The organism is Streptomyces sp. SID8352 (assembly GCF_009862265.1).
Lineage (GTDB): Bacteria > Actinomycetota > Actinomycetes > Streptomycetales > Streptomycetaceae > Streptomyces.
In genome coordinates, this window is sequence record NZ_WWGX01000108.1 from 1 (window position 1) to 49,065 (window position 49,065).

General features: G+C 75.2%; 44 protein-coding genes and 2 pseudogenes. 30 read left to right on the forward strand and 16 right to left on the reverse strand.

All coding sequences use genetic code 11. The features are described 5' to 3' along the window. Window positions 1–434: 434 nt before the first annotated feature. The 3 genes from GTY84_RS31470 to GTY84_RS31480 all read right to left on the reverse strand — a co-directional run bounded on the left by GTY84_RS31470 (window position 435) and on the right by GTY84_RS31480 (window position 4,250). On the reverse strand, window positions 435–842 hold the full coding sequence (locus tag GTY84_RS31470; RefSeq protein WP_161229836.1) for an NUDIX hydrolase: 408 nt from the start codon (window positions 840–842) through the stop codon (window positions 435–437). Then, complete coding sequence (locus GTY84_RS31475; RefSeq protein ID WP_202552494.1) at window positions 839–1,846, reverse strand: CHAD domain-containing protein; 1,008 nt, start codon at window positions 1,844–1,846, stop codon at window positions 839–841. Before GTY84_RS31475 ends, GTY84_RS31470 begins: the two co-directional genes overlap by 4 nt. Before the next feature lie 163 nt (window positions 1,847–2,009). Then, window positions 2,010–4,250: an RNA degradosome polyphosphate kinase gene (locus tag GTY84_RS31480; RefSeq protein ID WP_161229838.1), complete on the reverse strand. Its 2,241-nt coding sequence runs from the start codon at window positions 4,248–4,250 to the stop codon at window positions 2,010–2,012. An 813-nt stretch (window positions 4,251–5,063) separates the two neighbouring features. Here GTY84_RS31480 and GTY84_RS31485 point away from each other — a divergent pair. From GTY84_RS31485 to GTY84_RS31505, 5 genes are read left to right on the forward strand one after another with little or no spacing between them, the layout of a single operon-like run. Beyond that, window positions 5,064–5,606, forward strand: coding sequence for an RNA polymerase sigma factor (locus GTY84_RS31485; RefSeq protein ID WP_161229839.1), 543 nt, complete (start codon window positions 5,064–5,066; stop codon window positions 5,604–5,606). Continuing rightward, entirely contained in the window at window positions 5,603–6,454 is an 852-nt protein-coding gene (locus GTY84_RS31490; protein ID WP_161229840.1) for a zf-HC2 domain-containing protein, read from the forward strand. Before GTY84_RS31485 ends, GTY84_RS31490 begins: the two co-directional genes overlap by 4 nt. A gap of 37 nt (window positions 6,455–6,491) precedes the next feature. Next, window positions 6,492–7,352, forward strand: a complete 861-nt coding sequence (locus GTY84_RS31495; protein WP_161229841.1) for an ABC transporter ATP-binding protein — start codon at window positions 6,492–6,494, stop codon at window positions 7,350–7,352. Further along, a complete protein-coding gene (locus tag GTY84_RS31500; RefSeq protein WP_161229842.1) occupies window positions 7,349–8,860 on the forward strand; it encodes an ABC transporter permease in 1,512 nt (503 codons plus the stop codon). The genes GTY84_RS31495 and GTY84_RS31500 overlap by 4 nt, the downstream gene beginning before the upstream one ends. A gap of 23 nt (window positions 8,861–8,883) precedes the next feature. Then, window positions 8,884–9,549 (forward strand): ABC transporter, encoded by a 666-nt coding sequence (locus GTY84_RS31505; RefSeq protein WP_345943591.1) that lies wholly within the window; start codon window positions 8,884–8,886, stop codon window positions 9,547–9,549. A gap of 490 nt (window positions 9,550–10,039) precedes the next feature. Here the strand turns inward: GTY84_RS31505 and mshD are convergent, their stop codons facing one another. Further along, window positions 10,040–10,969 (reverse strand): mycothiol synthase, encoded by a 930-nt coding sequence (gene mshD, locus GTY84_RS31510; RefSeq protein ID WP_161229843.1) that lies wholly within the window; start codon window positions 10,967–10,969, stop codon window positions 10,040–10,042. 157 nt (window positions 10,970–11,126) lie between these two features. Between mshD and GTY84_RS31515 the strand changes: the two genes are divergently transcribed. Both GTY84_RS31515 and GTY84_RS31520 read left to right on the forward strand, forming a co-directional pair. After that, window positions 11,127–12,977 (forward strand): bifunctional metallophosphatase/5'-nucleotidase, encoded by a 1,851-nt coding sequence (locus tag GTY84_RS31515; RefSeq protein WP_161229844.1) that lies wholly within the window; start codon window positions 11,127–11,129, stop codon window positions 12,975–12,977. A 483-nt stretch (window positions 12,978–13,460) separates the two neighbouring features. Further along, window positions 13,461–15,026 (forward strand): M28 family peptidase, encoded by a 1,566-nt coding sequence (locus GTY84_RS31520; protein ID WP_345943592.1) that lies wholly within the window; start codon window positions 13,461–13,463, stop codon window positions 15,024–15,026. A gap of 308 nt (window positions 15,027–15,334) precedes the next feature. Here GTY84_RS31520 and GTY84_RS31525 read toward each other — a convergent pair whose 3' ends face one another. The 5 genes and pseudogenes from GTY84_RS31525 to GTY84_RS31545 form a co-directional block, all read right to left on the reverse strand. Then, window positions 15,335–16,765, reverse strand: coding sequence for a HAMP domain-containing sensor histidine kinase (locus GTY84_RS31525; RefSeq protein WP_161229845.1), 1,431 nt, complete (start codon window positions 16,763–16,765; stop codon window positions 15,335–15,337). After that, window positions 16,762–17,496, reverse strand: coding sequence for a response regulator transcription factor (locus tag GTY84_RS31530; protein WP_161229846.1), 735 nt, complete (start codon window positions 17,494–17,496; stop codon window positions 16,762–16,764). The genes GTY84_RS31525 and GTY84_RS31530 overlap by 4 nt, the downstream gene beginning before the upstream one ends. 109 nt (window positions 17,497–17,605) lie before the next feature. Beyond that, a complete protein-coding gene (locus tag GTY84_RS31535; protein ID WP_161229847.1) occupies window positions 17,606–18,757 on the reverse strand; it encodes a trypsin-like peptidase domain-containing protein in 1,152 nt (383 codons plus the stop codon). Between the two features lie 329 nt (window positions 18,758–19,086). Next, on the reverse strand, window positions 19,087–20,109 hold the full coding sequence (locus tag GTY84_RS31540; RefSeq protein ID WP_161229848.1) for a LacI family DNA-binding transcriptional regulator: 1,023 nt from the start codon (window positions 20,107–20,109) through the stop codon (window positions 19,087–19,089). 150 nt (window positions 20,110–20,259) lie between these two features. Beyond that, window positions 20,260–20,979: pseudogene (locus GTY84_RS31545) on the reverse strand (response regulator transcription factor); the annotation flags it as partial. A 351-nt stretch (window positions 20,980–21,330) separates the two neighbouring features. On the opposite strand from GTY84_RS31545, the gene GTY84_RS31550 reads away from it, so the two are divergent. The 8 genes from GTY84_RS31550 (at window position 21,331) to GTY84_RS31585 (ending at window position 27,943) form a co-directional block, all read left to right on the forward strand. Continuing rightward, entirely contained in the window at window positions 21,331–22,134 is an 804-nt protein-coding gene (locus tag GTY84_RS31550; protein WP_345943593.1) for an alpha/beta fold hydrolase, read from the forward strand. A gap of 45 nt (window positions 22,135–22,179) precedes the next feature. After that, on the forward strand, window positions 22,180–22,434 hold the full coding sequence (locus GTY84_RS31555; RefSeq protein WP_161229851.1) for a MoaD/ThiS family protein: 255 nt from the start codon (window positions 22,180–22,182) through the stop codon (window positions 22,432–22,434). A 2-nt stretch (window positions 22,435–22,436) separates the two neighbouring features. Continuing rightward, entirely contained in the window at window positions 22,437–24,143 is a 1,707-nt protein-coding gene (locus tag GTY84_RS31560; RefSeq protein WP_237532876.1) for a hypothetical protein, read from the forward strand. A gap of 150 nt (window positions 24,144–24,293) precedes the next feature. Further along, window positions 24,294–25,028: a DUF2993 domain-containing protein gene (locus GTY84_RS31565; protein ID WP_161229852.1), complete on the forward strand. Its 735-nt coding sequence runs from the start codon at window positions 24,294–24,296 to the stop codon at window positions 25,026–25,028. Between the two features lie 415 nt (window positions 25,029–25,443). Next, window positions 25,444–26,289 carry a sulfurtransferase gene (locus GTY84_RS31570; protein WP_161229853.1) on the forward strand — a complete coding sequence of 282 codons (846 nt, stop codon included), beginning with the start codon at window positions 25,444–25,446 and terminating at the stop codon, window positions 26,287–26,289. A gap of 43 nt (window positions 26,290–26,332) precedes the next feature. Next, the gene (locus tag GTY84_RS31575) at window positions 26,333–26,620 is read left to right on the forward strand and encodes a DUF1416 domain-containing protein (protein ID WP_010351646.1); all 288 of its coding nucleotides are present in this window, start codon (window positions 26,333–26,335) and stop codon (window positions 26,618–26,620) included. A 98-nt stretch (window positions 26,621–26,718) separates the two neighbouring features. Next, window positions 26,719–26,982 (forward strand): DUF3099 domain-containing protein, encoded by a 264-nt coding sequence (locus GTY84_RS31580; protein ID WP_161229854.1) that lies wholly within the window; start codon window positions 26,719–26,721, stop codon window positions 26,980–26,982. 223 nt (window positions 26,983–27,205) lie between these two features. Beyond that, complete coding sequence (locus GTY84_RS31585) at window positions 27,206–27,943, forward strand: polysaccharide deacetylase family protein (protein WP_161229855.1); 738 nt, start codon at window positions 27,206–27,208, stop codon at window positions 27,941–27,943. A 13-nt stretch (window positions 27,944–27,956) separates the two neighbouring features. On the opposite strand, the gene GTY84_RS31590 is transcribed toward GTY84_RS31585, so the two are convergent. Then, window positions 27,957–28,319: a DsrE family protein gene (locus GTY84_RS31590; protein ID WP_161229856.1), complete on the reverse strand. Its 363-nt coding sequence runs from the start codon at window positions 28,317–28,319 to the stop codon at window positions 27,957–27,959. 274 nt (window positions 28,320–28,593) lie between these two features. On the opposite strand from GTY84_RS31590, the gene GTY84_RS31595 reads away from it, so the two are divergent. Further along, a complete protein-coding gene (locus GTY84_RS31595) occupies window positions 28,594–29,169 on the forward strand; it encodes an FABP family protein (RefSeq protein WP_161229857.1) in 576 nt (191 codons plus the stop codon). A gap of 25 nt (window positions 29,170–29,194) precedes the next feature. Here GTY84_RS31595 and GTY84_RS31600 read toward each other — a convergent pair whose 3' ends face one another. Then, on the reverse strand, window positions 29,195–29,611 hold the full coding sequence (locus GTY84_RS31600) for a hypothetical protein (protein WP_161229858.1): 417 nt from the start codon (window positions 29,609–29,611) through the stop codon (window positions 29,195–29,197). A 143-nt stretch (window positions 29,612–29,754) separates the two neighbouring features. Here GTY84_RS31600 and GTY84_RS31605 point away from each other — a divergent pair, with 143 nt between their 5' ends. Both GTY84_RS31605 and GTY84_RS31610 read left to right on the forward strand, forming a co-directional pair. Next, a complete protein-coding gene (locus GTY84_RS31605; RefSeq protein ID WP_161229859.1) occupies window positions 29,755–30,195 on the forward strand; it encodes a Fur family transcriptional regulator in 441 nt (146 codons plus the stop codon). 9 nt (window positions 30,196–30,204) lie between these two features. After that, entirely contained in the window at window positions 30,205–31,170 is a 966-nt protein-coding gene (locus GTY84_RS31610) for a folate-binding protein YgfZ (protein WP_161229860.1), read from the forward strand. 213 nt (window positions 31,171–31,383) lie between these two features. Here the strand turns inward: GTY84_RS31610 and dtd are convergent, their stop codons facing one another. Continuing rightward, window positions 31,384–31,809 (reverse strand): D-aminoacyl-tRNA deacylase, encoded by a 426-nt coding sequence (dtd, locus tag GTY84_RS31615; protein WP_161229861.1) that lies wholly within the window; start codon window positions 31,807–31,809, stop codon window positions 31,384–31,386. A gap of 169 nt (window positions 31,810–31,978) precedes the next feature. Here dtd and GTY84_RS31620 point away from each other — a divergent pair, with 169 nt between their 5' ends. From GTY84_RS31620 to GTY84_RS31655, 7 genes are all read left to right on the forward strand, one after another. Further along, on the forward strand, window positions 31,979–32,593 hold the full coding sequence (locus GTY84_RS31620) for an aerial mycelium formation protein (protein WP_161229862.1): 615 nt from the start codon (window positions 31,979–31,981) through the stop codon (window positions 32,591–32,593). A gap of 89 nt (window positions 32,594–32,682) precedes the next feature. Beyond that, the gene (locus GTY84_RS31625) at window positions 32,683–33,675 is read left to right on the forward strand and encodes an asparaginase (RefSeq protein WP_161229863.1); all 993 of its coding nucleotides are present in this window, start codon (window positions 32,683–32,685) and stop codon (window positions 33,673–33,675) included. A gap of 141 nt (window positions 33,676–33,816) precedes the next feature. Next, window positions 33,817–35,070 carry a GNAT family N-acetyltransferase gene (locus GTY84_RS31630; RefSeq protein WP_161229864.1) on the forward strand — a complete coding sequence of 418 codons (1,254 nt, stop codon included), beginning with the start codon at window positions 33,817–33,819 and terminating at the stop codon, window positions 35,068–35,070. Between the two features lie 427 nt (window positions 35,071–35,497). Next, the gene (locus tag GTY84_RS31635; RefSeq protein ID WP_345943594.1) at window positions 35,498–36,385 is read left to right on the forward strand and encodes a winged helix-turn-helix domain-containing protein; all 888 of its coding nucleotides are present in this window, start codon (window positions 35,498–35,500) and stop codon (window positions 36,383–36,385) included. 294 nt (window positions 36,386–36,679) lie between these two features. After that, window positions 36,680–37,306 carry a TetR/AcrR family transcriptional regulator gene (locus GTY84_RS31640; RefSeq protein WP_161229865.1) on the forward strand — a complete coding sequence of 209 codons (627 nt, stop codon included), beginning with the start codon at window positions 36,680–36,682 and terminating at the stop codon, window positions 37,304–37,306. 41 nt (window positions 37,307–37,347) lie between these two features. After that, window positions 37,348–39,588 (forward strand): AAA family ATPase, encoded by a 2,241-nt coding sequence (locus tag GTY84_RS31650; RefSeq protein WP_237532878.1) that lies wholly within the window; start codon window positions 37,348–37,350, stop codon window positions 39,586–39,588. A 190-nt stretch (window positions 39,589–39,778) separates the two neighbouring features. Continuing rightward, window positions 39,779–41,065: a phosphatase PAP2 family protein gene (locus GTY84_RS31655; protein ID WP_345943595.1), complete on the forward strand. Its 1,287-nt coding sequence runs from the start codon at window positions 39,779–39,781 to the stop codon at window positions 41,063–41,065. Window positions 41,066–41,438: 373 nt separating this feature from the next. Here GTY84_RS31655 and GTY84_RS31660 read toward each other — a convergent pair. Next, window positions 41,439–41,546 (reverse strand): annotated as a pseudogene (locus tag GTY84_RS31660) (TetR/AcrR family transcriptional regulator); the annotation flags it as partial. A 491-nt stretch (window positions 41,547–42,037) separates the two neighbouring features. On the opposite strand from GTY84_RS31660, the gene GTY84_RS31670 reads away from it, so the two are divergent. From GTY84_RS31670 to GTY84_RS31690, 5 genes are all read left to right on the forward strand, one after another. Further along, complete coding sequence (locus GTY84_RS31670; protein WP_161229875.1) at window positions 42,038–42,631, forward strand: hypothetical protein; 594 nt, start codon at window positions 42,038–42,040, stop codon at window positions 42,629–42,631. Between the two features lie 34 nt (window positions 42,632–42,665). Beyond that, on the forward strand, window positions 42,666–43,010 hold the full coding sequence (locus GTY84_RS31675; protein WP_161229866.1) for a hypothetical protein: 345 nt from the start codon (window positions 42,666–42,668) through the stop codon (window positions 43,008–43,010). Between the two features lie 119 nt (window positions 43,011–43,129). Then, a complete protein-coding gene (locus GTY84_RS31680; RefSeq protein ID WP_161229867.1) occupies window positions 43,130–43,591 on the forward strand; it encodes a helix-turn-helix transcriptional regulator in 462 nt (153 codons plus the stop codon). Window positions 43,592–43,670: 79 nt separating this feature from the next. Next, window positions 43,671–44,309 (forward strand): hypothetical protein, encoded by a 639-nt coding sequence (locus GTY84_RS31685; RefSeq protein ID WP_161229868.1) that lies wholly within the window; start codon window positions 43,671–43,673, stop codon window positions 44,307–44,309. A 107-nt stretch (window positions 44,310–44,416) separates the two neighbouring features. Beyond that, window positions 44,417–44,749 (forward strand): DUF2516 family protein, encoded by a 333-nt coding sequence (locus tag GTY84_RS31690; protein WP_161229876.1) that lies wholly within the window; start codon window positions 44,417–44,419, stop codon window positions 44,747–44,749. Window positions 44,750–44,873: 124 nt separating this feature from the next. On the opposite strand, the gene GTY84_RS31695 is transcribed toward GTY84_RS31690, so the two are convergent. The 3 genes from GTY84_RS31695 to GTY84_RS31705 form a co-directional block, all read right to left on the reverse strand. Next, on the reverse strand, window positions 44,874–46,316 hold the full coding sequence (locus tag GTY84_RS31695) for a SpoIIE family protein phosphatase (RefSeq protein ID WP_161229869.1): 1,443 nt from the start codon (window positions 46,314–46,316) through the stop codon (window positions 44,874–44,876). Window positions 46,317–46,950: 634 nt separating this feature from the next. Further along, window positions 46,951–48,033, reverse strand: a complete 1,083-nt coding sequence (locus GTY84_RS31700; protein ID WP_161229877.1) for a C40 family peptidase — start codon at window positions 48,031–48,033, stop codon at window positions 46,951–46,953. Window positions 48,034–48,209: 176 nt separating this feature from the next. Next, window positions 48,210–49,022: a class I SAM-dependent methyltransferase gene (locus GTY84_RS31705; RefSeq protein ID WP_202552493.1), complete on the reverse strand. Its 813-nt coding sequence runs from the start codon at window positions 49,020–49,022 to the stop codon at window positions 48,210–48,212. Window positions 49,023–49,065: the final 43 nt, after the last annotated feature.

The window sequence follows — 49,065 nt, forward strand, 5'->3', positions numbered from 1 at the left end:
GTGCCTGCGGCGCATCTTTTGGTGGGTGGGGGTGTTTGTTGCGCCTTTGGTGTTTTGGGGTTGGGGCCGGGGCGGGGGTGGTCGTCCTCGGAACGGCGCGGAATGGGGNGATTAGGGGGCGCACTCTGTTGACGCGCCAACCTCTGCGGGCGGCCACCCCCGCCCCGTCCCCTTGCCGCCGTACGCGGGTGCGGGCACCTCGCCCACCCTTCTTCGTCGGCTTCTCGCCGTACGCGGGTGCGGGCACCTTGCCCGGCCTTGTCCTCCAACTCGCGCCGTGGGCAGGTTCGGGTACTCGCCCACCTTCTCCGTCGGCTTTCGCCGTGCGCGGGTGCGGGCACCTCGCCCGTCCTTCTCCGTCGGCTTTCGCCGTGCGCGGGTGTGGGGCGGGCTCACTCTCGTGTTCCGGTGCGCGGGTGTGTGGACGGGGTGGGTCAGGGGGGTGGGGGCAGGGTGGTGAGGAGGGCGTCGATCAGGGGGCGGTCCTGGGGGCGGGTCAGGAGGGCGCGAGCCTCGGCGGGCGGCAGCCACAGCACCCGGTCGACCTCCTCCGAGGGCGCGAACGTGCCCCCGGCCGCCTCGGCCGCCCAGTAGTGGACCTCCTTGGGACGCCCGTCCTTCAGGTACCGGACCGTGGGCAGTTCCGTGCCGGGGACCGCCGTGTGTCCCGTCTCCTCCGCCACCTCGCGCAGGGCCCCGGCGAGCCGGTCCTCGCCGCGCTTCAGCTTGCCCTTGGGGTGCGACCAGTCGTCGTACTTCGGCCGGTGGATCAGGCAGATCTCGACCCGGTCGGCCCGGCGGCGCCACAGGACGCAGCCGGCCGCCCGGACGGGGGCGGTCATCGCGGGACTCCAGGGTGCTGTCGCCAGTCGTGCCGGAAGGCGTACCTGGCCGCCTCCACCTCGTGCCGCTGGTCGGCGTGGAGCACGCCGAGGGCGTACGCCGTGGCCGGGGCGATGCGGGGGGTGCGGGCGGCCTGGGCGGCCTCGGCCGCGGCCTCCGCCGCGTCCCGGTGCCGGTCGAGCGCCTCGCTCGCCGCCCGGCCGCCGTCCCCGGGGGTGCCGTGTCCGGCGACGACCTCGTGGGCGTAGCGGCGCAGGCGCAGCAGCAGGCGGACCTGGTGCCAGGGCGCGTCCTGCGGGTGGGGCACCGGGTCCGGGGACAGCCCGTGGGCCAGCGCCTCCGCGTGGTACGGGTGCCCTCCGGTGAACGGCGGCAGCGCCGCCACCGCGTCCGCGAGGCGGTCCGCCGCCGCCCCGGCGAGCGGGCGCAGGTCGGCCGTCGCCGCGCCGGGGCGCAGCGGGACCTCGCTGGCCAGTAACGCCACCTTGTCGGCGACCGCGTGGAAGCGGCTGCTGCCGAGTGCCTGCAGGGCGGTGGAGTGGGCCCGGGTGCGGGCCAGCGTCAGTCGGCGGTCGAGCAGCGCGGCGGCCTTGGCCGCGCCAACGGTGAGGCCGCGGCCGGGCGGCGCGGGCAGGGTGGCCGTCGCGGGGCCGGCCGGGGCCGCCGCAGGGCGCCGGGCGGCCGGGTGCGCCGGTTCCGGGACCTCCGCCGGGGTGCCGGAGAGGCGGTGCAGCGCCCGCAGCAGCCGGTCCAGGCGGGCCGCGTGGGCGTGCTCCAGCGCCAGCGTGCCCGAGAGCCACGCCAGCTCGGGCCGCATCTCCTCGGACCAGTCGGCGTCCAGCACCGGCAGGTACGTGTGCAGGGTGCCGCTGATGCGGCGGGCGGCCCGGCGCAGGGCCAACGGCGCGTCGGCGGGGTCCTGCGGGGCCTCGTCCGCGCCCGTGGCGGCCGGGGCGCGGTACAGGCGCAGCGCGCGGAGGAACTCCGTGGCCTGCGCCCGCAGGTAATCCGCGAGCGCCTCCGCCGGGACCGGCGCACAGCGGGCGGGTTCGCCCGTCCGCGAGCGGGGTGCCCGGTGGGGCGGTTCGGCCGTCGCGTGTCCGGTGACCGGGTGGGTTCCCGTCGTGCCGGGACGGCCGTCCGGGCCGGGTCCCGGGACCGCGGGGTCAAGGTGTCGCTGTGCCACGCCGGCGCCTCCGGGCGTCTATGAGCATCTCCTGGATGTTGCGCAGGGGCTGGCCCTCCGCGTCCGAGGCGTGCCGGGTCCACTCGCCGTCCGGGCCGAGGTGCCAGGACGCGGTGGTGTCGGCCGTGCCGGTCTCCAGGAGCCGGATGAGGGCCGCCCGGTGCGCCGGGTCCGCCACCCGGACCAGCGCCTCGATGCGGCGGTCCAGGTTGCGGTGCATCATGTCCGCGCTGCCGATCCACACCTCCGGTTCGCCGCCGTTGCCGAAGGCGAAGACCCGGGAGTGCTCCAGGAAGCGGCCGAGGACCGAGCGGACCCGTATGTTCTCCGACAGCCCCGCCACCCCCGGGCGCAGCGCGCAGATCCCGCGCACCCACACGTCGACCGGGACGCCCGCCTGTGAGGCCCGGTAGCAGGCGTCCACGACGGCCTCGTCGACCATCGAGTTGACCTTGATGCGGACGGAGGCCGGGCGGCCGGCGCGGTGGTGCTGGATCTCCTTGTGGATGCGGGAGACCAGGCCGTCGCGCAGCGACTTGGGGGCCACCAGCAGCCGGCGGTAGGTCTCGCGGCGCGAGTAGCCGGACAGGCGGTTGAACAGGTCCGAGAGGTCCGCGCCGACCTGCGGGTCCGCCGTGAGCAGGCCCAGGTCCTCGTAGAGGCGGGCGGTCTTCGGGTGGTAGTTGCCGGTGCCGACGTGGCTGTAGCGGCGGAGCGTGTCGCCCTCCTGCCGGACCACCAGCGACAGCTTGCAGTGGGTCTTCAGCCCGACCAGCCCGTACACCACGTGGCAGCCGGACTCCTCCAGCTTCCGCGCCCACTTGATGTTGGCGTGTTCGTCGAAGCGGGCCTTGATCTCGACCAGGACCAGCACCTGCTTGCCGGACTCCGCCGCGTCTGTCAGCGCGTCCACGATCGGCGAGTCGCCGGAGGTGCGGTACAGCGTCTGCTTGATCGCCAGCACGTCCGGGTCGGCCGCCGCCTGCTCCAGGAACGCCTGCACCGACGTCGAGAACGAGTCGTACGGGTGGTGCAGCAGCACGTCCCGGCCGCGCAACGCGGCGAAGATGTCCGGCGCCGACGCCGACTCCACCTCGGCCAGGTCGCGGTGGGTGCCCGCGACGAACTTCGGGTACTTCAGCTCCGGGCGGTCCAGGCTGTGGATGCGGAAGAGCCCCGTGAGGTCCAGGGGGCCGGGGAGCGGGTACACCTCGGCCTCGCCGATCTTCAGTTCGCGGACGAGGAGGTCCAGCACCTCGCGGTCGATGGACTCCTCCACCTCCAGCCGGACCGGCGGGCCGAACCGGCGCCGCAGCAGTTCCTTCTCCAGCGCCTGGAGCAGGTTCTCGGCGTCGTCCTCCTCCACCTCCAGGTCCTCGTTCCGGGTCAGGCGGAACGCGTGGTGCTCCAGCACCTCCATCCCCGGGAACAGCTCCTCCAGGTGCGCCGCGATCACGTCCTCGATCGGGACGTAGCGGCCCGGGGACGCCTCCAGGAAGCGGGACAGCAGCGGGGGCACCTTGACGCGGGCGAAGTGCCGGTGGCCCGTGACGGGGTTGCGGACGACGACCGCGAGGTTCAGGGACAGGCCCGATATGTACGGGAACGGGTGGGCCGGGTCCACCGCGAGGGGGGTCAGGACCGGGAAGATCTGGTGGCGGAACAGGGTGAACAGGCGGGCCTGCTCCTTCTCCGCCAGCTCGCTCCAGCGGACCAGGTGGATGCCCTCGTCGGCCAGGGCCGGGGCCACGTCCTCGTGGAAGCAGGCCGCGTGCCGGGCCATGAGCTCGCGGGAGCGGGCCCAGATCATCTCCAGCACCTCGCGGGGCTGCAGACCCGAGGCGGAGCGGGTGGCCACGCCGGTGGCGATGCGGCGCTTCAGCCCGGCGACGCGGACCATGAAGAACTCGTCCAGGTTGCCGGCGAAGATCGCGAGGAAGTTGGCGCGCTCCAGGAGGGGGGTGCCGGGGTCCTCCGCGAGCTCCAGGACGCGTTCGTTGAACGCGAGCCAGCTCCGTTCGCGGTCGAGGAAGCGGTTCGCGGGGAGCCGGGCGCCGCCGGCCCGGGAGGCGGCGGATTCCTCGTAGCCGTCCAGGTCGGCGTCGATGTCGGGCTCCGGATCGGACACCGCGGCGGCCACGGTGTCCGAGCGGTGGGCCGCGATGGAGCCCACGGAGGGCTGCGGCTGCTGGACCTCTGCCTGACTCTTGGGCTGGCTCATGGACCCATTCTTCCGCGCTGGGCGCAGGACGGGCGCGTCGGACAGCGCGGGACGCTCCGGCACGGCGGACTGCTTCATTCACCGAGCGTCGCAAGGCTGTCTGAATCGATGGTTACGGGGACATGACGTCCGGGGTGCCTGCCGACGGCTTGGGGGTCGGTGGCGGGGGGCCGGGTTTCGCCGCCCGTTCCGTCCGGGGGCGCTGCGGCCTGCGGGAGGGGGCGGTGACCTGCGGGAGGGGGCGGTGGCGGCCCTTCGCGGGTGCTCCGGTGCGGAGCGCGGTGGTGCGGGGGTGCCTGCGGCGGCGGCCCGCGGGCGGGGGTGCGCGTCGCGCCTCGGGTGCGTGTGGGGGCGGGGGCGCGCCGGAGGGTGACCGTCCTCGGAACGGCGCGGAATCGGGTGGTGACGAGGCGCACTTTGTTGACGCGCCGACCGCTGCGGGCGGCCCCCGTCCCCCGACGCCTCATCGCCGTGCGCGTCCGCGGGGGCGGGGGCCGCCGTCCCGACGCCTCACTGACGTGCGTGCCTGCGGGGCCGCGTCCATCGTTGCCTCCGCTGTTCCGTTGTGGGGCGTCCACGGGTCTGTGCCTGCCGTCGCGTCCGCCCGTGCCGTGCGTCCGCGGGGTCACGTCTTCCGTTGCGGCCGCTTCTCCCTCGTGCGCGTCCGCGGTGGTAACCCGTGGTGCGCGCGGCAGTGGGCCGACTCCTCGGTCGCGTCGGGGCGGGGGCCCGCCGCGCGGCGGGTGTGCCGGACGCCGTGGCGTGGGGCGGGGGTGGGTGAACCGGATCGTGGGGGTCGTGCGATGAAGGGGTGTGAGTGAGACGAGGAGCGACGGGCAGCTGCTGCGAGCCGTCGCGGCGGATGCCGACCGGCATGCCTTCGAGGAGCTGTACCGCCGGTACGCCCCCTGGCTGAGCGCCCGGCTGCGTGGCCGCTGCGCCGACCCGGGCGTGGTCGACGACGTCGTCCAGGAGACGTTTCTCGCGGTCTGGCGCGGCAGCGCGCGGTACCGGGAGGACGGGGACGTGGCCGGCTGGCTCTGGCGCATCGGCTCCCGGCGGCTGATCGACGCGCTGCGCGGCGACGGCGCCCGGGGCCGGCTGCGGCAGACCCTCGCCCGGCTGCGGCACCGGGACGAGGCGTCGGCCGAGGACAGGGTCCTCGCCGGGGTAGAGCACGGCGACCTGGCCGGGGCCCTCGTGCGGCTCTCGCCGGAGCTGCGGGCCGTGCTCCAGGCCACGGTCGTCGACGGGCTGACCACCCGCGAGGCCGCCGTCCTGCTCGGCATCCCGCCGGGCACGGTCAAGACACGGGCCATGAGGGCCCGGCGGCAGTTGCGGGAGGCGCTGGCATGACGAACGTGAGCGGCGGCTGGCACGTCGACGTGGAGGACCTGCGGGCGTACGCCCGGGGCGAGCTGACCGCCCCCCGGCTCTGGTCCGCCGACACCCATCTGACCGGCTGCGCCCCCTGCCGCGCGGCGCTGGCCGAGGTGAGCGATCCGGTGGCGCTGGACGCCGGATGGGAGCGGCTCGACGCCGAGCTGGACGCGCCGCGCGTCGGCCGGTTCGAGGCCGTGCTGATGCGGCTCGGTGTCGCCGACGACACGGCCCGGCTGCTCGCGGCCACCCCCGTGCTGCGGCGGTCCTGGCTCAGCGCGGTGCTCGCCGTGCTGCTGATGACGGCCCTCGTCGGCCTGTCGTACGGCGAGACCGGCACCCCCGTGCCGTTCCTGGCCTGCGCTCCGCTGCTGCCGCTGGTCGGGGTGGCGCTGGCGTACGGCCCCGCGCTGGACCCGACGTACGAGATGAGCGTCGTCGCCCCCCTGCACGGCTTCCGGCTGCTGATGATCCGCACGGTGGCGGTGCTGACCGTCGCGCTCGGGGTCAACGGGCTGGCCTCGCTCGCCCTGCCCGGGTACGGGCTGCGCGCCCTGGGCTGGCTGCTGCCCGCCCTGGCGCTGACCGCCGGCGGGCTGGCGCTGGCCCCCCGGCTGGGCGCGGTCCTCGGACCGTGCGTGGTCGCCGGGGCCTGGGTCGCCGTGCTGTTCGCCGCGCACTCGGCGCGGGCCGCCGCCGGTGATCCGCTGGCGCCGTTCACCGCCGCCGGGCAGGGCGTGGCCGCGGTGGTGGCCCTGGCCGGGGCCGGGGTGCTGTTCCTGGCCCGGGACCGCTTCGACATCCGCGCGCGGGGTGCCGCGTGACCCTTTTCCACCGTTCCCACTGGGGGAGTGCTTCCGTATGACCTTCGCCGTTTCCGCCTCGGGGCTCAGTCTCCGTTACGGCGGCATCCGCGCCCTCGACGATGTGTCGCTGCGGCTGACCCCGGGCGTCACCGGACTGCTCGGCCCCAACGGGGCGGGGAAGACCACCCTGCTGCGGGTGCTGGCGACCGCCGTGCCCGCCGACCGGGGGCGGTTCACCGTGCTGGGCCACGATCCGGCGACCGCCCGGGGCCGGCAGGAGGTGCGGCGGCGCCTCGGCTATCTGCCGCAGACGCCCGGCTTCCACCCGGACTTCACCGCCTTCGAGTTCGTCGACTACGTGGCCATCCTGAAGGAGCGGACCGACCGCGGCGCCCGTCACCGCGAGGTGCGCCGGGTCCTGGAGGAGGTCGACCTGGGGGAGGTGCGCGGTCGGCGGATCAGGAAGCTGTCCGGCGGCATGCGGCAGCGGGTCGCGCTCGCCGCGGCGCTCGTCGGCGACCCCGGCTTCCTGGTGCTCGACGAACCGACCGTGGGCCTCGATCCCGAACAGCGCATGCGGTTCCGGGAGCTGATCGCCCGGGCCGGGGAGGGGCGGACCGTGCTGCTCTCCACCCACCAGACCGAGGACGTGGCGATGCTCTGCCACCGCGTCGTCGTCCTGGCCGCCGGTGCCGTGTGCTTCGACGGGACCCCCGCCGAGCTGACCGCGCGGGCCGCCGGGCGGGTGTGGAGCAGTACCGGGCGCGATCCGGGCGCCATCGCCGGGTGGCGCACCGGCACCGGCTCGTTCCGCAACGTCGGGACGCCGCCCGCGGACGCCGAGCCGGCCGAACCGACCCTGGAGGACGGCTATCTGCTCACCCTCGACGGAGCGGGCGCGGTGGTGTCGGCATGACGCTCCTGGACCGGCGGGCCCCCGGAGCGAGCGGCGCGGTGGACGGCGGTGCGCGGGCGGTGCTCGCCCTCGCCCGCTTCGAGGCGCGACGGCTGCTGCTGGGCGTCCCCCACCTCATCGCCCTCGCCGCCTACGCGGCCTGGATCGTCTGGCGCACCCGGAGCTCCTGGGACGGCTTCCCGGCCCTCCAGGACGTCGACCGCTCCACCCAGAGCATGCCGCTGCTCGTCGGGCTCGCGGTGCTGATCGGCGCCAACCACGGAGTGCTCCGCTCCCGTCGGCACGGCACCGAGGACCACTTCGGATCGCTGGTCCTCGCCCCCGGCCACCGCACGGCCGCCCATGTCCTGTCCGTGGTGCCGGCCGCCCTGCTCGTCGCCGTGTGCGTGGCCGCGCAGTTCACCTGGGAGGCGCTCAAGCCCGGCGCGATCGGGCACGGGTCGCCCGGAGAACTGCTCGTGGGCCCGCTGACGGTCCTGCTGCTCGGCATCGTCGGGGTGCTGCTGGGACGGCTGGCGCCCGCGCCCGTGGCCGCGCCGCTGCTGGTGGTGTGCGCCCTGTTCGGCCTGGGGATCGGCGCGTTCCTGCCCGGCGGGGGGAACGTGGACTGGCTGACGCCCGTCGTGACCGAGCAGAGCGGCAGCACCCTGCCCTCCGGGCTGCTGGGCCGCCCCGCCGCCTGGCATGCCCTCTATCTGGCGGGCCTGGCGCTCTGCACGGGCTTCCTGGCCGTGCTGATCGGCGGCGGGCGCGGCACGCTGGTGAAGGCGGGCGTCGCCCTGTCGCTCGTGCTCACGCTGATCGGCGTGAGCGGCCAGAGCGGGGAGGTGCCGTCCAGGGTCGTGGCGGCGCGGGAGCGGGCCTCGACCGCCCCGGAGAAGGAGCAGAAGTGCGTCGAGCGCGGGCGGACCACCTACTGCGCGTTCGCCGAGTGGGAGCCCCGGGTGGGGGACTGGGCCGGGGTCGCGGACCGGGTGCGGTCGCTCACCGGCGGCTCCGCCCGTGAGCGACCGCTCCTGGTGCGGCAGCGGATCGACGCCCGCCACGGTCTCGAGGGTGACGCCGCGCTTCCCCCGGCCGGTGCCCGGGACCAGGTCACCGTGGGCACCGCCTGGGGCGGCAACCGGGTCCCCGAGTTCGCCGCCGCCGTGGCCTCCGTGCTGGTCACGGGCAGTGAGGCGGAGGCCGGGGAGGTCTGCGACGGGCGGATGGTCACCGTCATGTGGCTCGCCCTGAGCTGGTCGGACGATCCGATGGACGCCCTGCGCCGGGTGCGTCTGGACGACAGTGTCGAGGGCGCCGCGATCGTGCTGTCGCCCACCGATCCGCTGACCATGACGGAGGGCCAGACCGACGTCGTACGGCAGCTGTTGGAGCGGCCGGAGGACGCGGTCGCCGGGAAGGTGACCGCCCACTGGGCCGAGCTGACCGCCCCCGGTGTGACGACGGACCGGGTGGCGCGGCTGCTGGGCGTGTCGGGTCCGGGTAGGGGCGACGCGTGCGAGTGACACCGGGGAGGGGGAGTGCCGTCGTGACGGTGCCGTTGGTGGCGGCCCTGGTGCGGCCCGTGTGGCGGACGCTGCCGTGGCGGTCGCTGGGTGCCGCCGGGGGTGTGGGGCTGCTGCTCGCCGGTCTGTCGCGGGTTGCGGGGGGAGGGGTCTCGCCCTGGCTCGCGCTCGTCCTGCTGCGTGCCGCGGTGCTCGCCGGGGCCGTGGGCCTGGCCCTGCTGCTGGACGACCCGGCCCGGCACCCGACCACACCGGTGCCGGTGCCGCGCCCGCTGCGGCAGGCGCTGCGGGCCGTGCTGGTCGCGCCGCTGGCCGCGCTGTGGTGGGCGGTGGTGCTGTGCACCGTCCCGACGGGGATACGGCCGCCGGTGGCCGGCATCACCGTGGAGGCCGTGGCCACCGGTGTTCTGGCGGTCGCCGGTGCCGTGGTCGCGGTGCGGCTCACCCCGGAGCCGCGTCCGGGGCCGGGTGTCGCGGTGGGGCTGCTGCTCACCGCCGTCCTGGCGGCGCTGCTGCTGCCGCACGGCTGGAGCCTGTTCCCGTCCCCGGACGACCCGTCATGGTCCGCCGCCCACGACCGCTGGACCCTGGTCACCATCGGCGCGGTGGCGGCGTGGGCGCTCTGCACGGGGGAGCCGCTTGCGCGGGGGACGGGGAGAGGCCGGGGCGGGCGGGATACGCCGGGTTAGCCTGCCTGGGCCGCTGGGCCGCTGGGCCGCTGGGCCGCTGGGCCGCTGGGCCGCTGGGCCGCCGGGCCGCCGGGCAGCCGGGCAGCCGGGCAGTTGGGCTGACCGTGCCTACGAGGATGGCCGTGGCCCCCGCCCCGGGCGACCACTGGTCTACCGGCTCCGTCTGTTGCACCGGTTCACCGGCTCGTCCGCCGTCCGGGGCACCGGGTCATCTGTCGGCCGGCTCACTGGTGGGTCCGGCTGTCCGGTTCGTCCGGCGTCGGGCTCACCTGCCGTCCGGCCCATCGGCTCATCCGCTGTGCGGTTCACCGGCCCACCCGCCGTCGGGCCCACCGGTTCACCGGCCCGCCCGTTGCCCGGCTCACTGGCCGTCCGGCTCACCGGCTGACCCGCCGTCCGGTTCACCGGCCCGCCCGCCGTCGGGCTCGCCCCGCGTCCGGCTGTCGGCCCGCCCCCGGCCCACCGCCCCGCCCCGGCTCGCCCGGTGGCGTCAGGATTCCGTTCGGTACATCAGGTCCGTCTCGTGGGTGGTGAAGCCCAGGCGTTCGTAGACGGCGACCGCGGCCTCGTTGTCGGCGTCGACGTAGAGCATGGCCGTGGGGATGCCGAGTCCCGCGAGGTGGCGCAGGCCGATGGTGGTCAGGGACTTGCCGAGACCGCCGCCCTGGGCGTCCGGGCGCACGCCGACCACGTAGACCTCGCCGAGGCCCTCCCGCTCGTGGACCTTGGTCCAGTGGAAGCCGATCAGCTCACCGGCGCGCTCGGCGAGGAAGAACCCCGCCGGGTCGAACCAGGGTTCGGCCTTGCGGTCGTCGAGGTCGCGCTGGGTCAGGGAGCCCTGCTCGGGGTGGTGCGCGAAGGCGGCGGCGTTGACGGCGAGCCAGGCGGCGTCGTCCCGGCCCGGGACGAAGGGGCGGACGGTGACGCCCTCGGGGAGCACGGGGTCGGGCAGGTCCAGGCCCGTCAGGGGGCGGCGCATCTGCCGCAGTTCGCGGAAGAGGGCGAGTCCGAGGACCTGGGTCAGATGCCGAGCCGCGGGGTGGCCGCCGTGGGCCCACACCCGCAGCCGCTTGCCGGAGGCGGCCAGCAGCGCGGAGCCCAGCGCCCGTCCGTGGCCCATGCCCCGGTGGGCGGGGTGGACGACCAGTTCGGCGGCCGGGGGTTCCACCGGGTCGGTGTCCTCCAGTTGGGCGTAGCCGATGATGTCGCCGTCGCAGGTCAGCAGCAGATGGGAGACGCCGTCCCGGGCGCCGCCGCGCAGTTGCAGCCGACCCTGCTCGGAGACGGCCTGCTGCCCGTCGTGCCGGGCGGCCTCGGCGAGCAGGGCCAGGACGGCGTCGGTCTGATCCGGGGAGAGCTCGGCGCGGGTCTCGATGGAACGGGGTCGGCCGCCGGGCCGCGAGGTCTCGTCGCTGGTCATGCGTACGAGGGTACGGGGCCGAGGCGTTCCGGCGCCGAAGGTGAACCAGCTTGTAACCGGGAACCCCTGTCGCGCTACGCGCGTTGAATCTAGGCTGCGCCGACGGGCCGTCTCCTTCCGGGCGGCCCGCACGGACGCCGACCGAACAGGGGCGCGCATGCCAATCACCGCACCGAAGAACCGGCCCGGCCGCAGTCGTCTGAGGAGCCGTCTGCTGGCGTCGGCCGCCGGGCTCGTGACCGCCGGGGCGCTCGCCGCCGCCGCGCTGCCGGGAACGGCGACCGCGGGCGAGGGCCGGCAGGACCGGGGGCAGGGCCGGCAGGATCAGGAGCAGGCCGAGGGCCACAAGCCCGGGCACTACCAGGACATCCAGTTGCTGTCCTTCAACGACCTGCACGGCAACCTGGAGCCCCCGGCCGGTTCCTCGGGCCGCGTCACCCGGCTCCAGCCGGACGGCTCGACGCAGACCGTCGACGCGGGTGGCGTGGAGTACCTCGCCACCCATCTGCGCCGGGCCCGCAAGGGCAACCCGTACTCCGTCACCGCCGCCGCGGGCGATCTGGTCGGCGCGTCCCCGCTGCTGTCGGGCCTGTTCCACGACGAGCCCACCGTCGAGGCGCTCAACAAGCTGGACCTCGACGTGGCGGGCGTCGGCAACCACGAGTTCGACGAGGGTGCCCGGGAGCTGGCCCGCCTGCAGAACGGCGGCTGCCACCCCGTCGGGGGCTGCTACACCGACAAGCGGTTCAAGGGCGCCGACTTCCCCTACCTCACCGCCAACGTCCTGGCGGAGAGGAGCGGAAAGCCCCTCCTCAAGCCCTACTGGGTGTGGAAGGAGAAGGGCGTCAAGGTCGGCTTCATCGGGGTGACCCTGGAGGGCACCCCGGGCATCGTCTCCGCCGAGGGCGTGAAGGGCCTCAGGTTCGAGGACGAGGTCGAGACGATCAACAAGTACGCCGAGGAGCTGGAGCGCCAGGGCGTGAGGTCGATCGTGGCGCTGATCCACGAGGGCGGCTTCCCGGCCTCGTCGGCCTACAACTACGACTGCGACTCCCCGGGCGCCGGGGCGGGCATCTCAGGGCCGATCACCGACATCGCCAGGAACGTCTCGCCCCGGGTGGACGCGCTGGTCACCGGCCACACCCACAACGCGTACGTCTGCACGATCCCGGACCCGGCGGGCAACCCGCGCATGGTCACCTCGGCCTCGTCCTTCGGCCGCCTGTACACGGACACCACGCTGACGTACGACCGCCGTACGGGGGACATCGCGCGGACCGAGGTAAGGTCCGCCAACCGGGTCGTCACCCGGGACGTGCCGAAGGCACCGGACATGACCCGGCTGATCGACGGCTGGAACACCCTGGCCGCCCCCATCGGAAACCGCGCTGTCGGCCACATCACCGGTGACATCGGCCGCGACGGCACCGAGTCGCCGCTCGGCGACCTGATCGCGGACGCGCAACTCGCCCACGGCAGGACCCTGGACCCGCGTACCGACCTCGCCCTGATGAACCCGGGCGGCATCCGGGCGCCCCTGACCCACGCAGCGTCGGGTGACGAGGGCGACGGCGTGGTCACCTACGCCGAGGCGTTCACGGTGCAGCCCTTCGCCAACACCGTGAACCTGCGCACCTACACGGGAACCCAACTGCTCCGGGTCCTCGGGGAGCAGGTGTCCGGGGTGAACGAGGCTGCGCCGAAGGTCCTCCAGGTCTCCTCGGGCCTCACGTACACCCTGGACCTGACGAAGAAGGGCGCCGACCGGGTCGTAGCGGACTCCGTCCGGCTGGGCGGCGCGCCGCTGGACCCGGACGCCACCTACCGGGTCGCGATGAACAGCTTCCTCGCGGGTGGCGGCGACGGCTTCGCCACGCTCGGCAAGGGCACGGACGAACGCGTCGGTGGCGACGACCTGGCCGCGCTGGAGCAGTACCTGACCAGGAACTCCTCGGCGGCTAACCCCCTCGCCCCGCCTGCGGCGGACCGCATCACGGTCATCCGCTGACGCCTCCCCCTCCTCGACCGGGCCCCTCTCTCCCTCCAAACCCCCTCCACAGCGCGCGGCGGTGCCGGAACCTCCCGGCACCGCCGCGCCGCGTGTGGCGGCCGGGGGCCCGCGCCCGCCGGCAGCCGACTGCCCCGCCAGGGGCCGACTGCCCCGGCCGCTCCCGGACCGGCCCGGCGCCGCCCCCGGACCGGCCCCCCCGGCTCCCGTCCCGAGCCGGTTCCCCCGGTTCCGGCTCCACGGCCCCGGCCGCCCCCGTTCCCACAGGACGGAACCAGCCAGACGCGTGCGGTCCGGCGCGGTCGGCGGGCGCGGGGGCGACTGCCCGCGGCGACTGCGGACGCCGGAGCTGAATTGTGGATTCCGTCCACAAGATTGCCGCAACTGTGCACGAAATGAACTGAGTTCTCGCTCAGCCGTTCACAGAAACCTCCAGTGGTCGCTAGCTTCCCCTCAACTTCGTCCACATCGGGAAGGACCTCTGTGAACGCGTCATCTCGAAGAGCCGTGGCCGCCCTGGCCGCAGCCGCTCTCGCGGCCCCCCTCCTGCTGGCCTCCGCCCCCTCCGCCGCCTCCTCCCCGGGGGACCGGTCGGCCCGGGACGCGGCGGCGCTCTCCCGGACCCTGGTGCGCGAGGCGTCGGCCAAGGACGCCTTACGGCACCTCAGGAAGTTCCAGGCGATAGCCGACGCGGCCGGCGGCGACCGTGTCGCCGGATCCCCCGGCTACGACGCCTCGGCCGCGTACGTCCACCGGAAGCTGAGGGAGGCCGGGTACCGGGTCGAGTACCAGAGGTTCGACTTCGTCTACACGCAGACGCTGGAGGAGAAGCTCTCCGTCGTCTCGCCCGCTCCGTACGACGTCGCCATCAGCGCGCTGACGTACACCCGGTCGACCCCGGTCGGCGGGGTCCGGGCGCGGCTCGCCGCGGTGCCGGTCGACGAGGACGGCACCACCGGCTGCGAGCCGGAGGACTTCGCCTCCGGCGACTACACCGGGAAGGTCGCCCTGATCAAGCGCGGCGGCTGCGCCTTCGCCGTCAAGCAGCAGCGGGCCGCCGCGGCGGGCGCGGTCGGCGCCCTGATCTACAACAACATCGACGCCGGGTACGGCCCCCTCTCCGGAACCCTCGGCGAGCCGGACGCCGCGAAGATACCCACCGGCGGTGTCAGCAGGACCGACGGCGAGCGGCTCGCCGCGGATCTCGCCGTCGGCCCGGTCACCGTCTCCTTCGAGATCCGCCAGCTCCAGGAGAACCGGTCCACCAGCAACGTCATCGCCGAGACCAGGGGCGGAAGCGCGGCCGACACGGTCATGTTCGGCGCCTCGCTGGACTCGGTGCACGCCGGTCCCGGCATCAACGACAACGGCTCCGGCTCGGCCGGGCTGCTGGACGTCGCACTGAAGCTGGCGAAGCAGGAGAGGAAGCCCCGCAACAGGGTGCGGTTCGCCTGGTGGTCCGCCGCGGAGAGCGGCCTGGTCGGCTCGCACCACTACGTCAGCGCTCTGACCCCCGAGGAACTGCGTCGGATCAGGCTCTATCTGCACTTCGAGCTGATCGCCTCCCGCAACGGCGGCATGTTCGTCTACGACGGGGACGACTCCGACGGCGCAAACACGCAGCTCGCGCCCGCGGGTTCGGAACTGCTGGAGCGGGACATCACCGGGTTCCTGGACCGGCGCGGACGGCCGCACGAGGGCACCCCCTTCGTCGCCCGCTTCGACTACGGTCCGTTCCTCGACGCCGGGGTCCCGGCCGGCGGGACGTTCGCGGGCGGCGAGGCGCTCAAGTCGCCCGCGCAGGCGGCCGTCTTCGGCGGCATCGCGGGGGTCGCGTTCGACCCCGGGTACCACGGGTCGGGCGACACCATCCGGAACATCAGCCTGCCGAGGCTCGACGAGAACATCGACGTCATCGCCCACACGGTGGGCACCTACGCCCACGACCTCGGCGCCCTGCGCCGCCCCGCCGCGGCCCCGGCCCCCGCCGCCCCGGCGCGGACGGACGCCGCCCGGCCCGGCCCGGACGGGTACGGAGTGACGCGGTAGCGGACGGGCCGGGGGCGCGGGCGGCCCCCGGCGTCGTCGCTGTCCGTTGTCCGCTGCCTGGGCCCGCCCGATCCGGCAGTCCCCTGCCGGGAGGCCCCCGGCGGCGGCCCCGGCCGGGCGGGGTCCCGGCCCCCACCGGCCCCGACCCCGCCGCCCGTCCCGGTCCCGGCCCCGGCGTCGGCGTCCGTCCCGGTCCCGCCGCCCGTCCCGGTCCCGACCCCGCCGCCCGTCGCGGCCCCGGCGTCCTGGCCCCGCGTCCCGGCCCCCGGCGTCGGCGCCACCGTCGCCCGTGAGTCCGGTCCCGTTTCCTACCGCCCCCCGTCCGGCGGCGGCACCGGCGCCCCCGGCAGCCGGACCGTCGCCACCGTGCCAGGGGTGCCGTCCACGGCACGGGCCAGGGTGACCTCGCCGCCCGCCCGCTGCACCGTGCGGGCCACGATGGACAGGCCCAGGCCGGAGCCCGGCAGCGCGCGGGCGGACGGGGAGCGCCAGAAGCGGTCGAAGACGTGCGGGAGTTCCTCGGCGTCGATGCCCGGCCCGTGGTCGCGGACGGTGAGGACGCCGTCGGCCAGCCGTACGTCGACGATGCCGCCCCGGGGGCTGAACTTCACCGCGTTGTCCAGGATGTTGACCACCGCGCGCTCCAGGGCTGCCGGTTCGGCCCGGACGTACCAGGGCCGGACGTCCGCCGTGATGGTCAGCTCGGGGCCGCGCAGCCGGGCGCGGCGCAGGGCCGCCTCGACGATCTCGTGCCAGGCGACGATCCGCGTCCGGCCCGGGTGCGGGGCGGTGTCCGGGCGGGACAGCTCCTGGAGGTCGCCGATGAGCGCGGCCAGCTCCGTCATCTGCGCCTTGACCGACGCCAGCAGGGCCCGGCGGTCGGCCTCCGGGATCGGGCGGCCGGTCTCCTCGCTGCGCGAGAGCAGCTCGATGTTGGTGCGCAGGGAGGTGAGCGGGGTGCGCAGTTCGTGCCCGGCGTCCGCGATGAGCTGCTTCTGGAGCTCCCGGGAGCTGGCGAGGGACGAGGTCATGGAGTTGAAGGAGCGGGAGAGCCGGGCGATCTCGTCCTCGCCGCCCTCGGCGACGGGGATGTGCACGGTGAGGTCCTCCGTGCGGGCCACGTGCTCCACGGCCCGGGTCAGCTCGTCCACCGGGCGCAGGCCGGTGCGGGCCACCCACAGCCCGGCCGCCCCGGCGCCCACCACCCCGGCCCCGGCGACGAAGACGAGGACCAGCGCCAGGTGGTTGAGGGAGTTGTTGACCTCGCTCAGCGGCCGGGCGGCGGCGACCGCCACCCCCGGCAGCCCGGACACGGTGTAGGTGAAGACGCGGTACTGGGAGCCGTCGGCGCCCTTGGCGTCGTGCAGCGCGTCGGTGGTGCGGCCCTCGGCCACGGCGTGGTCGGCCGCGGTGAGCGGGACCTCCTCGGTGCCGATGATCAGACAGCTCCCGCCCTTGCGGTCGACGAGCTGCACGGAGGAGCCGAACGGGTTCTGCTCGTGGGTGACCGGCTCGTGGGCGCACAGGCCGGTGGGCAGGTCGAGGTACTGGCCGACCTGCCGGGCGTCCATGCGGTTGGCCCGCAGCGCCTCGTCCAGCGAGTTCACCAGGACGCTCTTGACGACGAACCAGCAGGCCACCGCCGCCGCCGTGACCGCGAGCGCCACCGCCACCGCCACCAGCAGGGCGAGCCGGGAGCGCAGCGACAGGGCGCGGAAGCGGCGGACGGGGCCGGTCACTCCGCGCCGCCCTGCCGCAGGACGTAGCCGACCCCCCGGACGGTGTGCACGAGGCGCGGTTCGCCGCCGGCCTCGGTCTTGCGGCGCAGGTACATGACGTAGACGTCGAGGGAGTTGGAGGAGGGCTCGAAGTCGAAGCCCCAGACGGCCTTGAGGATCTGCTCGCGGGTGAGGACCTGGCGGGGGTGGGCCAGGAACATCTCCAGCAGGGTGAACTCGGTGCGGGTCAGCTCCACCCGCCGCCCGCCCCGGGTGACCTCGCGCGTCACCGGGTCCATGGCCAGGTCGGCGAAGCGGAGGGTGTCGTCGGGGCCGGTTCCGGTACCGGGCGCCGCGGTGTAGGAGCTGCGCCGCAGCAGGGCGCGGATGCGGGCGAACAGCTCGTCCAGCTCGAAGGGCTTGACGAGGTAGTCGTCGGCGCCGGCGTCCAGCCCGGTGACCCGGTCCCCGACCGTGTCGCGGGCGGTCAGCATCAGGATGGGGGTGGTGTCGCCGGTGCCGCGGATGCGCCGGGCGGCGGTCAGGCCGTCCATCCGGGGCATCTGGATGTCGAGGACGACGAGGTCGGGCCGGTACGCCGCGGCCTTCTCCAGGGCGTCGGCGCCGTCGACGGCGACCTCGGTGGCGTACCCCTCGAAGGCGAGGCTGCGCTGGAGGGCCTCGCGGACCGCCGGCTCGTCGTCGACGATCAGGATGCGCTGGGTGTCGCGGTCGCCTTCGGCGGTGCTCATGGCTGGGGTTCCTCGGCTTCCTGGCGGGCGGTGGGCGGACGGGGGACGGCAGCGCCCTCAGCGTCGCACGCCCGGGGCTGCCGGGGCGGTCCCGGGGCGGCGGGTCCCGTCAGGTCCGGGAGCCCGCCCGCAGGCCGTCGAGGTCGGCCTTGACGGTGCCGACGGGGATGGCGAAGCCGAGGCCGACGCTGCCCGAGGCGGCCGAGGACGCCCCGCTCGGCGCGTACATCGCGGAGTTGATGCCGATGATGGCGCCGTTCATGTCGATCAGGGCGCCGCCGGAGTTGCCCGGGTTGAGGGAGGCGTCGGTCTGGATCGCCTTGTACGTGGTGGTGGACGAGCCGGTGTCGCCGTTGAACTGCCGGCCGCCGAACTCGAAGGGCCAGCCCCCGCCGCCCTGTTGCCGCTGCTGTCCGCCCGGGTCGGCGGCGACGGTGACGTCCCGGCCGAGGGCGGAGACGATACCGCTGGTCACGGTGCCGGTGAGACCCTCGGGGGAGCCGATCGCCACCACCTGCTGGCCGACCTGGAGCCGGTCGGAGTCGCCGAGGGTGGCGGCCTTGAGGCCGGAGGCGTTCTCCAGCTTGATCAGCGCCAGGTCCTTCCGGCTGTCGGTGCCGATGACGCGGGCGGTGTAGCGGGTGCCGTCGTGGGTGGTGACCTTGATGGAGGAGGCGCCGGAGATGACGTGGTTGTTGGTGACGATCTCGCCGTCGCCGGTGATGATCACACCGGAGCCGGTGGAGGAGCCCGAGGCCGAGGCGGCGCCGATCTCGACGATGCTCGGCGCGACGGCCGCGGCGACCCCGGCCACCGTGCCCTTCTGGCTGGAGGGCACCACGGTGGTGCTGCCCGCGGGGGCGACGGAGGCGGGGGTGCCGCCGGTGAGTTCCTGGATGCCGTACGCGGTGCCGCCGCCGATGGCCGCCGCGACGATGGCCACGGCCGCGAGGAGCGTGCCCGGCCCGCGCCGGCCCGTCCGCTTCGGCCGCGGCGCGGCCGCGGGTGCGGGCTCCGTGGCCGTGGCGGTCCCCGGCTCCGGCGACGGACAGGGGGACGGGTAGGGGGACGGATGGGCGGGCTGGGGCCGGGTCGGGGCCTCCGGGTGGGACGGGGCCGGGCCGAGCACCCGGGTGGGCGGTTCGGCGGGCGGGGGAGGCCACTCCGGGTTCACGGGAGCGGAGGTGTGCGGCTGGGTGCCCGTTGCGGGACTCTGGTGCGCGTTCTCGTACTCGCCGCTGGGGCGGGGGCTCTCGGTCATGTTCATGAGCTTTCCGCGCGTCCATGAGAGCTTCCTGAGCCCGGCCTGAGAAGCCCGGCAGAACCTCCTTCGCCCGGAATGAGGGCCGCCGGGGGCGCGGGGACACGGGCTCCCCGCCCGGAGCCGGGAAGGGGCGACGGGGGCCGTGGCGAGGGCGTGGCACGGGCCGCCCGCCCGGGTCCGGGAGGGCCACCGCCCACCACCGCACACCACCGCCCGGCCCCGTCACGGCTCCGCCGCGTCCGTGCGGCCTCCGTGTCCGAGGGCCCCGCCCGCCGCGGGGCGGCGCACCGCGGGCCCGTCGCCACCCGCCCGGCGGGTGCCCGGCGCTACGCGCAGCCGCAGGACCGGCGGACGACCAGCCGCGACGGGAACACCCGCAGCCGCTCCCGGCGCGACCCCTGGACCCGGATGGCGTCGTCCAGGACGAGGTCCACCGAGGCCCGCGCCATCGCGGACCGGTCGGAGGCGACCGTGGTCAGCGGAGGATCGGCCAGCGCCGCCTCCTTGATGTCGTCGAAGCCCGCCACCGCCAGCTCGCCCGGCACGTCGATGCGCAGCTCGCGGGCCGCGCGCAGCAGGCCGATGGCCTGGTCGTCGGTGGAGCAGAACACGGCCGGGGGCCGCCGCGGCCCGGCGAGGATCTCCAGGGCCACCCGGTAGGCGTCGTAGCGGTTGTACGGCGCCTCGAAGAGGCGGTCCTCGGTGGGCAGCCCGGCCTCCTTCATGGCCTGCCGCCAGCCCTCGACGTGGTCGGAGACCGGGTCGCCGACGGAGGGGGTGTCGGCGGTGCCGCCCATGCAGGCGACGTATTCGTAGCCGTGCTCCAGCAGGTGCCGCACGGCGGCCTGGGCGCCGCCCACGTCGTCGGTGACGACGGCGACGTCGTCGATGGCCTCGGGGCGCTCGTGGAGCAGCACCACCCGGGCGTCCCAGGCGTCGATCTCGGCGGCGGCCATGTCGTTCAGCGCGTGGCTGACCAGGATCAGGCCGCTGACCCGCATCCCGAGGAAGGCCCGCAGGTAGTGGACCTCGCGTTCGCCCACGTAGTCGGAGTTGCCGACCAGCACCATCTTGCCGCGCTCGGAGGCGGCCCACTCGACCGCGTGCGCCATCTCCGCGAAGAACGGCTGGCGCGCGTCCGGGACGATCAGCCCTATGAGGTCGGTGCGCCGCGACGCCATCGCCTGGGCGACCCGGTCGGGCCGGTACCCCAGCTCCTTGATGGCGGCGAGGACACGCTCGCGCGTGGCCGGGGCGACCGGCCGGGGTCCGTTGTTGATGACGTAGCTCACGACGGCGGTCGAGGTCCCCGCCAGCCGCGCCACATCGTCCCGAGTCACCTTGGCCACGCGCGGAGTCTACGCGGATGGAACCCCCGCGGGGCAGGCTGTGTCATCCCTCGGTCATCCGCATCGCGGCGGGGGCCCGCCCGGCGGGCCGCGCGCCGGACGCGGTCAGTCCCCGGTCCGGCCCGTCCGCCCGGCCCCTTCCGGCCTCCTGGACCGGTCGGTCCGGTCCGTCCGCTCCGTCGTCTCGCCCTTCTCGGGCTTCTCCGGGACGACGAAGCGGTAACCGACGTTGCGGACGGTGCCGATCAGGGACTCGTGCTCGGGGCCGAGCTTGGCGCGCAGCCGCCGGACGTGGACGTCGACGGTGCGGGTGCCGCCGAAGTAGTCGTAGCCCCAGACCTCCTGGAGGAGCTGGGCGCGGGTGAAGACCCGGCCCGGGTGCTGGGCGAGGTACTTCAGCAGCTCGAACTCCTTGAAGGTCAGGTCCAGCACCCGTCCCTTGAGCTTCGCGGAGTACGTGGCCTCGTCGACGGAGAGGTCGCCGCTACGGATCTCGGCGGGCAGCTCGTCGGCGGTGAGCTGGGCGCGGCCCTGGGCCAGCCGCAGCCGGGCCTCGACCTCGGCCGGTCCCGCGGTGTCCAGGAGCACGTCGTCGACGCCCCAGTCGGCGGTGACGGCGGCGAGGCCGCCCTCGGTGACGACGAGGAGCAGCGGGCATCCGGGCCCGGTGGAGCGCAGCAGCCGGCACAGCCCGCGCACCTGCGGGAGGTCGCGCCGGCCGTCGACGAGGACGACGTCGGCACCGGGGGTGTCGACCAGGGCGGCGACCTCGGCGGGGGCCACCCGCACCGAGTGGAGCAGCAGGCCGAGGGCGGGGAGGACCTCCGCCGACGGCTGGAGCGCGTTGGTCAGCAGGAGCAGGGAACTCATCGCGGCCCACCCGCCCGGTCCGTCCCGCAGTCGTGCACGGTTCGCTCGCCCATAACGTCTGGTTCCTCCTCGGTCCTGCGAGGACGTTTACGGCACTGCTTCGTACGGTGCGGTCCCGGCGCCCGGGGCCGCTGCGACTTCGGAACCGAACGCTCCCGAAAGCACGAAAGGACCCGGGGGCTTCGCTGCCCGAGTCCTCTTCACAGCAGAATAGCCGATATGAGCAACCGACCGGCAGGCCGTGTGGCGCTTCCCACCCCCGATCCGCGCGGCGGGACACCCCCCGCGGGGGCCCGGGGCGCACCGTCCGGGGAGCCGGCGGGAGGGCCCGCGGCCGGGCCGCGGCGGGCCGTGCTGCTCACCGACGACGGGGTGCCGATCGACGCCCGGTACGCGCCGGGCCCGCCCGCCCCCGCCCTGGCCCGGGAGGGTGAACCGGCCCTCCGCCCCGCCCCGGCGCGCGGCGCCGCCCCCGCCCCCGTCATCGTCGTCGCCCACGGCTTCACCGGCGGCGCCGACGGGCCGCATGTGCGCCGGGTCGCGGCGGCCCTCGCCCGGTCCTGCGCGGTGGTCACCTTCTCCTTCCGGGGACACGGCCGCTCCGGCGGCCACTCGACGGTCGGCGACCGGGAGGTGCTGGACCTCGCGGCGGCCGTTGCCTGGGCCCGCTCGCTCGGCCATCCGGGGGTGGCCACCGTCGGCTTCTCCATGGGCGGCTCGGTGGTGCTGCGGCACGCCGCGCTGTACGGCGGCGACGTCCACGCGCGCACCGACGCGGTGGTGGCGGTCAGCGCCCCGGCCCGCTGGTACTACCGGGGGACGGCGCCGATGCGGCGGCTGCACTGGCTGGTGATGCGCCCGTCCGGCCGTCTGGTGGGGCGCTACGGCTTCGGCACCCGCATCCAGCGTCGCGAGTGGGACCCGGTGCCGCTGCCCCCGGCGCAGGCCGCGGCGCGGATCGCCCCGACGCCGCTGCTGGTGGTGCACGGCGACCGGGACCCCTACTTCCCGCTCGACCACCCCCGGATGCTGGCCGAGGCGTCCGGCGGTCACGCCGAGCTGTGGGTGGAGCCCGGCATGGGCCACGCCGAACACGCCGCCGGGGCGGACCTGCTGGGCCGGATCGGCGTCTGGGCGGCCCGCGAAGCGGGCTAGCCTGAGGTGTTCACCGCAAGCGATTCCCTGCGATCGAGGAACCAGATGGCAAAGGTCACGGTGCGCTACTGGGCCGCCGCGAAGGCCGCGGCCCGGGTGGCCGAGGAGCCCCACGAGGCGGACACGCTCGCCGCCGCGCTGGCCGCGGCGCGCGAGCGGCACCCCGGCGAGCTGTCGCGGGTGCTGTCGCGCTGCTCGTTCCTCGTCGACGGCGACCCGGTCGGCACCCGCGGGCACGAGACGGTCCGGCTGACCGACGGATGCACCGTCGAGGTGCTGCCCCCGTTCGCGGGAGGGTGAGGATGAGCGACCAGCCGTACGGGCAGCAGCACCACCCGCAGCAGGGGTACGACGCCGGGGCCTGGCCGGGCCACCGGCCGTACGAGGACTCCGACACGGGCCGGCACACCCAGCAGTGGCAGGGGCAGACCTGGGAGACCGGCCTCCAGCCGCCCGTCCCGGCGTCCCCCGCCGAGGAGACCTCCCTGCTCCCGCAGCCGCCGCAGGCGCACCCCGACGGGCAGGGGTACCCGCCCGACCCGTACGCGGCGCGGCAGCCGCACCCGCACGGGCCGCACGCGGCGCGCCCCGCGCCGTACGCCGCCGACCCGCGGTCCCACGGGTCCCAGCCACCGCAGCCGTACGGGACCCCCGAGTCCCAGGCGCAGCCGTACGGGACGCCCGGGACCCCCGAGCCGCAGGCGTACGGGACCCCCGAGCCGCAGCCGCAGCCGTACGGGACGCCCGAGGCCCAGCCGCAGCCGTACGGAGCCCCGCAGCCGCCCTCGCAGTCGTACGCGGCCGATCCGCAGTCGTACGCCCAGCCGTACGCCACGGACCACGGCGCCCGGCCGCAGCCGCCCGCGGACCCGTCCCACGGCACCGGCGTCCACGCGGGCCGGTCCCCCGGGAAGCACCGGGCCCAGCCGTACGGGGAGGCACAGGCCCAGCCGTACGGGGAGGCCCATCCGCAGTCCCACGGGCAGGCGATGCCCGCGCCCCAGGCCCAGTCCCACGGGCAGGCGCAGCCCCAGCCGTACGCCCAGCCCCAGCCGGAGCCGTACGCCCAGCCGTACGCGGAACAGCCGCGGCACGCCGTGCCGCAGTCCCAGCCGTACGCCGAGTCCCAGTCCCATGCGACCCCCCAGCCCCACGCGGCCTCCGGTCCCATCCCCGGTGCCGTCCCCGAGGCCGGTCCCGCCGAGGGTCCCGCCGACGGTCCCGAGTACGGTCCCGCCACCCTCGCCGGGAACGCGCGGGTCACCGACGCCCAGCGGGCGCGGGCCGAGGGGCGGTCGCCGATCATCGATCCGGGGATGCAGCCCGCCCTGCTCACCGCGGTGCTCGGCCTGCTGCTGGCGGGCGCGGCGGCGGTCGGGACGTACGCGCTGCTGGTGCCGCTGGTCGCGCTCCAGGGGCTCACCGCCGCCGGGTGGTTCCGGCTGAACGGCATGTGGCCCGCCCGGCAGGGCATCGCGCTGGGCTTCGCGGGCGCGCTGGCGGCCGACGCGGCGATGCTGGCGTCCGACCGCTCGCCCGCCGCCCTGATCGGCACCCTAGGGGTGTGGGTGCTGCTCTCCCTGGTGCTGCAACTGCGCTCGCACGCCGATCCCGACGAGCGGATGTACGGCCTGATGGCGACCGTGGCCGCGACGGCCCTGGCCGTCGTGGCCGGCGGCTATCTGGCGGCGGACCACGAAGCGGTGACGGTCGGCGCGGTGGCGGTGGCGGTGGCCCTCGTGGTCCGCGCCCTGCCGGTGCCCGCGGCGGTGTCGGCGGTGGGCGCGCTGATCGCCGCGGCGGTGGCGGGCGGGGCGGTGGGCTCCCTGACCATGTCCGGCCCGGCCGGGGCGCTGCTCGGCGCGGGCGCGGCGGTGTGCGCGCTGGCGGGCCACCGGGCGGCGGCCTACGACTACCCGTCCCGGTTCGTGCACTTCACGGCGGGCGTGGCGCTGCCGCTGGCGGCGGCGGCCCCGGCGGTCCACGTCCTCGGGCGGGTCCTGGGGTAGCCGGCCGCCCGCCCCGGCCGACCGTGCCGCCCGGCGGCGGTGCCTGTCACAGGTGATCGACAAAATCCCGGCGGCCGTCCGGCGCGGCACTACGCTCGCGTGGGACGGCCGCCGGTCGTCGTGACCGCCGCCGTGGGGGGGAAGGGCCTGATGTCCCGGAAGCGAGCACCGCGCGCACTGCTGATCGCCGTCGTGGTCCTCGGTGTGCTCCTGGTCGTCGTGGACCGCGTCGCCGCGCACGTCGCGGAGGGGGTGGTGGCGGACCGGCTGCGCGCCTCGGAGAACCTGTCCTCGACGCCGGACGTCTCGATCAAGGGCTTCCCCTTCCTCACCCAGTGGGCCCGCGGGGAGGTGGACGACGTGGAGATCGGCATCGGCGGCTACGAGGCCTCCACCGGCGGCGGCGAGCGCATCCGGATCGAGGGGCTGCGGGCCCGCGCCCGGGGCGTCCGCGTCGCGGAGGACGGCGGCGGCGCCACCGCGCGCAGCGCCACCGGCACCGCGACCGTCCCCTACGACGAACTGCTGAAGGCCACCGGGTCCGGGCCCGCCAAGGTGCTCCCGGGCGTCACCGCCGAGGTCGTCGGCCTGGCGGACGGCGGTCACGGGAAGGTCAAGGTGTCGGTCGCGATCACCACACCCGTCCACTCCTCGACCGTCAGCGTGCTGAGCACCCTGACGGTCGAGGACAACCAGGTCCGGGTGCACGCCGACGCGCTGCCGAAGCTGGTGGCCGACCTCGTGGGGTCCCGCATCCGGGACATCACCGACTTCCGGCAGACCATCGACGAACTCCCGGGCGGCGTACGGCTGGACAAGGTCGAGGCGGCCGGGGACGGGGTCGAGATCACGGTGCGGGGCGCGGACATCCGCCTCGCCGGGTAGCGGCGCCGGGCAGCCGTTCCGGACCCTCCGCGTCCGAGGGGCGAGACGTCGCCGTCCGTACCGCAGAAGGCTTCTCCCGCGGTCCCGCCCGCGCCGCTCCCGGCGCCCGCCGCGCCCTGACCGCATCCCGCATCGCGGACGATGTCGTCTCACTATGCGACACGTCGGTGACATCGCCCGCTTTTCGTCCTTACGATCGGTGCCATGAAGCGACAGGCGGATCTCACGAAGCGGCGGGCAGTGGACCTGTGCCGCGTTGCCGCCATGCTCTGTCGCGCCTTCTGAGCGGACGGCGACGCAGCCGTCCGTGTTCCCTCACCGCGCCCCGGTCCGGGGCGCCCGCGTGCCCGGCCCCCGCCGGCCGCGCGCACCCTCGCACCGCACGCCCCGCCGCACCTGCCCCGGAGGATAAAGCATGAGCCGCAGCGACGTTCTGGTCGACGCCGACTGGCTGCAGGACCACCTGGACGACCCCACCATCGCCATCGTCGAGGTGGACGAGGACACGTCCGCGTACGAGAAGAACCACATCAAGAACGCCATTCGCATCGACTGGACGAAGGACCTCCAGGACCCGGTCCGCCGCGACTTCGTGGACCAGGAGGGCTTCGAGAAGCTGCTGTCCGCCAAGGGCATCGGCAACGACCACACGGTCGTCCTCTACGGCGGCAACAACAACTGGTTCGCCTCCTACGCCTACTGGTACTTCAAGCTGTACGGCCACGACAGCGTCAAGCTGCTCGACGGCGGCCGCAAGAAGTGGGAGCTGGACGCCCGCGAGCTGGTCGCCGGCGACGACGTCCCCGCCCGCGCCGCCACCGAGTACAAGGCCAAGCCGCAGGACGCCTCGATCCGCGCCTACCGCGACGACGTGGTCGCCGCCATCGGCTCCCTGAACATCGTCGACGTGCGGTCGCCCGACGAGTTCTCCGGCAAGCTGCTCGCCCCGGCCCACCTGCCGCAGGAGCAGTCGCAGCGCCCCGGCCACGTGCCGTCCTCCCGCAACATCCCGTGGTCGAAGAACGCCAACGACGACGGCACCTTCAAGTCCGACGAGGAGCTGAAGGCCCTCTACGAGGACGAGCAGGTCGACCTGGCGAAGGACACCATCGCCCTGTGCCGCATCGGTGAGCGTTCCGCCCTGACCTGGTTCGTCCTGCACGAGCTGCTCGGCGTGGAGAACGTCAAGAACTACGACGGTTCGTGGACCGAGTACGGCTCCCTGGTCGGCGTGCCGATCGAGCTGGGCCCGGCCAAGTAACCGACCCGACCGACCTCTTTCTACACCCGATCAGGAGTACGACATGTGCGGAGCGAAGGCCGGCGGCCCCGACGCCTCGACGATCAAGCCCGGTGAGACCACCATCCAGGGACAGGTGACCCGCGACGGCGAGCCGGTGACGGGCTACGTCCGTCTGCTGGACTCGACCGGAGAGTTCACGGCGGAGGTGCCCACCTCCGCGACCGGACAGTTCCGCTTCTACGCGGCCGAGGGCACCTGGACCGTCCGCGCGCTCGTCCCGGGTGCCACCGCCGACCGCACGGTCGTCGCCCAGCAGGGCGGACTGGCGGAGGTCGCGATCGCCGTCTGACGGCATCCGGATGCCAGAGGGCCGCGCCCCACGGGTTGGACACCCGGGGCGCGGCCCTCTGGGCTGTCCGCGGACGTCTCCGGATCTACCCTGGACGTATGTACGCACGGCGTCGGCACGTCTACTTCGCCATGATGGGCGTCTGCATCGTGCTGTTCGTCCTGGCCTGGGCGGTGGTCCGGATGTGGTCGGTCCCGGCGGCCGTGGGCATGTGCCTGTTCGCCATGCTCATCCCGCCGGTCGCCGCGATCGTGGCCAACCGTCGGGGTCCGGAGGACCGCTGGTGGGACGACCCCTCGGGCGACGCCGAGTCGGACGAGTGGTGGGACGAACTGGACGGCAAGAAGCGGCCCCGCCGCTGACCGCCCCGTCACGGCACCCGCCCCGCGCACCGGCCCGGAACCGCGCGCGGGGGAAGCGGCGCGGGACCGGGCGCGCGGCCGGCCGGGAGCGAGGTCCCGGCGCGGGGCGCGGCACCCGTGGGGCGGCAGTGGAGGGGGTGGCCGGTGACACGACGGAGGAGGCGGTGATTCCGCTTCGTACCGGAGTCTTGACCGTCCGTATGGTCTAAACCAATCATGGCGCATGCCGAGAATCCGCAGAACGCTCACCGCCCTCGCGCCGCTGCTCCTGGCCGCCGGGCTCGCCGCCCCCGCCCAGGCAGACGGTGCCGCCGCGGCCCCCGCCCCGGCCGCCGCGACGGCCGCCTGGCCCGCCCCCGCGCCCGTCCTCACCCGCGTCGCCACCGGCGACCCGGTGCTCTTCATCACCATCGACGACGGATGGGGCACCGAGGACGCCGCCGGCGCCCAGCGGCTGCTCATCGAGCGGCGGATCCCCGCCTCCCTGTTCCTGCTGCCGGACGCCTACGAGCGCGACCGGGACTACTACCGCACCCTGCTCGCCCACAGCCCCGCCCGGGTGGAGAACCACACCGTCACCCACCGCGACATGACCACGCTCACCGAGGCCGAGCAGCGCGGGGAGATCTGCGGGGCCCGCGACCGCCAGCTCGCGGCCTTCGGCGACAGCCCGCAGCTCTTCCGCCCGGCGGGCGGCCAGACCTACCAGTGGCCCTACTACAACGACGCCACCCGGACCGCCGCGACCGCCTGCGGCGCCCGGACCGTGATCACCTGGACCCACGACCTGACCACCTGGGGCGCCTGGTCGCCCCCGGTGCCCGCGCTGAGCGCCGGGGACATCGTGCTGCTCCACATGGGCCCGCAGCTGGAGGGCGACCTCCGGCGGGTGCTCGCCGCGGCGGACGCGGCCGGACTGTCCCCGGCCCGGCTGCGCGACTACACCCGGGGCGCCTCCTGAGCGCGGCGCGGCGTCAGTAGACGAGCGCCTGGGTGCCGTCGGAGAGCGACTCCTGCACGAACACCTGGGCGCCCGCGATCCGCACGCCCTCGATGACGTCCTGCTCGGTGATCCCGCGGCGGGCCGCGCACTGGGTGCACAGGGTCAGCCGCCCGCCCGCCAGAACCGCGTCCAGCAGCTCCGGCAGCGGCGCGGAGTGCGGCAGCTCGAACCCGGCGGCCCGGCCCGGCACCGCGAACCAGGCGGACTCGCCGGTCAGCCAGAGCGACACCTCGACACCGCTGGCCACGGCCACCGCGGCCACCGTGAACGCCTGCGAGCACCGTTCGGGCGCGTCGGCACCCGCCGTCACCTTGATCACGAGCTTCTTCGCCATGGCCGCATCGTACGGCGCGCCCCCCGCCCGTCGGCCGCGAGGGCCGACCTCGCCCCGTGCCGCCGGGCCCGGCCGCGTAAGCTGGTGCCCGGCCCCGCGCGCGCGGCGCACGCACCGCCCGTACCGCACCCGCTCAACCGAGGAGCACCCGTGGAGATCTTCTTCGAAACCCTGCTGGTCCTGGTCTGCGTGGGCGTTCTCGCCTTCGCCGGACTGACCGTGAAGAAGCTGTACCAGGGCCAGCGCTGACCCCCCACGCCAGGAAGTTCCTCTCATGATCGAGATCCCGTCCGACCTCCACAAGGACCTCGTCCCGCTCGTCTTCCTCCTCGGGAACTGGGCGGGTGCCGGCGTGCACGACTTCCCGGGCGCCGAGAAGTGCAACTTCGGGCAGGAGGTCTCCTTCACCCACGACGGCCGGGACTTCCTGGAGTACGCCTCCCACACCTGGGTGCTCGACCAGGACGGCGAGAAGGTCCGCCCGCTGGAGTCCGAGCACGGCTTCTGGCGCGTCGACGCGCAGCGCCGGGTCGAGGTGACGATGACCCGCGACGACGGCGTCATCGAGATCTGGTACGGCGAGCTGGCCGACCAGAAGCCGCAGATCGACCTGGTGACGGACGCCGTGGCCCGCACCGCCGCCTCCCGTCCCTACACCGGCGGCAAGCGGCTGTACGGCTACGTCAAGAGCGACCTGATGTGGGTCGGCGAGAAGCAGACCCCCGAGGTCGAGCTGCGCCCCTACATGTCGGCGCACCTGAAGAAGGTCGTCACCCCGGAGGACGTCGAGCGCTGGGCCAGGGCCCTGCCCGACGACATGCCGGACGACGGCATCGCCTTCTTCAAGTAGCCGCGGGCGGCCGCCCCGCGCGCGCTCACGCCTCGACGGTCACCCGCACCACCTCGTGCGCGTCGTCGAACCGGACGGCCGGCCAGTAGCCGTCCGGGAAGTGGGCGCCGCAGGTGTCGGACAGATGCAGGACCACCCCGTCGCCGTCGGCCTCGATGGTGTCCAGCAGCAGGTCCGCCCGCGCCTCGGCCAGCTCCGCTTCGGTCGGCGCCCCCTCCCCGAACTCCCGGACGACCGCCTCGGCGGCCCGGCGCTCCAGCTCGGCGCACCGCCCGGCCGCCCGGCGCAGCCGGGCCGCCACCGGCGCGGGCACCGTGCCGTCCGGCTCCGGCAGCAGGGCGGCCTCCCGGCCGCCGGGCAGGCGCACCCGGCCGGGCACCCCGTCCGGCGGGGCGGCGGGCCGCGGGGCGTCGAGGGGGCGTTCGGCGGAGGGCTCGGTCACAGCGGCACTGTAGCCGCGGCCCGGATCCCGCGGCGGGGCGCCTCCGGCCACCCGGGCCGGGCCGCACCGCTCCGGCGGGGCCGGGGAGGTCCGGGCCGTCCGGGCCCGCCGGGAAGCGCGGAACAGCCCGTAGACTCGGGGGCGTGGTGAGCACCGACTGGAAGAGCGACCTCAGACAGCGCGGCTACCGGCTGACGCCTCAGCGGCAACTGGTGCTCGAAGCCGTGGACACCCTGGAGCACGCGACCCCCGACGACATCCTCGTCGAGGTGCGCAGGACCGCCTCGGGGATCAACATCTCCACCGTCTACCGCACGCTGGAGCTGCTGGAGGAGCTGGGCCTCGTCTCGCACGCCCATCTCGGGCACGGGTCGCCCACCTACCACCTGGCCGACCGGCACCACCACATCCACCTGGTCTGCCGGGACTGCGCCCAGGTCATCGAGGCCGACCTGTCGGTCGCGGCCGGCTTCACCGCAGAGCTGCGCGAGCGGTTCGGCTTCGACACCGACATGAAGCACTTCGCCATCTTCGGCCGCTGCGCCGACTGTTCCGCCGCGAAGGCCCCGGCCGCCGGGTCGTAGTCTGGGGGCATGAAGAGCCCCCTGCTGTCCCTGCCCGGCGCCGTCCCCGCCGAGGGCGTGGACGAAGGCGTCGCCGCCCACTACGGCGACCTGTTCCGCGAGCAGCGCGCCCTCGCCGAGGGCACCGGATTCGTCGACCTCTCGCACCGCGGTGTGGTCGCCGTGACCGGTGACGACCGGCTGAGCTGGCTGCACCTGCTGCTCACCCAGCACGTCAGCGACCTGCCGCCCGGCCGGGCCACCGAGGCGCTGGTCCTCTCCGCCAACGGCCACATCGAGCACGCCCTGTACCTCGTCGACGACGGGACGACCACCTGGGCCCATGTGGAGCCGGGCACCCGGGAGACGCTCATCGCCTATCTGGAGTCGATGAAGTTCTTCTACCGCGTCGAGGTCGCGGACCGCACCGCCGACCTCGCCGTGGTGCACCTCCCGGCCGGTTCCATCACCGCGGCGCCCGCCTCCGCCGTCGTCCGCGAGACGCCGTACGGGCGCGACCTGTTCCTGCCGCGCGACGGGCTGGAGGCGTTCGCCGCCCAGGCCGGCCCGCCCGCCGGGATCCTCGCCCACGAGGCGCTGCGCGTGGAGCAGCACCGGCCCCGCCTCGGCTTCGAGACCGACCACCGGACCATCCCGCACGAGCTGGGCTGGATCGGCACCGCCGTCCATCTGCAGAAGGGCTGCTACCGGGGCCAGGAGACCGTCGCCCGGGTGCACAACCTCGGCCGGCCGCCGCGCCGACTGGTCTTCCTGCACCTGGACGGCAGCGAGGTGCACCTGCCCCCGGCAGGGTCCCCCGTCCGGCTCGCGGACGACGGCCCCGACGGGCGCAGGATCGGCTTCGTCACCACCTCCGCGCGCCACCACGAGCTGGGTCCGGTCGCCCTCGCCCTGATCAAGCGGAACGTTCCGGTGGACGCGCGGCTGGTCGCCGAGGAGACGGCGGCGGCGCAGGAGACCGTCGTCGAGCCCTGACCCGGCAGCGTCCGGGCGGCCCGTCGTCCCCGCACCGGCGGGGAGGGCGGGCCGCTTCCGCACCCGCGGGCGCCTCCGCCCCGGTGGGCGCCCTCGCGGCTCCGGCTGCCGTCTCCGCACCCGCGGGCGCCTCCGCGGCTCCGGCTGCCGTCTCCGCCCCGGCGGACGCCTCCGCGGCTCCGGCGGGGCCCGGCCGTCCGGCGGCGCGGGTCCTCAGACCTCGACCAGCACCGTGAACGGGCCGTCGTTCGTCAGCGACACCCGCATCGAGGCGCCGAACCGGCCCGTCGCCACCGTCGCCCCCAGCTCCCGCAGCCGGGCCACGACCTCGTCGACCAGCGGCTCCGCGACCTCGCCCGGCGCGGCGGCGCTCCAGGTGGGGCGGCGGCCCTTGCGGGCGTCCCCGTACAGGGTGAACTGGCTGATCACCAGGAGCGGGGCGCCGGTGTCCGAGCAGGACCGCTCGTCCCGCAGGATCCGCAGCGACCAGAGCTTGCGGGCCAGCCGCGCCGCGTCCTGTGCCGTGTCGCCGTGGGTGACGCCGACCAGGACGCAGAGCCCCTCGCCGTCGATCGCGCCGATCGTCCCGCCGTCCACGACGACGCTCGCGCCGTCCACCCTCTGCACCACAGCTCGCATGGAGCCCATGATGCCGGGCCGGTCCGGGCCGGCTCCGGGCGACCCCGTACGGGGTTTCTTTTCGCTACCTAACCCCCCATCTGGGGCCGTTCGGGGGCACTCGGTCACATAGCGGCCACTTGGGATGGCACGATGCTCCCAGACGCCGGTCGAGGGACGGTTGAGGGACATGAGCACACCGAGTACGGGGCAGCCGCCCAGGACTGCCGCGTCGACCTGCGGCCTGGAGGCGCTCCGGCCGCCCGTGCAGCGCACGGACAGCCCGGAGCTGGCCGCCGGGCATCCGGAGCACGACCTGGCGGCGCTGAGCCTGCCCGAGCTGCGCGCGCTGCGCCGGGACGCCCGGGGCCGGGAGACCGACCTCAGCTATGTGCGGCGGCTGCTGCACGGCCGGATCGACATCCTGCGCGCGGAACTGGCGCGGCGCGGCCCGGCCTCCGTGGCGACCACCGCGGCGGTGGGGCCGGTCGTCGAGCGGCTGTCGGAGATCCTCACCGACACCCCGGCCCGGCACCGCTCCTCCGCCCGCCACGTGACGCTGGGCCCGCCGCGGACCGAGGAGTGCCGGCGGCTGGCCGCGGAGATGCTCGGCGAGGTGGCGCTCTCCGACCTGTCGGCCCGCACCGATGTCGAGCTGACCGCCGGCATGGGCCGCCTGGTCCGCCACGAGCAGCAGGTCTCCCGCCGCCGCCGCCGGCTCCAGCGCACGGCGGACGAGTGCGGCGCGGAGATCGCCCGCCGGTACCGTGAGGGGGAAGCCCAAGTCGACGACCTGCTCGTGTGACGCCGGGGCGGCTGTGCGGGCCGCCCGGGGGCCCGGCGATCCCGGGCCGTCACCGCGCGGGTCACCCTCCGTCCGGAAGGCCACCGCCGATGCCCGCGTCCCCACAGCCGTCCCCCTCCCCCCAGCCGTCCTCCGCCCTGCCCGCCCCGCCCGTCCTCGCGGAGGTCGTGCGCTCCGGCTTCGTGGAGGGGCGGCACCGGGGCGCTCTGGTCGTCCTGGACGCCGACGGGGCCGTCGAACTGGCCCTCGGGGACGTGACGTCGCCCGTCTTCCCCCGCTCGGCCAACAAGCCGATGCAGGCGGCGGGCGTGCTGCGGGCCGGGCTCGACCTGGCGGGCGAGCGGCTGGCGCTGGCCGCCGCGAGCCACTCGGGGGAACCGTTCCACCTCGAGGCCGTCCGCGCCATGCTCGACGCGTACGGGCTGGACCCGGAGCTCCTCCGGTGCCCGCCCGACCTGCCACTGGACCCCGAGGAGCGGGACCTGCGGCTGGCGTCGGGCGAGGGCCCCGACCGGATCACCATGAACTGCTCCGGCAAGCACACCGCCATGCTCGCCGTCTGCGCCCTGCGGGGGTGGCCGCTGGAGACGTACCTCGACGCGGACCACCCGCTCCAGCAGCTGATCCACGAGGTGGTGGAGGAGGCCGCGGGCGAGCCGGTCGCCGCCGTCGGCACCGACGGGTGCGGGGCGCCGCTCATGGCGATCGGCCTGACCGGGCTGGCCCGCGCCTTCCGCTCCTTCGTCCGCGCCGAGCCGGGCACGGCCGGGCGCCGGGTCGCCGACGCGATGCGCGCCCACCCCGAGTACGTGGCGGGCACCCGCCGCCCCGACACCTGGCTGATGCGGGAGGTGCCGGGCGCCCTGTCCAAGATGGGCGCCGAGGCCGTGCAGGCGGTGGCGCTGCCGGACGGCCGGGCGCTGGCCTTCAAGATCGAGGACGGTTCCGGACGGGCCCTGGGCCCGGTGCTGGCCCGCGGCCTGGCCCTCCTCGGCGTCACCTCGCCGGTCGTCGGGCGCGTCGGCCGCGCGCCGCTGCTCGGCGGCGGCCGGGAGGTCGGCGAGGTCCGCGCGGCCTTCTGACCCGCGCCGGAGACCGCCGGGCGCCGTCGGGGGCGGCGCCTCCCGGCGGCGCCGGGGCGGCCGGGAAACCCCTGCCGCGCCGGGGCGGAGGCAGGGAAAACCCGCGAGACGCGGAGCGGGGGCGCCGCCTACGGTGAGGCCATGACATACCCCGACATCGACGTACGCCCGATCAGGGAGGACGAGCTTCCCGACTGGAGCCGCGCCATGAGCGTGGGCTTCCAGCGCTCCCCCGCGGTGAGCCCCGAGGTGCTGGAGGCGCGGCGCGGCCTCTTCGTGCCCGGCAGGCTGCTCGGCGCCTTCGACGGCGAGCGCTGCGTGGCGACGTACCGGTCGTTCGACCAGGAGGTCACCGCCGTGGGCGGTGCCCCGGTCCCCGCCGACGCGGTCTCCAACGTGACGGTCAGCGCGACCCACCGCCGCCGGGGCCTGCTCTCCCGGATGATGGCGCACGACCTCGCGGCGGCGCGGGAGCGCGGGGACGTCGTCGCCACGCTGATCGCGGCCGAGTACCCGATCTACGGCCGCTACGGCTTCGGCCCGGCCACCTCCGCGGCCGAGTGGACGATCGACGTGCCGCGCACCGGGCTGGACCGCGGCCGCCCGGCCGTCGACGACGGGGGCCGCGTCGACTTCGTGGACGGCGCGGAGGTCCGCGCGCTCGGCCCCGGGCTGCACGAGCGGCTGCGCCGGGCCCGGCCGGGCGCGGTCAGCCGCACCGAGCAGTGGTGGCTGGGGCGCACCGGCCTCCTGGACATGGTCGGCCAGCCGTGGACGGAGCCCCACCACGTGGTGTACCGCTCGCCGGAGGGCGAGGTCGAGGGCATGGCCGCCTACCGGTGCGACGACCACTGGGGCGAGGCCAAGCAGCCCGAGTGCACGGCGACGGTGAGCTGGCTGGCGGCCGTGACCCCGGCGGCCGAGCGCGCCCTGTGGCGGTTCCTGTGCTCCCTCGACTGGGTCACCACGGTGAAGTCCGGCCATCTGGCCCCCGACGACCTGCTCCCGCACTTCCTGCCCGACCCGCGCGCCGCGCGCCTCACCTCGCAGACGGACTGGCTGTGGGTGCGCGTCCTGGACGTCGTACGGGCGCTGGAGGCGCGGACGTACGGGGGCGCGGGATCGCTGGTGCTGGAGGTCGTGGACCCGGACGGTCCGGCCGCCGGCCGGTGGCGGCTGGAGGCCGGTGACGGCGGGGCGTCCTGCGCGGCGACCACCGCGAGCCCGGATCTGGTGCTGGACGCGCCGGCGCTGGCCTCGCTGTGGCTGGGCGACGAGTCGGCGGTGCGGCTGGCGGCGCTGGGCCGGGTGCGCGAGGAGCGGACGGGCGCGGTCGGTCTGGCCGACACCCTGCTGCGGGCGCCCCGGCGGCCGTGGTGCCCGGACATGTTCTAGGACCTTCCCGGAGAACTCCCTCGTCGCCCGTGGCGCGGCCGCGAGGCGTCGGGCGCGCTCCCGGAGCCCCGGGCCCGCGCACCGGGCGCACCCGGGGCGGGCGCGGCGAGGGTTCGCGCGAGGCGTCGTGAGGCGGACGGGCATCGCCGGACCGGCCCCGGGGGGTGTCCTCCGCCTGCGGGGGCACTTCCGCGGTCCACGCGGACCGGGCCTCGCGCAGGGTGTTCCACCGACCGGTCGGGCTCCCGGCTCCCCTCCGGAGGGGGAAGCCCGGCCGGTCGGCCGCTCTGCGGGCCAACGGGACGCGGAAACCGCCGCGTTACCGGGTTGGCGACCAACTTACTTGTCGTTATCTCCAGTTGAAGGCAACTCCTAACCATCTTCACGTGAACTGTCCAGAGATGGCGTGAAGTTGTACTGTTCGGACGTGGAGCCGGAACACGCTTCCGCCGAGGTGCGGAAGAGGGCGCGGACACCCCGCCGGACACCCCGCGAGGTGGCCGACGAACTGCGCGCCCGCATCAGGTCGGGTGCCCTTCCCCCGGGGCGGCGGATGCCCACCCAGGCGGAGCTGGCCGAGGAGTTCGGCGTCGACCGGGGCGCGGTGCGCCAGGCGCTGCGGCTGCTCCAGGAGGACGGCCTGCTGACCAACGTCAGCAAGGGCAGCCCGCCGCGGATCGCGGAGCCCGGCCCGCCGGGCGACGAGCCCCGGCCCGCCACGGCGGTGCTCGGCCCCCGGCTGGCGGCGGCCTTCGCGGCGCCGCGCGTGCGGGTGGACGTCGTGTGCCACACCGCCGAGACCCTGACGCTGGCGCTCGGCCAGCCGCTCCGGATGGTCCACGAGGGGTTGGTCCGCCCGGAGTCCATCCTCTTCCGGGTGCTGCTGCCCGCCCACGACACCGCCCTGGCCTTCCCCGTGCCGGCCGGGGACGGGGGCGGCGACGACCCCGTGCACGCGCGCTGGCTGCGCACCCGCGACGCCCAGGCCCGGGTGCTCCGGCACCATCTGCGCACCGTCCGCTCCGTCCACGGCATCGAGGTGAGCGTCGCCTTCCGCGCGCTGCCCTTCACCCCCGTCAGCAAGGCGTACCTGCTCAACGGCGAGGAGGTGCTGTTCGGCCACTACCTGATCGCCCGGCGCGAGGAGGAGTGGGAGGGCCGGACCCGGGAGACGTACGACGCCCTCGGGCCCCGGACGCTGATGTTCTCCTTCGCGAAGGGCGGCGGGCGGCGCGACGCGGCGTTCGTGGCGGAGACGCAGAAGTGGTTCGACGGCCTCTGGGACACCGTCACCACGGACCTGCCGCTCTCGTAGCCGGGCGGCGGCCGGGCGGCTGCCGGGCGCGGCGGGCGCGGTGGGGGTGCGCGTGGTGGACGTGGTGGGGGTGCGCGCGGTGCCGTCCGGCCCGGCGCGCGGCCGGGTGCGGCGCGGTTCCGGGCGGGGGTGCGGCGCCCGTGGGCCGTGCGTCGGCCCGTGTGTCCGCCGTGCCGGGGTCCGGGTCCCGTGTGCCGGCCGTACGGGGTCCGGGTCCCGCGGGCGGCGGGAGCGCCCGCGCGGGTCGCCGGGCGGACGGAGGCCCGGCGCCGGGACAGCCCTTAGGGTCGGGGCGTGACGGAGATCGGGTTGCGGGAGCGCAAGCGGCGGCGGACGGTGCGGACGCTGTCGGACGTGGCCATCGGGCTCTTCGTGGAGAAGGGGTTCGACGCGGTCTCCGTCGCGGAGGTCGCCGCCGCGGCCGAGGTGTCGAAGCCGACGCTGTTCCGGTACTTCCCGGCGAAGGAGGACCTCGTCCTGCACCGTGTCGCGGACCACGAGGGCGAGGAGGCGCGGGTCGTCCGGGAGGACCCGGCGGAGCCGCTCGACGCGCTGCGCCGCCACGTTCTCGCCGGACTGGACCGCTTCGACCCGGTGACCGGCCTCAACGACCACCCCGACGTCCTCGCCTTCCACGCCCTCCTCTACGGCACCCCCGCCCTCACCGCCCGCCTCCACGCCTTCCAGGAGCGCTCCGAGGACGCGTTGGCCGAGGCCCTCGGCGGCGGTCTGGACGCCCGGCTGGCGGCGGCCCAGATCGTCGCCGTACGGCGGGTGCTCGCCCTGGAGAACTGGCGGCGGATCGCGGCCGGGGAGCGTGCCGGGGACGTCCGGGAGGACGCGGTGGCCGCCACCGGGCGGGCCTTCGGGGCGCTGGCCGCCGGGCTGCCCGGCCTGACCGCCGTTGATGAGATGCGGTAAAAAACATTACTCAGTAATGCCTTTCCGCTACGCTCCCTGGAATGACCTCACCCGACCCCGCCCTCCGCCGTGCCCTCGACGCCGAACGCGCCCACCACGAGCGCTGTCGCGCCGCCTTCGCCGCCATGGCCGACGGCGCCCACGACCACGTCGTCACCGGCGAGGACGTGTCCGCCTCCGGGGCCGACGCCGAGGTGCTCGGCCGCCGGCTGCGGACCCGGGCCCGGGCGCTGGGCGACCTCCCCGAGGGGCCGCTGTTCTTCGGCCGCCTGGACTTCGCGGGCGCCGACGGGGGCGGCGCGGTGGGTGGAGCGGGGGGCGGCGCGGGGGGAGGGGAAGACAGGGCGACGGCGGGTGCGGGGGTGCCGGGCGCGCCGGGCACGGGGGTGCATGGCGCGGCGGGTGACCCGGCCCTTGGCGCCGGGCCCGCCGGTCGGGACGGCCGGGAGGGGCGCGCGGAATCCGCCGGGCGGGACGGGCACCCCGGGCACGCCGGGCAGAGCTACCACCTGGGCCGGCTGCGGATCACCGAGGACCCGGCCGCCCCGCCCCTCGTCGTCGACTGGCGCGCCCCGGTCGCCCGCGCCTTCTACCAGGCCACCGTCCGCGCCCCGCAGGGCGTCGCCGTGCGCCGCCGCTTCGGCTGGGCGCCCGGTGCCCGGGGGGAGCCGTCCGACCTCACCGGCCTGGAGGACGAGCACCTCGGGCGGGGCGAGTCCGGCCCCGGCACCCTGGTGGTCCGCGAGATCGAGCGGCCCCGCGTCGGACCCATGCGGGACATCGCCGCCACCATCCGCCCCGAACAGGACGACCTGGTCCGCGCCGACCCCGCCGACACCGTCTGCGTCCAGGGCGCTCCAGGCACCGGGAAGACCGCCGTCGGGCTGCACCGCGCCGCCTACCTGCTCTACACCCACCCCCAGCGGATCACCCGGGGCGGCCTGCTCGTCCTCGGCCCGCACCGCGCCTTCCTCTCCTACATCGCCGAGGTGCTGCCCGCCCTCGGGGAGAGCGGCGTGCGGCAGTCGACCCTCGCCGAGGAGATCGCCCGGCACCCGGTCACCGCCGTGGACGCCGAGGGGACCGCCGCCCTCAAGCACGACCCGCGGATGGCCCGGGTGCTGCGCCGCGCCCTGTACGCGCGGGTGGACCCGGGGGCGGCCGGGCCCCTCGTCGTACCGGACGGCTCGTACCGCTGGCGGGTCCCGGAGGAGGAGACCGCGGCGATCGTGGCCGGTGTCCTGGCGGAGCGCCCGCCGTACGGGGTCGGCCGGGAGCGGGTGCGCGCCCGGCTGGTGCGCCGTCTGCGGGACCTGGCCGAACGGCGCACCGGGCCGCGCTCCGACGGCTGGGCGCGCCGGGTCGGCCGGTCCCGTCCGGTCGCCGGGTGCCTCGACGCCGTATGGCCCCGGACCCGGCCGGAGGAGGTCGTCGCGGGGCTGCTCGGGGACGCCGGGGTGCTGGAGCGGGCCGCCGGGGGGCTGCTGGACGAGGGCGAGCGGACGGCGCTGCTGCGGCCGGGCGGGGCTCGGCGCACCTGGCGGACGGCGCGGTGGTCGGCGGCCGATCTGGTGCTGCTGGACGAGGCGGCCGGGCTGCTGGACCGCCCGGAGGGGTACGGCCACATCGTCGTCGACGAGGCGCAGGACCTCTCCCCGATGGAGTGCCGGGCCGTCGCCCGCCGGGCGGTCTTCGGGTCGCTCACCGTCCTGGGCGACCTGGCGCAGGGGACCACGCCGTGGGCCGCGCGCTCGTGGCGGACGGTGCTCGCGCACCTGGACCGGCCCGGCGCGGAGGTGGTGCCGCTGACCACGGGCTACCGGGTGCCGAGGGAGGTGGTCGCCCTCACCAACCGGCTGCTGGCGCGGCTCGGCGTGGACGTGCCCCCGGCCCGGTCGCTGCGCGGCGACGGGGAGCTGACGCTGCGGCAGGCGGCGCCCGGCGAGGTGGCCGAGGTGGTGGTGGGCGCGGTGCGCGGGGCGCTGGCGCGGGAGGGCTCGGTCGGGGTCGTCGCCGCCGGGGAGGCGGTGCCGGGGCTGCGGCGGGCCCTGGCGGCGGCCGGGATCGCGGCGGGCGGGCCCGGGGATTCCGGGGGGCGGGTGGCGGTGGTCCCGGCCGGGGCCGTCAAGGGGCTGGAGTACGACCACGTGGTGGCGGTCGAACCGGCGGCCGTGGCGGAGGAGGACGCCGGCGGCGAACGGGGGCTGCGGCGGCTGTACGTGGTGCTGACCCGGGCCGTGTCCCGGCTGGACGTGGTGCACGCGCGGCCCCTGCCGTTCTGAGGCGGGGCCGGGGGCGAAACCCCCCTCCGGTAGCATCATCGGACTTTCGCTGCCCTGCCCCCCTCTCGACACCGGCCATAAATTGACACCTGGTATATCCCGTACAACGCGGCACCCCTCGCGAGTCGGCCTCGGACGTGTCCGCGCGGCGTGGCGACGGCCACGGGCCCTGCTGTGGACCGCGGCCGCGGTGGTGACCCTCGGCTTCCTCGTCGCACTGGAGATCGCCGCCCGCCGCTACGGGCTGCCGGGGCCGATCACCAACCAGGCGCGCGAGGTGGTCCTCGCCCCCGACTCGGGGCCGCTGCTCTACGCCAGCATGGCACTGATGATGGTGGTGCTCACCTGGCGGCAGCGGCTGCTCGCCGCCGGTGCCGCGGTCGGCATCGACGTGGTCTTCGCCCTGGTGCGCTGGCCGCTGGGCGCCGAGATGAACTACGGCAACGGCGCGCTGTGGGTGATCCTCGGATGCGCCGTCGTCGCCCTGACCCGGCGCACCGGAGCGGAACGGGCCCTGCTGCTCAAGGGCGTCGGCCTGGGCCTGCTGCTGGTGGCCGGCCGCAAGACCGGTGACACCTGGCTGATCATCACCTCCCGGACCCGCCCCATGGTGCTGGACCAGTACGTGGCCATGGCGGACCACGCCCTGGGCAACCCGTCCTGGCTGTTCGGCCGGCTCGTCGAGGCCAGCGGCTCCGTCGGCTTCCACGTACTCGACTTCGTCTACGTCAAGCTCGCGGTCGCCGCGGTCGTCGTCGCCTTCTACCAACTGCGCAAGGTGGCCGCCGAACGGCGCTTCCCCCGTCACCACCTGGTCCGCACCTTCCTGGTCATCGGCCTGGTCGGACCCGCGATCTACATGATCTTCCCGGTGGTCGGCCCGATCTACGCCTACGGCACGGGCGCCTACGGCACCGGCGGCGCGGAATGGGCGCTGGCCACCCTCTGGCCCGACACCCTGCCGCCCGTCGCCACCCCGTACGCGATGCCGTACGACGGGGTGACCCCGCGCAACTGCATGCCGAGCCTGCACACCGCCTGGGCCACCGTGATCTTCCTGCACGCCCGCACGGCCCCCAGGCCACTGCGCTGGGCGGCCACCTTCTGGCTCGTCGCCACCCTCACCGCGACCCTGGGCTTCGGCTACCACTACGGCGTCGACCTGGTCGCCGGTGTGGTGTTCGCGCTGACCATCGAGGGTGCGCTGCGCGCCTTCGACCGGGGCTGGGACCGCCCGGGCGTGTGGTTCGTCGCGCACGGTGCCGGGGTCTTCGCCGCGCTCCTGCTCGCGTACCGCTACCTGCCGATGCAGATGGCCGCCCACCCCTGGCTCTCCGGCCCCCTCCTCATCCTGGCGATGGGCACCGTGATCCACGCCTACGCGCGCACCACCCGCCGGTGGAGCACGCCCCCGCCCCCGTCCTCCCTCACCCCGCCACCCTCGCCCACGCCCCGGCCCCAGCCGGAACCGGCGTAGGGCCGCACGACCCGGGCGCCGGGCTCATGGGCCGCCGCCGGGGCCGGCTCGCCGGGTCCGTCCGGGCGCGGGAGAGCCGTCCGGTGGCGATGTTGTCCGTTCCCAGACGGTTCGGAATCGATGAGCGCTCTTCTGAGCTGGGCCTCGTCAGTTCTGCTGGGACGGTTCCGAAGCCGGGCGGCCCGGTGGGGCTGAATGGTAGTGAGCCTGCCTGCGGAAACAGCGGGCGGTCCCATGCGTTCACCCAGCTCCCCGCACGCCACTTTGCAGACCCACCGGGTCGGCTGGGCGGCTCGAATGGGGCCAAGCCCCTCGTCCGGGTGGTGGACACTCCGGCGTGATCCCCTCGCCCACCTTCTGCAAGGGCTGAGCGTCACGCCGACGGCGCGGTGAGCTTGGCGGCCACGGCGTCGAGAACCCAGTCCAGGCCGGTTGCGAAGGACGTCCGGGCGTCCACGTCCGTGCGCGAGATCATCGCTCGCGGTCCTGTCCCACCGGACGACCAACGGAAGCCGACCACGAAGGGCTACCGCCGCCACCCTTAACCGAGCGGGAGCGCGTCGCGCGTGCGTCAACGGGAAGCAGTTGGCCCGGGGGCCTCGCCGGAAGGGCCTCTCACCGAGAGATCATGTGAGCGTGATGCAGTGGATCCGCGCCTACGACGGTGAGAGCGGCGTCTGGTCGTACTTCGAGTTCGACGACGAGGGATGGGCGCTGCGTCACGTCGACTTGCAGGGACTTCAGCGTCAGCCCGTGACCGCAGCCTCGCTGGCGGAGGTCCTCGAAATCCGTGACCGCGGCGACCTTGCAGCCATGGCCGCCTACGAGCAGCAGTACGGCGTTCTCGCGGAAGGCACTCCGGGCGGCTGGCAAGAAACCAACGGCGCTGCTGAGATCACCCGCCAAGAATTCGAGTCGACGTGGGCCGCTGCACGAGAGGCCCTCGACGCGGGATCGCACCGAGGAGACGACTTGATCACGGAGTATCAGCAGAAGCTGCGCGAGCGCTATCTCGCGGCCGTCGTCATGCCGGCTCCCGAGCTGTGGCAGCCGGTGATGGACCGCAGGACTCCCATCGGGGGTCTCCTCGGTATCGGATTCGCGGTCCATCCCGACAGTGGCCACGACCTCGTCATGGTCGTGTCCAGCGACGGCCATGGACTCTTCGACGCGGTCACCGGCGAGAAGATCGCCCGCGACCGGGACCCTGCCCCGGAAACGAGTACCCCCGACGCCCACCCGGACCTCACCTGCCCCGGGCTCGGCCCCATCGCGGGCGTCCCGGTACGCATAGCCGGACTCTTCGGCGGTGGCCTGCACAGCACCACGTCGGACGGCTGGACCTTGGACGTCATCAGCCCCGAGTGGCCCCACGACCGCGTCATCCTCTCCGCCGACGGCGGATCACACAAAGGCCCGGATGGAGGGACGTGGTGGCACGTCTTCCACTCCGAGTACTCAGAACTTCGCGCGGCCGGGTTCTCTCCCTCTGGCCTGACCCTGGCGGTCGCCACCAGCAGTGACCTCACACTCTGGACCCGGCCCGGCCTTCACTTCGACGGCTGAGCGGACTGCGGGACAGTAGACGGGAGGAGGATAGATGGACCGGGCGGAGCTTGCCGTGATGCTGGGCGACCAGACCACGGCGTGCGATGCCGCCAGGGAGGCGCTTCTCGCCGGAGGTGACTTCGTCGTATGGGACGGCCGCGTTCCCAGCCAGCAGCTCGCCGGAATCTACGCGGCTCGCCTCCGGCGGGCACGGAAGCGAGGTACTGGGACTCTCGCTCTGCCGTCCACCGTCGACATCCTTACCCGGCTGGAAGCCGCTCAGGTCAAGATCGGCTGCATCTTCACACCGGACCGGACGTGGGCCTTCATGCTCTTCCTCGCCGACGACGCAGGCTCAGTCCTCTCCTGCACGGGAGTCCGCCGAGCCGAGCGGTGACAGTTGTCCTGCTCAAGTGACAACTATCTTGCTCAGGTTCAGGAAGGCTCCGACGCCCCCTGCCGCCTTTTGCAAGCGGGCTGCTTGCAAAAGTTAGCGGGCGGAGGCATGGTGGGGGCATGGCATCGCTCAACGTCGGCAATCTCGGTGAGTACCTGCGCGAGCAGCGGCGCAACGCGCAGCTCTCGCTGCGGCAGCTCGCCGACGCCACGGGGGTGTCCAATCCGTACCTGAGCCAGATCGAGCGCGGGCTGCGCAAGCCGAGCGCGGAGGTGCTGCAGCAGGTCGCCAAGGCCCTGCGGATCTCCGCCGAGACGCTCTACGTCCGTGCCGGGATCCTCGACGCGGAGCGGGACCGGGACGAGGTGGAGACGCGTGCGGTCATCCTCGCCGACCCGGGTCTGAACGAGCGGCAGAAGCAGGTGCTGCTCCAGATCTACGAGTCCTTCCGCAAGGAGAACGGCTTCGGGACCGGCGACGCCGCCGGTGCTCCCGGCGACGGCGGTGACACCTCCATATCCGGGGCCCGCACCGGAGCGGCCGGCGACGGCGGGGCCGTCCCGCCGCGCCCGGCCGGATGAGCGGCGGCGACCGCCGCCCGGCCGGAGGCGGAACCAGCACATCCACCCTCAGCAGAACGTGATCCGGAGGACCATCACCATGGCCATCACCGAAGACCTGCGCAGGACCTTCAGCGACCCCACCCCCCTCTACTTCGCCGCGGGCACCGCCGACCTGGCGTTCCAGCAGGCCAAGAAGGTGCCGGTGCTGGTGGAGCAGTGGCGCGCCGAGGCCCCGTCCCGCATCGAGGCCGTCCGCAACACCGACCCGAAGGCCGTGCAGGAGCGCGCCGCCGCCCGGGTCAGGGAGACGCAGGGGACCCTCCAGACCAAGGTCAACGAGTTCATCGGCTCCCTCGACACCGACTTCAAGAAGCTCGGCGAGACCGCCCAGGACCTCGCCCTGCGCGGTGTCGGCGTCGCCGCCGAGTATGCCGTGAAGGCGCGCGAGACCTACGAGAAGGTCGCGGACCACGGCGAGCAGGCCGTCCGCACCTGGCGCGGCCGGGCCGCCGACGACATCGAGGACGCCGCCGGGGAGGTGGAGGGCCTGGCCGTCGCGGTCGAGCCCGAGTCCCGCCCGGCCGCCGCCGAGGCCGGGGAGCCCACCGCCGCGCCCGCCGCGGAGGGCGGCGAGCCCGCGGCCGGGCCCGCCGCGAAGCGGACCCCGGCCGCCCGCAAGGCCCCGGCGCGGAAGAACAACACCGCCGCCAAGAAGACGCCGCCGTCCGCCGAGTGACGCCGTCGCCGCCGGAACGACCCGGGCACCCTGGGGATGCCCGGTTCGTTCTCCGGGTACGGTGACCGGGTGGACACGATCCGACTCTGGTGGTGGACGTTGTGCTGATGCAGGGATTCGCGAGCCTGATGTGGCTGCTGAGTACCGCCCTGATCCTTTTCAGCGGCTTCGCGCTGATCGACGCCGCCCTGCGCCGCGAGGACAGCTACCGCGCGGCCGACAAGCAGACCAAGCCGTTCTGGCTGATCGTCCTCGGGATCGCCTTCGTGGTGGACCTGATCTTCCCGATCCTCGCGTTCCTGCCGATCATCGGCCTCATCGCGACGATCGTGTACATGGTCGACGTGCGGCCCGCGCTGCGCGGTCTGTCCGGCGGCGGCCGTCCGCGGCGCGGTTCCAGCAGCGACGGCCCCTACGGTCCCTGGAACGGGGGCCGCTGACCCGGGCCCGGTCCCACGGGACGGGACGGCCGGGCGCCGCGGCCTTCCCGGCCTCCGGGCGGGGGCTCTCCGCCCGCCGGGCGGGACCCGCCCCGGGCGGGGGTGACGGGGCCGCGCCGCCGGTTCAGGCCGTGCGGTCCAGCAGGACGACGGCCACGTCGTCGGCGAGTTCGCCGCCGTTGAGCGCGCGCACCTCGTTGACGGTCTCGCGCAGCAGCTCCTCGCCGCGCAGCCCCTCGGAGAGGCGCCGGCGCACCAGCTCCACCATGCCGTCCTCGCCCAGCCGCTCGCGGCCCTCGCCGGTGTACCCCTCGATCAGCCCGTCGGTGTAGAGCATCAGGCTCCACTCGGCGCCCAGCTCCACCTGCGTCCGCGGCCAGCGGGCGTTCGGCAGCAGGCCGAGTGCCGGGCCGTTGCTGTCGTACGGCAGCAGCCGGGCGGGCCGCCCCGGCGCCGTGACCAGCGGGGCCGGGTGTCCGGCGAGGCACACCCCGGCGCGGCGGCCGTCCGGCGCGATGTCGACCGTGCACAGGGTCGCGAAGATCTCGTCGTCGGAGCGCTCGTGCTCCAGCACCTCCTGGAGAGTGCCCAGCAGCCGGTCGCCGCAGAGCCCCGCCAGGGTCAGCGCCCGCCAGGCGATGCGCAGTTCCACGCCGAGCGCCGCCTCGTCCGGGCCGTGTCCGCAGACGTCACCGATCATGGCGTGCACGGTGCCGTCCGGGGTGCGGACCACGTCGTAGAAGTCGCCGCCGAGCAGGGCGCGGGAGCGGCCGGGGCGGTAGCGGGCGGCGAAGCGCAGCGAGGCGCCGTCCAGCAGGGGCGTCGGCAGCAGGCCGCGCTCCAGGCGGGCGTTCTCCTGCGCGTGCAGCCGGCCCTCGGCCAGACGCCGCTCGGCCGAGTCGGAGCGCTTGCGCTCGACGGCGTAGCGGATCGCGCGGCTCAGCAGCCGGCCGTCCAGTTCGTCGCGGAGCAGGTAGTCCTGCGCGCCGACGGCCACGGCCTCCGCGCCGCGCTCGGCGTCGCCCGCGGAGGTGAGGGCCAGCACGGCGTGCCGGGGTGCCAGCGCCAGCACGTGCCGGAGCACGGCCAGCTCGTCGTCGCCGTCCGCGCGGCCGGGGGCGGGCAGGGCCAGGTCGAGCAGGATGCAGTGGACGTCGTCGGTCAGCAGCCGCTCGGCCTCGGTGAGGTTGCGGGCGGTGCGGACGCGGACCGGCCCGCCGGAGCGGTCCAGCAGGTCCGGCACGATCGGGAAGCCGCCGGGATCGTCCTCGATGAGCAGCAGTGTCAGCGGGGCGGGCACGGCGGGCGCGGCCTCCGCCGCGGCCTCGGGGCACGTGTCGTCGCCGCCCTCGGCGTGGACGCCGGTGCGGGTGCCGGTGAGGACGTCGGCGCGGGCGCCGTCCCCGGGCCGTGCGGTCGTCGTCTCGTGGTTCTCCATGGCGCTCTCGTCCGGCGCGCCGTCCGGCGGGGTGCGCGCCTGCCGGCGGCCACCGCCCGGGGAGACGGGCCGCGCCTGACCACTCTCCGCGGCCGGTGTCGTTCTCGGCCCCGGTACGGGTACGGGCATGCTGTTCGGTTCCTTCCCTCCCCCCGAGGGCACGGCGGGGCGAGGGACCTCGACCCACCGACGGGGACCATAGCGGGTGTCGGCGCCGGGGTGGAATGGTCCGCGGCACGCGGGGCGGGCTCCGGTGCCTGTCATATGCAGCGTTCTGGGGCGGAGTTGGACCGGTTCCGGGGCCTTTGCGAATGACGAACGTCACGCGGGTGCCGCGCGGGACGTGGAACGGGTCACGCGGCAGGCGTGTGGGGAGGGTCACGCGGGGGCGCGGGGGCGCGGGGGTACGGGGGTACGGGGACGGAGGGTACGGGGGCGCGCGGCCCCGCGTTCGTGGGGGCACCGCCCCGGCAGGGGCACGCCGCCCCGCTGCCGCCATCCCGTAGGGGACCCCGTCCGCACGGGGTGCCGCCATCCCGGAGAAGCGCTCGGCCCTGTACGGGAACCCCGTCCACGGAGGGCACCGTCATCCCGGAGCCGCATCCGCTCCCGTCGGGGAGCCCGACCGCAGAGGGCACCGTCGGCCCGGAGGAGCACCCCCAGGGACATCTCCGTCCGGTAGCGCCCATCCAGTAGGGGCACCTGCCACCCGGCGGCACCCCGCCCCGTGGGGGCACCCCCGGCCGTTCCCGCCCCGGAGGGGCTACGCGTCCGGGCGGACCACGCCGAGGATCGGCATCGAGCCCGCCCCCGCGATCGTCACCGTGCGTCCGGGGCGCGGGGAGTGCACCATCCTGCCGTCCCCGATGTACATCCCGATGTGGCTGGCGTCGTTGAAGTAGACGATCAGGTCGCCGGGCCGCATGTCCGCGACCTCGACCCGCTCCAGCCGCCTCCACTGCTCCTGCGAGGTGCGCGGGATCGCCCGCCCGGCGGCCAGCCAGGCCTGGGAGGTCAGCCCCGAGCAGTCGTATGACGCCGGACCCGCCGCGCCCCACCTGTAGGGCTTGCCGATCTGCGCGGTGGCGTACTCCACCGCCTTCTCCCCGCGTTCGGTCGCCGCGCCGCCGGTCTCCTTGAGGGCGCCGGAGCCGAGCCAGGCGTTCTGGGCGCGCTCGGCGGCCAGCCGCTCCAGCCGGGCCAGGCGCACCTTCTCCTCCTTCTCCAGCCGGGACTCCAGCTCCTCGGCCGCCGCGATCCGCTTCTCGACCTTCTTGCGGGCGGTGGCCTTGGCCCTGCGGTTCGACTCCAGCCGGGTGAGGTGGCCCGAGGCGTCCGCCTGGTACGTCTCCAGGTCCTCCTGGGCGCGGGCCAGGTCGCCGAGCAGGCCCTTGGTGGCGCGCTCGCCCTGGATGACGCGGCCGGTGCCGTCGAGGAAGTCGTCGGGGTCGCCGTTCAGGATCAGCTTGGCCTCGTCGGGCATCCCGCCGGTGCGGTACTGGGCGCGGGCGGCGGCCCCGGCGCGGTCCCGGAGCGCGGCCAGCCGCTCGCGGCCCGCGTCGATCCTGACGGTCAGCTCGTCGAGCTGGGCGGACTGCTCCCGCGCCTTCTCGTCGGCGGCGTTGTACTCCTCGGTGGCGACGGCCGCCGCGCGGTACAGCTTCTCCAACTGCTTGCGCACGGCTTCGAGATCCCTGTCCGGCGCGGCCGGGGGCGTCGCGGCGGCCGACGGGGCGGCGGGCGGCGGGGCGGGGGCCGCGAGGGCCGCGCCGGGCACCGCCAGCGCGGTGGTCGCGCAGACGACGGCGAGGGCCGCCGTGACCAGGACACGCTTGCCCGTACCCATGCCGTCCCCCACCTGGTTAACCGTCAGTAACATGTGGCCGCCCGGGGATCGTGCCACGTCCGGGCGCAAAGCGACAGAGGCGGAGCCCGTCTCCGCCGGCGGGTGCGTACGCCTCTCCCCGGCACGTCCCCCCGCTGTGGGACGAACGCCGCGCGGAGAACGTTCCCCCAGCGGGATCACTGGCGTGGGGCCAGGGCCTCCCAGCGCACCGTCACCTCGCCCTGCCGCCAGCGCGCCGGACCGTCCGTCACCGGCCAGTCGGCGGTCAGGTCCCGCACCGCGCGCAGCCATCGCTGGCGGGCGCCGTAGGAGGCGTAGGGCGCGGCGGCGGCCCAGGCGCGGTCGAAGTCGCGCAGGAAGGCGTGCACCGGCTCGCCCGGGACATTGCGGTGGATCAGCGCCTTCGGCAGCCGTTCGGCGAGGTCGGAGGGGCGGTCGAGGGAGCCGAGCCGGGTGGCGAGGGTCACCGTGCGGGGGCCCTCGGGTCCGAGGGCGACCCAGACGTGGCGGCGTCCGATCTCGTCGCAGGTGCCCTCGACCAGGAGCCCGCCCCGGCTGCCCTCCGCCGCCGGCGCGAGCCGCGCGCACAGCCGCTCCCAGACGGCGGCGACCTCCCCCTCGTCGTACTGCCGCAGCACGTTCGCGGCGCGGATCAGCAGCGGGCGCGGGGAGACGGGGACCTCGAAGCCGCCGTGCCGGAAGACGAGCCCCTCGCGCGTGTACGGCGCGGCGGCGGCCACCCGCGCGGGGTCGATCTCGACGCCCACCACACGGGTGCGCGGCGCGGCCCCGCGCAGCCGGTGCAGCAGTTCGACGGCGGTCCAGGGGGCCGCTCCGTAGCCGAGGTCGACGGCGACGGGCTCGGCGGCGCGGCGCAACTCGGCGCCGTGGACGGCGGTGATCCAGCGGTCCATGCGGCGCAGCCGGTTCGGGTTCGTCGTCCCGCGCGTGACCGTGCCCACGGGGCGGGAGGCGGTGCGGGAGGACATGGGTACGAGGGTATGCGGCGCGGGGACCGGCGGGCACCGGCGG

Coding starts and splice junctions, on each gene's coding strand:
- GTY84_RS31685 (WP_161229868.1), top strand. CDS start 43,671: ATGGCCATCACCGAAGACCTGCGCAGGACCTTCAGCGACCCCACCCCC.
- GTY84_RS31555 (WP_161229851.1), top strand. CDS start 22,180: ATGGCAAAGGTCACGGTGCGCTACTGGGCCGCCGCGAAGGCCGCGGCC.
- GTY84_RS31535 (WP_161229847.1), bottom strand. CDS start 18,757: ATGACCGAGAGCCCCCGCCCCAGCGGCGAGTACGAGAACGCGCACCAG.
- GTY84_RS31515 (WP_161229844.1), top strand. CDS start 11,127: ATGCCAATCACCGCACCGAAGAACCGGCCCGGCCGCAGTCGTCTGAGG.
- GTY84_RS31705 (WP_202552493.1), bottom strand. CDS start 49,022: ATGTCCTCCCGCACCGCCTCCCGCCCCGTGGGCACGGTCACGCGCGGG.
- GTY84_RS31610 (WP_161229860.1), top strand. CDS start 30,205: ATGAAGAGCCCCCTGCTGTCCCTGCCCGGCGCCGTCCCCGCCGAGGGC.
- GTY84_RS31565 (WP_161229852.1), top strand. CDS start 24,294: ATGTCCCGGAAGCGAGCACCGCGCGCACTGCTGATCGCCGTCGTGGTC.
- GTY84_RS31470 (WP_161229836.1), bottom strand. CDS start 842: ATGACCGCCCCCGTCCGGGCGGCCGGCTGCGTCCTGTGGCGCCGCCGG.
- GTY84_RS31620 (WP_161229862.1), top strand. CDS start 31,979: ATGAGCACACCGAGTACGGGGCAGCCGCCCAGGACTGCCGCGTCGACC.
- GTY84_RS31700 (WP_161229877.1), bottom strand. CDS start 48,033: ATGGGTACGGGCAAGCGTGTCCTGGTCACGGCGGCCCTCGCCGTCGTC.
- GTY84_RS31500 (WP_161229842.1), top strand. CDS start 7,349: ATGACGCTCCTGGACCGGCGGGCCCCCGGAGCGAGCGGCGCGGTGGAC.
- GTY84_RS31675 (WP_161229866.1), top strand. CDS start 42,666: ATGGACCGGGCGGAGCTTGCCGTGATGCTGGGCGACCAGACCACGGCG.
- GTY84_RS31680 (WP_161229867.1), top strand. CDS start 43,130: ATGGCATCGCTCAACGTCGGCAATCTCGGTGAGTACCTGCGCGAGCAG.
- GTY84_RS31575 (WP_010351646.1), top strand. CDS start 26,333: ATGTGCGGAGCGAAGGCCGGCGGCCCCGACGCCTCGACGATCAAGCCC.
- GTY84_RS31590 (WP_161229856.1), bottom strand. CDS start 28,319: ATGGCGAAGAAGCTCGTGATCAAGGTGACGGCGGGTGCCGACGCGCCC.
- GTY84_RS31495 (WP_161229841.1), top strand. CDS start 6,492: ATGACCTTCGCCGTTTCCGCCTCGGGGCTCAGTCTCCGTTACGGCGGC.
- GTY84_RS31650 (WP_237532878.1), top strand. CDS start 37,348: ATGACCTCACCCGACCCCGCCCTCCGCCGTGCCCTCGACGCCGAACGC.
- GTY84_RS31625 (WP_161229863.1), top strand. CDS start 32,683: ATGCCCGCGTCCCCACAGCCGTCCCCCTCCCCCCAGCCGTCCTCCGCC.
- GTY84_RS31690 (WP_161229876.1), top strand. CDS start 44,417: ATGCAGGGATTCGCGAGCCTGATGTGGCTGCTGAGTACCGCCCTGATC.
- GTY84_RS31490 (WP_161229840.1), top strand. CDS start 5,603: ATGACGAACGTGAGCGGCGGCTGGCACGTCGACGTGGAGGACCTGCGG.
- GTY84_RS31595 (WP_161229857.1), top strand. CDS start 28,594: ATGATCGAGATCCCGTCCGACCTCCACAAGGACCTCGTCCCGCTCGTC.
- dtd (WP_161229861.1), bottom strand. CDS start 31,809: ATGCGAGCTGTGGTGCAGAGGGTGGACGGCGCGAGCGTCGTCGTGGAC.
- GTY84_RS31560 (WP_237532876.1), top strand. CDS start 22,437: ATGAGCGACCAGCCGTACGGGCAGCAGCACCACCCGCAGCAGGGGTAC.
- GTY84_RS31570 (WP_161229853.1), top strand. CDS start 25,444: ATGAGCCGCAGCGACGTTCTGGTCGACGCCGACTGGCTGCAGGACCAC.
- GTY84_RS31585 (WP_161229855.1), top strand. CDS start 27,206: ATGCCGAGAATCCGCAGAACGCTCACCGCCCTCGCGCCGCTGCTCCTG.
- GTY84_RS31580 (WP_161229854.1), top strand. CDS start 26,719: ATGTACGCACGGCGTCGGCACGTCTACTTCGCCATGATGGGCGTCTGC.
- GTY84_RS31530 (WP_161229846.1), bottom strand. CDS start 17,496: ATGAGCACCGCCGAAGGCGACCGCGACACCCAGCGCATCCTGATCGTC.
- GTY84_RS31630 (WP_161229864.1), top strand. CDS start 33,817: ATGACATACCCCGACATCGACGTACGCCCGATCAGGGAGGACGAGCTT.
- GTY84_RS31695 (WP_161229869.1), bottom strand. CDS start 46,316: ATGCCCGTACCCGTACCGGGGCCGAGAACGACACCGGCCGCGGAGAGT.
- mshD (WP_161229843.1), bottom strand. CDS start 10,969: ATGACCAGCGACGAGACCTCGCGGCCCGGCGGCCGACCCCGTTCCATC.
- GTY84_RS31480 (WP_161229838.1), bottom strand. CDS start 4,250: ATGAGCCAGCCCAAGAGTCAGGCAGAGGTCCAGCAGCCGCAGCCCTCC.